Origin of the sequence: Mannheimia haemolytica (genome assembly GCF_004342115.1) — a bacterium.
Classification (GTDB): Bacteria; Pseudomonadota; Gammaproteobacteria; order Enterobacterales; family Pasteurellaceae; genus Mannheimia; species Mannheimia haemolytica.
Genome location: NZ_SMAC01000004.1, coordinates 57,672 through 106,950 on the forward strand (window position 1 = coordinate 57,672; position 49,279 = coordinate 106,950).

Below are 49,279 nucleotides of genomic sequence, written 5' to 3' on the forward strand. Positions count from 1 at the left end.
ACGGTGCATTGAATACCGGAATACCTCGTCTTTTCGCCGCATTCAAATCAACTTGGTTTGTACCGATACAGAAACAACCAATCGCAATTAATTTCGGAGCTTGAGCCAGTACTTCTTCGGTTAAAAAAGTACGCGAGCGAATACCAACAAAGTGTGCATCTTTAATTGCATCAATTAATTCTTGACCGTCTAATGCTTTTTTATGCACTTCAATATTGGTATAACCAGCCGCTAAGAGTACATCAATTGCGTTTTGATGTACGCCCTCAAGCAGAAGGAATTTGATCTTGGATTTATCCAAAGAAATTTTAGCCATTTTTTGCTCCTAAGTATTTGTATTTGCAATAATAAATTATTCTAAAATAACTGCACCTTCAGGTGTGCCGACAATGGTTACATTGGCAAAACGTTGTGCAAAAATACCGTTAGTCACCACGCCTGCAATATTATTAATGGTATGTTCCATTTTCAACGGCTCCATAATTTTAAAGTTATGTACATCTAAAATCACATTGCCGTTATCAGTGACCACGCCCTCACGGTATTCCGGCGAACCACCTAAGGCTACGAGCTGACGAGCCACATAAGAACGAGCCATTGGGATCACCTCCACCGGCAGAGGGAAAGTTGAACCCAGCACATCAACTTGTTTGGATTTATCCACAATGCAGATAAATTTTTTCGCTAATGAACTCACGATTTTCTCACGGGTAAGTGCTGCCCCGCCACCTTTAATCATCGCCCCTTGTGGCGTGATTTCATCAGCTCCGTCAATATACACATCTAATTCCGTCACTTCATTGGCACTGAATACTTCAATGCCGATATCACGCAAACGCTGTTCCGAGGCTTTAGAGGCAGCAACCGCTCCTTTAATCTCATCTTTCATTGAAGCAAGGGCATCAATAAAACAGTTTACGGTTGAACCACTTCCCACCCCAACAATAGTGTCCGATTTTACAAATTTTAATGCAGCTTGTGCCGCAATTTTTTTCATTTCTTGTTGATCCATTTTTACCTCCACTTGTAGGGCAAATCATCATTTGCCCACTTCGGCAAGGCGAAAAAAATTTTCGCCCTACTACATCTATTCTACACATATATGTAACAAGCGGTCATATTTGGCAAATTTTTTACCAAAAACGACCGCTTGTCATTAGTTACGTTTTACTGCTTCAACAATCTCTTCCGCACAGCTTTGAGCAAGTACAGCATCTTCGCACTCCACCATCACTCGAATTAATGGCTCAGTGCCTGATTTACGCAATAAAATACGCCCTTTGCCTGCCAAGCGTTTTTCCACATCTGCCGCTACCGCTTTCACTTCGTTACTTTCAAGCGGATTTGCCGCCCCTTTCTCAAAGCGAACATTTAGCAGAACTTGCGGGAACAGAGGCACTGCTTTTGCCAAATCATTCAGGCTTAATTTGTGGCTTGCCATTGCTGCTAATACTTGCAGTGAGGCAATAATACCATCACCGGTGGTGTTTTTATCTAACACGATAATATGCCCGGAGTTTTCGCCACCCAGTTTCCAGCCTTTTTCTTTAAGCTGCTCTAGTACATAGCGGTCACCCACGTTAGCACGAGAGAATGGAATGGCTAGCTCTTTTAAAGCTAATTCCAAGCTCATATTACTCATTAATGTACCGACTACACCGCCTTGTAATTTGCCTGAACGTAGAGCTTCTCGGGCTAAAATAAATAGAATTTGGTCGCCATCAACTTTATTGCCTAAGTGATCGACCATAATCAAACGGTCGCCATCACCATCGTAAGCTAGACCAACATCCGCACCTGCTTCTACCACCACTTTTTGAAGTGCTTTAATATCCGTTGCACCACATTTTTCGTTGATGTTTAAACCGTCCGGCTTAGTACCGATTTCAAGCACTTCTGCCCCTAGCTCACGCATTACATTCGGCGCGATATGGTAGGTTGCACCGTTGGCACAATCCACCACAATTTTATAGCCTTCAAGGCTTAGTTCAGACGGGAAAGTGCCTTTACAAAACTCGATATAACGTCCTGCGGCATCATTAATACGACTGGCACGACCTAAATTTGCTGAATCTACGCAATCCATAGGCTTATCAAGCATTGCTTCAATCGCTTCTTCAATTTCATCAGGTAGTTTTTCACCAACCGACGAGAAGAATTTAATGCCGTTATCGTAATAAGGATTGTGAGAGGCAGAAATCACAATGCCGGCTTCCGCACGGAAAGTACGGGTTAAATAAGCAATTGCCGGAGTCGGCATCGGACCAACGAATACTGCTGATAAACCGGCTGCGGTTAAACCGGCTTCCAGAGCCGATTCCAACATATAACCGGAAATACGGGTATCTTTACCGATTAATACTTTTTTCGTGCCTTGGGTTGCCAACACTTTACCTGCTGCCCAACCGAGTTTTAATGCAAATTCAGGTGTAATTGGAAATTTACCTACTTCACCTCGCACACCGTCTGTGCCGAAATATTTACGAGCCATTCTAATTCCTAAGATTGATAAAAATTTACTTTAAAAAATATTGATATGCCGGACTTTCGCTCACATTTTGGAAGCGGTAACCTAGCTGTTCTAAATGTCGGTTTAATTCTACTTCATCGCCTCTGTTTAATGCAAATGCGGCAAGAATATCGCCATAATCGGCTCCGTGAGCTCGGTAATGGAATAACGAGATATCCCAGTTAGTCAGCATTTGTAAGAATTTTAGCAATGCCCCTTTCTGCTCTGGAAATTCAAAGCTATAGAGTTGCTCATATTGAATGGAGCTTGCTCTACCGCCTACCATATAACGAATATGGGTTTTGGCAATATCATCGTCCGATAAATCTGCCACATCATAGCCGTTTTGTTGCAGATCTTTAATAATCTCTACTTTTTCTGCCGAGCCTGAAATTCGCACCCCCACAAAAATACAGGCTTGTTTATCATCGGAATGGCGATAGTTAAATTCCGTTACCGCACGGTTGCCTAAAATCTCGCAGAATTTTAAGAAACTACCTTTCTGTTCAGCAATGGTGACTGCCAATAAAGCTTCACGTTTCTCCCCGATTTCACAACGCTCTGACACAAAACGTAAGGTGTGGAAATTCACATTCGCCCCGGAAAGAATGCAAGCTAAGTTTTTATCTTGTAATTGATGCTCTTTCACATATTTTTTCAAACCGGCAAGGGAAGTTGCCCCGGACGGCTCGGAAATCGCACGCACATTTTCAAAAATCAACTTCATTGAGGCACAGATTTCATCATTATCCACCAACACCACATCATCAACATATTGCTGACACAGGCGGAAAGTTTCATCGCCAATGCGTTTTACCGCAATACCGTCAGCAAAAAGCCCAACCCGTTCTAAATCGGTCGGTTGCCCTTGCTTTAAGGCGTGATATAAGCAAGCAGAATCTTTAGATTCGACCCCAATCACTTTAATATTCGGCATCACCTGCTTAATTAAAACCGCAATGCCGGCAATTAAGCCGCCACCGCCCACTGGAATAAATACATAATCTAAATCCGGCTTTTGTTGCACCAGTTCTAAGCCGATTGTGCCTTGCCCTGCAATCACTGCCGGGCTGTCAAACGGGTGAATGAAGGTCATACCCAATTCGGTGGAAAGCTCAATCGCTTTCGCCTTAGCTTCATCAAAATTCGCCCCATAAAGCAACACTTCACCACCATAGCCACGTACCGCATCAACCTTAATTGCCGGTGTGTTTTGCGGCATTACAATCAAGGCTCTTAAACCTAAATGTTTGGCAGAAAGTGCCACCCCTTGTGCGTGGTTGCCTGCTGAAGCCGCAATGACTCCAGCCTCTTTTTGTGCTTTGGATAAATTTGAGATCATCGCAAAAGCACCTCGCAATTTAAAGCTGTGAACCGGCTGTCGGTCTTCACGTTTGATAAAAATAGAGTTGCCTAACCGCTCAGACAGTTTTTCCATTTTCTGTAAAGGGGTCACTTGCGCTAAGTCATAAATATTTGAGCTTAAAATCGAGCGTAAATAGTCGATAGCGGATTGGGAATGTTGTGTTTCGTTCATCATTTTGAAAGGTTATTTATTGTTAGATTGAGATAAAGACATTGGTAAATTTCCAAGGAAAATTGACCGCTTGTTTGGTTATTTAGCAATGGCTTTAACAGGGAATATTTCCTCTCGCCCGTTTGCGGGAGAGAGACAGCTTAAAATTTCGTTCAGAAATTTTAAGCAGAGAGAGGGGAAACCTTGGATATCCCCCTCTCCCTCCGCAAATCTTCGATTTGCTCCACCCTCTCCCGCAAGCGGGGAGAGGGGAAATCACAAAGTTAGTGATGACCACCGCAACCACAGCCACCGTGTCCGTGATGATGGTGATGATCGTGGTCGTGACCGCCGCAGCAACCATCGTGATCGTGATGATGATCGTGCCCACCACAACCGCAACCGTGTTCGTGTCCGCCGTGAACGTGTCCGTGTGCGATTTCTTCCGCTGTCGCTTCACGAATGCCAACCACTTCCACAGAGAAAAGTAATTCCTGACCGGCTAACATATGGTTACCGTCCACCACAACTTCATCGCCATCTACTTCGGTAATTACCACCGGTAGCGGACCTAAATCCGTGTCCGCAATAAAACGCATACCCACTTCTAATTCATCGACGCCCATAAATACATCTTTCGGTACACGTTGAACCATATTATCGTTGTACTCGCCGTAACCTTCTTCCGGTTTCACACGCACTTCAAACACATCGCCTACAGCTTTGCCTTCAAGGGCTTTTTCTAAGCCTTCTACCAAGTTGTTGTGACCGTGTAAATATTCTAACGGTTGGTTTACCGGTGCTTCATCTACTAATACGCCTTCTTGAGTACGCACTTGATATGCAATGCTTGGCACTAAATCTTTTGTAATGTTCATATTGAATCCTTTAATTCATCGGTTTTATAAAATAGCAAGCCATTGTAACGCTTTATTTTATATTTGCAATCTATCTGGAAATTTTAACCGCTTGTCAGTAAATTAGTCGATAATATCAGGGGTTACGGTGTCTACCACATCAACTGCGGTTCCCACCACTCCACCAACCACCGAAGTTACCAAACAACCACTTAGGAAAATAGTTGCTGAAATCAGCCCACATACTTTGATTAATTTTTTCATTTTAAAATCCTTTCAAAAACAAAAAACAGCCCTAATCAAGACTAGAGCTGCATCATATTTATTCGCTTAAATTATTTTTCTTCAGCGATAAAGCGATAAACTACCGCACCGATAATTGCACCGACAATCGGAGCAACCCAGAACAACCATAATTGCTCAATCGCCCAGCTGCCTTGGAATAACGCTACACCGGTTGAACGTGCCGGGTTTACTGAGGTATTGGTTACCGGAATGCTGATTAAGTGGATTAAGGTTAAAGCCAAACCAATAGCAATCGGAGCGAAACCTGCTGGAGCACGTTTATCGGTTGCACCCATAATGATGATTAAGAAGAATGCCGTTAATACCACTTCAATTAATAATGCTGCTGTTAAGCTATAGCCGTGTGGCGAATGCTCACCATAACCGTTGCCGGCAAAGCCTGCTGTAGCATCAAAAGTCGGAACACCTGAAGCAATGGTGTATAACACTGCACCGGCAGCAATCGCACCGATTACTTGGGCAATGATATAAGGCACTAAATCTTTAGCGTTAAAACGACCGCCGACTAATAAACCGATTGAAACCGCCGGTTTGAAGTGACCACCTGAAACATGACCGACTGCATACGCCATTGTTAATACGGTTAAACCGAAGGCTAACGAAACGCCTGCATAACCGATTCCTAATTCAGGAATGCCTGCTGCTAAAACTGCACTGCCGCAACCACCAAACACTAACCAAAATGTCCCGAAAAACTCAGCAAAATATTTTTTCATTTTTTATCTTTTATCCTTACCCTAAAGGGTGAATCACACATAAGTGTATTAACTTTCCGAATGCTATAAAACATAGCCAATAAAATATGAGTATACTAAAAAAAGTAAAGACGCATATTTCTTAATTGATAGTATAGACCGATTTTTTCCTCCAATTAAAGTAAAAATACAACTCTATACAAATCTATACATTTCTATTCAAATTCCACACTTCCTGAAGCGGTAGCTGAAATTGTGGTTTTACCTGCTTCTAACGGGATTTCATCCATAGATTTGCTTTGTGCCATTGATGAAACTGCATACATTGCTCTGTGTTCATAATATGGTCTACCACCATCATTTGGAGTTTGAATATTGATATTAACTAGCTTATATGTTTTCGCCCCTAAGGCTTTTTGAATCACATCGGCTTTATGCTGAAATTTGCTGATAATTTCCAGCGTCATTTCATCTTCAAGGGACGCCATTTTCTCTGGCGATACACTAAAATCAATGTAACGAATCGCCACATCTTTACCTAAATTTTCCAACACCGCTGCCATTGCATCAAAATCTTTGCTTTTCAACTGAATGCTACCAGAGGTATCCCAACCATCAATATTCCCTTTGTTGTTATAATTAACGTGATTAGTCACACCTTCAGCTTGTACTTCAATCGATGGATGTTTTTTTGCCTCAGCCAATACACGATTCAGGTTTTCAGATACAAATTTTTTCAGCTCCGGCAAGGATTTACCTGATTTTTGGCTATACACACTTGCCTGCATCACGTCCTTTTCCACCGTGCGAGAGACTTCGGTTGAGAAATTAAAAGAAGCCGGTTTATCTTTATGTTCCACGGTATGAGTTTCCGCTGAAGTTACCGCTGTTGCGACTGCAAGCGGTAGAATGGTAAGAAAATTTTTCAATTTCATAATCAGTCCTTAAAAGGGTTAAAAATCATTTCTTAGATCTCACTTGCGTAGGAAAGTTCATTCAATCGAAAGCACAATCGCCTGTGTATCATTTTCAATTTGCCAGCGAATATTGTAGCCGGCAAGGTTCATACCATAAACTCGCTCACTAGGTTTCCCTTGTTGATACGCCGGGCGAGGGTCTTGGGCGATGACATCGGCAAGAAAACTAAGCGGCTGTTCGATGCCAAATTTTGCAAAATTTCGGCAAAATTCGACAGCTTGTTTTGCCTCCTCGCTAAAACGCACCGCTAATCTTGCTTGTGGTTTTTGCTGAGCAAAACCGGAAACCGCTTGCGGCTCGCTATCTGCAAATGCAATGTAAGGCTTGATGTCAAAAATTGGTGTGCCGTTAACTAAATCCACGCTGCCTAATTTCAAATAAACTTCACTCCCCCCCGCCACTACCGCTTCTAACTTCACTTTCGATAAGCCAAGCGGATTCGGACGATGGGTGGCACGGCTGGCAAAGACCCCGACCCGTTCGTTCCCGCCCAAGCGAGGCGGTCTGACGGTGGCGTGCCACTCTCTTTCGGGAATGTGATGGAATTGGAAAATCAACCAAATATGACTAAATTTCTCCAAGCCTCTGACTGCATCGGGGGTATTGTAAGGCGGAATTAAACGTAGAATGCCTTTCCCCTCCGCTACCAAATTCGGCTGACGAGGCACGGAAAATTTTTCATCATAGGGGCTTTCCACAAAACCGATAGGGTTTAATTGAATCGGGGTTAGTTGATTTGAGGTAGAGTTCATTACGCTTTTTTCTGTTAAAATAATATAAAATATTGGACATAATGATATGAAATTGAGGATGGTGCAAGCGTCCACGCTTGTACCAATTCGTTTTACCATTTAACACAAGAGTGGACGCTTGCACTATCGCTTAAATCCTTAACATCATTGTAAATGAAATTACGCTAAGATTATTCTCTATGAACAAAAATTCTCTCTTTTCGATTTGGTTTACCACCGCTCGCCCGAAAACTTTACCGCTGGCGTTAGCTTCAATTATTGTGGGTTCAGCACTTGCTCATTGGGCAGGGAAATTTGATGTTGTTACCACCTTACTCGCATTTATCACCACCATTTTGTTGCAGATCCTGTCTAACTTCGCCAATGATTACGGCGACCACGTCAAAGGCTCTGACACCAAAGAACGAATCGGACCGCTACGGGCGATTCAACACGGCGTTATTAGCGGTGAACAACTTAAGAAAGCCGTGATTATCTTAAGCCTACTCTCGTTTGTTTCCGGTGTTGCCTTAAGTGCCTATGCTTTTGAAACAGTGCAGGATCTGTTTTTCTTTATCGGGCTTGGCATCGTCTCAATTATTGCCGCCATTACTTACACCGTCGGCAAAAAAGCCTACGGCTATTTGGGGCTGGGCGATCTATTTGTGCTGATTTTCTTTGGCTTTGTAGCGGTAATCGGCGTGTTCTACTTGCAGGCTCATAGCCTACCTATAATGATTCTGCTCCCTGCTTTCGGTTGCGGATTGCTGTCTGTAGCAGTGTTAAATATCAATAACTTGCGTGATATTAACCAAGACCGACAAGCTGGGAAAAACACTCTCATTGTACGAATCGGTAGCCAAAACGGGCGAAAATACCACGTTGCATTGTTAGTGCTAGCGGTCATTTCTTATCTGATTTTTGCAATTTCTGAATTTGAACATTGGTATAGCTTCATTTTTTTGCTGTCTGTACCGTTACTGGCAAAACACGCTCGTTTTGTCTATCAGCATAAAGACCCAAAAGAACTCTACCCAATTCTAGGGCAAATGGCAGGGCTGGCGTTGCTCACTAATCTATTATTTAGTTTGGGCATTGTGTTAGGGTAAGTTGCAAAATTTTAACAAAACTAAACCGCTTGTAATAAAGGATTACAAGCGGTTGTTTTTTATCTAAATTTACAATTAGTTATCTAGTTCTTCAAAGAATCCATCTTTTTCGCCACGTTGATACTCCGAATTGAGCAACTTATTAATAATGTACCAATCCGCTTCAACCTCTATATCGCCTTCTGCATAAGCACCTAATTCGTATGGCGGATAAACAAAAGCAATGCCGTGAGGGGTAAAGTAGAATTGGTCAGAAATACGGAACTCTTTTTTATCAGCAAATCCATTATAGTTGCCATTTTCATCCACACGCACGCTACTGTAATTTTCCCAAAGAATGTCTTTCAGTTGAACTTGATTTTTTGGGCTGATTAAATCATTTAAGCCAATGATTGCTTTTTTAGCTAAATCTACATTGATATATTGCGTATAGTGCATACCGTGAGCCCCACCCATATAGGTGTAATGCATCATAGTGAATGTAGCAATATTATTGCGTTGCCCGATAAAAGCACTGGAAATATGATCATCATAGCCAATAGCTGGCTCGGTTTTCACACTTTCTACCAACCCTTGATAAACCGCTTCACGATGCTTTTTAAACTCTTCTTCGGTTGGATTTTTCAGCTTTCTGCCTTGTTCTTCATTGTAATCATAGGCCTGATTAATCAAAAGCTGGTTAAGCCAATCAAAATTGGTTTTTGGTAGAGACACAAACGCACTTACTGTACTTTCTTCTATTGCAAATTCTTGTTTCGGATCAACTTGGTGCTTAATCACCTCTTTCTTATCAAAGATTTTCACAATTTCAACATTTAACGCTGTGTTTTGCTGAGCGTTCTCTAACTCTGATTTTAATTTTTCATTTTCTGCTTTCACCCCTGAAAGTTCTGCAACTTCAGCCTCTTTTTTTGCTAAATCAGCCTGAGCATTTTTTAATTCTGTGCCTAACTGAACAATTTGTTTTTCGGCTTCTAATACCGTTTGGGTCATTTTGCCGTCTTCACAAGCTGAAATCAGAAATACTGAGCCAATTAAAAGTGCTAATAGTGATTTTTTCATCTCTCCCTCTTTTGTAAAAAATACGGTAAATATCACCGCTTGTTATACAGATTAAAACAAAATCCCCTATACCATCAGGCATAGGGGAAATGATTAGTCGTCTAAGAAACTGCGTAAGGTTTCCGAACGGCTCGGGTGGCGAAGTTTGCGCAGTGCTTTCGCTTCAATTTGACGGATACGTTCACGAGTTACGTCAAATTGTTTACCAACTTCTTCGAGTGTGTGGTCTGTATTCATATCAATACCAAAACGCATACGCAACACTTTCGCTTCACGCGGGGTTAAGCCCTCTAACACTTCGTTCGTTGCCATACGCAGGCTCTCCGCAGTGGCGGAATCCAATGGTAATTCAAGGCTTTCGTCTTGAATGAAATCACCTAAATGTGAATCGTCATCGTCACCGATTGGTGTTTCCATTGAAATCGGCTCTTTGGCAATTTTCAATACTTTGCGGATTTTATCTTCCGGCATTCCCATACGTTCTGCCAGTTCTTCCGGCGTTGCCTCACGCCCCATTTCTTGTAAACATTGGCGTGAAATACGGTTGAGTTTGTTGATAGTTTCAATCATATGCACCGGAATACGAATTGTACGGGCTTGGTCAGCAATCGAACGGGTAATCGCTTGACGAATCCACCAAGTTGCATAAGTCGAGAATTTATAACCACGGCGGTATTCAAATTTATCCACCGCTTTCATTAAACCGATGTTTCCTTCTTGGATTAAATCTAAGAACTGCAAGCCACGGTTAGTGTATTTTTTCGCAATCGAAATCACCAAACGTAAGTTAGCTTCCACCATCTCTTTTTTCGCACGGCGGGCTTTTAACTCACCATTGGAAATACGCCCGCCAATTTCACGAATTTGAGCAATGGTTAAGCCTGATGTTTGCTCTAAATTCTGTAAGTTAGCAATATTGACACGGATATTATCCACATAATTAGCTAATTTCGGTACTGCATTTTTCTTGGCATTAATCGCTTTTTCAATCCACGCTTCGCTTAATTCGTGCCCTTGGAATGCTTTCAAGAAATCCGCTTTTTTCATGCCGGCATATTCCACTGCATAGCGTTGAATTTGACGTTCTTCAGTGCGAACCTGCTTCATCAGTTTTTGCATAGAAGCAACCAATAAGTCAAATTGCTTCGACACCAAACGGAACTCACGGAAAATATGAGATAAAATTTCAATTTGCTCTTTCGATTTTTTACTGGTTCGTCCGTGTTTTTGAATGACCAATAACACTTTTTCATGTTGGCTGCGTAGGGCTTCAAATTTTTCACGGGCAAGTTCCGGGTCAATTGAGCTGTCATCACTGCTGTCTGAGCTGCTATCACCGTCTTCATCTTCGTTTTCGTCATCTACATCAGGCACATCAGAAGATTCTTCATCTTCACCTAAAGCAGCCTCAATATCCTCTAACGGTGCTTCTTCTAAAATATTAGGATCGACAAATGCTGTCACTAAATCAGAAAGGCGCATTTCACCGGTTTCAACTTGAGCATAGCACGCTAACAGGCCACTTAAGGCTTCCGGATATTCCGCAATCGCACATTGAACTTCGTTAATCCCTTCTTCAATGCGTTTAGCGATATCAATCTCACCTTCACGGGTTAAAAGCTCAACTGTCCCCATCTCACGCATATACATACGCACAGGGTCAGTAGTTCTACCTAACTCTGATTCTACGGTTGAAAGCACTTTGGTGGCTTCTTCTACCACATCTTCATCGGCGATATTTTCAGCGAGTAGTAAATCATCCGTATCAGGGGCAGCCTCTAAAACTTGGATACCCATATCGTTGATCATCTGAATAATATCTTCGATCTGCTCCGCATCCACCAACTCTTCCGGTAAGTGGTCGTGCACTTCAGAAAGCGTTAAATATCCCTGTTCACGCCCTTGACTGATCAGAAGTTCTAATTGAGATTGCTGTTCTAATTGTTGATCTGCTTGGTTTTCCATAGTCTATCCGTTTATTATGCGAGCAAAAATAGTAGTGGATTATACCACTAAATTTGGTTCGACTTCATAAATTCACAAAAAAATTCTATTTTTCTAATTTACACATTACTTTGATGCTTATGAGAACAGAGAGGTGTAGCAAGAGAGATAAATAACTTTCTTTTTAGATAGAATTAATTATTTTCTTCGTTCATCACTTCTGCCAAATCTCCCCTAGCCCCTCTTTGCTAAAGAGGGGAATTATTCGAGCTTAAAATTCTATTGAAACATCAAAAGAGCATACTCTTTTTTCTCATCATCGGTTAAGCCCACAGTTCGGTCTTTGGCAATTAGCTCTTCTTTGCGTAATTCCACTAATTTGGCGTAGAGAAAATCGAGAGTGTCTATAAATGTTCGTTCGATATTTTCGGGTAACTCTAAATGATCCCAATTTGCGAGGGCTTCAACAATCTTATATTGGGGATCTTCCCGATAATGTTCAAGTAGCCCGCCCATACTGATACCTGCATTTTGCTGACAAGTTGCGACAATATCGGTTAATAATGTAAAGCCAGGATCTTTCAAGGAGGCTAAAGCACTTACATCGGGTACGAATTTCACCAAATACGGATTTTGAATCAATAACGCAATCAACAGCCGCATTGGCGTACGTTTCATTTTGACCGCTTGATGTAAAGGCTTCTCTGCCGCTTTTTTCGTCGGTAACAGAGCTTCTATCTGCGTTGGGTCTAAAATGCCTAATTTCTGTCCTAAAATATTGCGTAAATACACTCGCAGCATCTCGCCCGGAATACGATTAATTAACGGCACAGCTAAAGCAGCGAGCTTGGATTTTCCCTCTTTTGAAGAGAGATCCACATCCGCCAGCAAACTGTCAAATAAGAAATCGTTTAATGGCTTGGCATTCTGTGCCACATATTGCTCAAATCCTTCTTTACCTTGAGAACGAACAAAGGTGTCTGGATCTTCGCCATCGGGCAAGAAAATAAATTTCAGTTGGCGACCGTCTTGCAAATAAGGCAACGCATTTTCTAATGCACGCCATGCAGCATCTCGGCCGGCTCTATCGCCATCATAACAACAGACAATTTGCTCGGTGCAACGAAACATTTGCTGAATTTGTTCACCAGTGGTTGCCGTGCCTAAAGAAGCAACTGCGTTATCCACCCCAAATTGAGCAAGGGCAACCACGTCCATATATCCTTCCACCACGAATAGATAATCCGGCGTTTCATTGACTTTCAGTGCTTGATACAAGCCATATAACTCGCTACCTTTATGATAAATCACCGTTTCGGGCGAGTTCATATATTTCGCTCCTTGCTCATCATTCGGCAGCACTCGCCCACCAAAGGCAATCACTCGTCCACGCTTATCCCGAATCGGGAACATTACCCGATTGCGAAATTTATCGTAAATTCGACCGCTATCATTTTTGGTTAAAACGCCCGTATCGAGCAATTTCTGAATATCTTCCTGCGATTGCCCAAAAGTACGGAGGGCTGCATCAAAGGCATTCGGAGCAAAACCGATTTCAAAGCGTTCGATAATCTCAGGCGACAAACCTCTTTGCTGTAAATAGCTTTGTGGCTCAATTTGGTGCGATAAATTCTGCTGATAGAACTTCGCCACCGCCTCCATCAATTCATAAAGATTACGCTTGGTTTTAAAATTGGCTTGAGGCTTGCCGTCGCGTTGAATAACATTCTCTCTCGGCACTTCCAGCCCGTGCATAGCTGCCAGTTCTTCAATCGCTTCCGGAAATTCGAGTTTGTCATAATCCATCAAAAAGGTGATGACATTGCCGTGTACGCCACAGCCGAAACAATGGTAAAACTGTTTTGATTGGCTTACCGAAAAGGAAGGGCTTTTCTCGTGATGAAAAGGACAGCAGGCTTGATAATCTCGCCCAGCCTTTTTGAGTTTGACCCGACTGTTGATGACCTCAACAATATCGGTGCGAGCGATAAGATCATCAATAAATGAACGTGGAATTGTGCCTTTCATTGATTTCCTCCTGCTCTTTGAATGATACAAGCGGAGCAATTTTGCAAATTTTTTGCAAAAAACAACCGCTTGAAATAGAAACGTTAAAAACACCAAAACCGTGAGCCTAACGGAATCACGGTTTCGATATAGTTTGCTAACCAGCCTAACTAATTAGTATAAACGTGTGTTACGTGCGTTCTCACGGAAATTACGTTTAGCGTGACGTTTAGCAAGTGATGCTTTTTCACGTTTACGAATTGTAGTTGGTTTTTCGTAGAATTCACGAGCACGAACTTCAGCTAAGATACCCGCTTTTTCGCAAGAGCGTTTGAAACGACGTAATGCTACGTCAAATGATTCATTTTCACGAACTTTAATTACTGGCATATGCCATCACCTCAGAAAAATATGATTAAATTAAACCGCACACAATTTTGGCGGCATAGAACAAAAAAGGTAGTGCATTCTACCTTAAGCACTCACATAAGTAAAGTAGTATTGTGGCATAAAACCGCCGTATTATGTTGCATTTTTCTACAGTTCGAATAATTTCTCGGTCGAAAAACTTAATGCCGGAAAGACCACCGAAGTTGCCGGTTCATCTTCTGCCACCGGCTGAATACCGATATATTTACCGTTTTCCAACACAAAAATCTGAATAGTGCGGGTTTCGGGAGAAACAATCCAATACTCTTTCACCCCTTGTTCCTGGTAAAGCTCGTATTTATCTTTCATCTCCCTTTTGGTATTACCCGGAGAAAGGATTTCCACCACTAAATCCGGTGCCCCTACACAGCCTCTTTCATCTAACTTACTGACATCACAAATTACACAAAGATCAGGCTGCACTACAGTTTTGACTTTTCCGTTTTCATCGGGAAACCGAACGTCAAAAGGCGCAGAATAAATCTGGCATTGGTGATTGTCAAAAACCTCTAAAAATTTTGCTGTCATCTTCATAGAAATTCGCTGATGAAAACGAGTAGGAGCCGGAGACATCGCCACAATTTTCCCTTTGATAATCTCAACCCGCTCTTTAAATTTCCATAGCAAATAATCAGCGTAACTGTAACTTTTTTGTAAGTCCAGTTGATTTAAGCTGGTAATTTCGTTCATTGGTAATAAGCTCATACCGCCTCCTTTTTCAGAAACATAAGGATATTATGCAGAATAATCCCTCAAATTCAACAAAACTTTGCTAAAATGATAGATACTAGCTATAGCCTTAGTATAAAATGGCAAGAATTTTCCATTCTTTAGGACTTAGTTTAATGCTTCATCATCTGAAAAAAATAGAAAAGCCACAAATAACGCTTTTTGTAAATATCTTAGTTGCTGCATTTTTTGTAACAGTGCTGACCTTTAAAAAAGGATATAGTTATGTGCCGATGACTTTAGGCGTTATTGCAACATTTAGTTTCTTATATTACAGATCTAAATTGAAAATAAAATGGCAGTTGGATAAGGAGGATAAATATTTTATTTTTACTCTTATTGCTTATTTCCTATCATTTGTGATTTCAACTATTTTCAATGGTGATGGATTTAGAGAAATTGATAATCCAAGTAGAATTCTATTACTAATTCCATTAATTTTCTTTTTTAATATTTACTCTATTAAAAAAGAGATAATTTTTCATTTTATTCCTATTGGTTCATTCTTGGTGGGGATGCTTGCTCTTTATCAAAAATTTATTCTTAAATGGCAAAAACCATTCCCTGACATAATGCATATTCAAGCGGGGAATATCTCTATATTATTAGGATTACTCAGTATATCCATTGCATTTTATTAGTTCGCAGAAAAGAAAAATAGAATAGCACTCTTATATATTATCTTCGCTGCATTTGGTTTGTTAGCCAGCATTCTAAGCGGTGCAAGGGGTGGCTGGATTGCCTTTCCTTTTTGTTTTCTACTCATTCTAATATACAATTTACAACATATAAATAAAAAACTAATCATATTCATCTCTTTATTATTAAGTGTTGTATTAGCTATATTTATAGCTAGACCAGAATTTGGTATTCAACAAAGATATAATGAGGCTAAATCAGATATAATCGGCTATTTTGAGCAAGGAAATAAAAATTCCTCTCTCGGTGCCCGTTTTGATATGTGGGAAAACACCATAGCTGCAATTACAGAAAAACCAATATTAGGACATGGTGGTATCGGATATGATAATTTCAGAGAAAGACAAATGAAAGCAAATAAAATGGCAAAAACAACGTACTTTAACAGCTTACATAATCAATATCTAGAAGCTTCTGTAAAGCGTGGCCTTATTGGATTTTTAGCATTAATAGCAGTTTTAATCATTCCTTTCATCATTTTTACAAAACGCTTGAAAGATAATAATATAGCAATAAAATGCACTGCCATTTTAGGGATAATACATATTATTTCTCATTCATTCTTCTTAAGCCAATCATTCTTAGCTCATAATTCAGGGTCAATGTGTTATTTCTTTATATTAATTTTGCTATACTATTTAGTAAAATATAAAGAGAAGAACATATAAAAATAAAGGCAGAAATTAATTTCTGCCTTTATTTTTTAACCCACCATTCTTTATTATCTAAATACCAATTTACTGTTTTACGAAGACCACTTTCAAATGTCTCCTGAGGTTTCCAGCCTAACTCTTTTTGAATTTTAGTTGAATCTAATGCGTAGCGGACATCATGCCCGGGCCGGTCTTGAACATAGCGAATTAGATCAACATATTTTTTAACATTCTTAGGCTTATTTGGCACTAACTCCTCTAACAGCTCACAAATTGAATAAACCACCTCAATATTGCTTTTTTCTTGATGGGAGCCAATATTATAACTTGCGCCTAATTTACCTTTAATTAAAACATCGTATAAAGCACGAATGTGATCTTCGACGAAAATCCAATCCCGAATTTGCAAACCATCACCATAAATAGGCAAAGCCTTTCCTTGCAATGCATTTGAAATCATTAATGGGATCAATTTTTCAGGATATTGATAAGGACCAAAATTATTGGAGCAATTTGTAATAATCGCTGGTAAACCATAAGTTCTATACCAAGCACGTACTAAATGATCAGCCGATGCTTTGGAAGCAGAATAAGGGTTACTTGGGGCATAAGGTAAATTTTCAGCAGATGGTTCAGCTGTTAATGGCAAATCACCATACACTTCATCTGTTGAAATGTGGATAAAACGAAACGCTGATTTTCGAGGTTCGGGCAAATGCTCCCAATATTGTCGAGTGACTTCTAACAGAGAATAAGTTCCAACAATATTAGTTTGAATAAACTCACCAGCACTCTTGATTGAGCGATCAACATGGCTTTCAGCAGCCAAATGCATCACCGCATCAGGCTGATATTTGCAAAAAATCTCGGAAATTTGACCACTTGCACAAATATCAACTTGCTCAAAATAATAACGCTCAGAATTCTGTACGGTTTTGATTGAGGCTAAATTTGCAGCATAAGTGAGCTTATCTACATTGATTATATGATGGTCTGTTTGCTTAGCTAAAAAACGAATTAACGCGGAGCCGATAAATCCGGCTCCACCTGTAATTAATACATTTAAACTCATCATATAACTAATAGGCTAAGGAAATAAATATCTTAAAAAGGAATTTTGCAAAAAAATATCGCAATCACACGCTTACAATATATAAACATAGATAATAACATAAGACATAATTATAATAAAAAAGCTAAAGCCCTAATAATATTCAAATATATAAATCTTGAATTAAATGATTAGCTTTTTAGCTTTTTAACTTATTAAGCTTATTTAAAAATACTATTTATCTAATATGCACCATCTCTTTTTAAAACTGTTTTAAATGTTTTAAACAAAATGACAATATCACCTCACAATGACCAATTTTTCATATACCAAACATCCATCTGAACTCGAGTATCAAAATCAGTATCACTACGGCCGCTTACTTGCCATAAACCTGTAATTCCGGGCTTAACGCCTAAAACCAAGGAGATTTTATTACCAATATCTTTTTTCTCAATTACCATATAAGGGCGAGGTCCTATTAAGCTCATTTCCCCTTTAAAAACATTTAACAACTGTGGTAGCTCATCTAAAGATGTTTTTCTTAAAAAAGAACCTACCTTAGTAATACGTGGATCATTCATATATTTATGATAAATATTATAATAAGCCTTTTCTTCCGGATTCATTTCTAACCAATCTGCCATAAAAGATTGATCAGAGTACATAGAACGGAATTTATAGCATAAAAACTCTTTACCATTTAATCCTAATCTCCTTTGCATAAAGAATACATCACCTTTAGGATCTTCAATCTTAATCCAAATAGCGATTAAACAAAGTAAAGGAAGCCAAAAAACTGATGACAAAACCACAATTGTATAATCAATTATAGCTTTATAAAATCGGTTTAATTTGCTTAATAACTTATTTTCCAAATGGAATACATTTATTCTTGAGTCAAAAAGATTATATATACTTGATTGAGAGAAATCGTAACCTACTAAAAATGGAGAAAAAATAATTTCCCTACTATTTTTGATATTATCCTCAATAATGCTATTTAATTTATCTTTACTAATATTTGTACTATCAATAAATAGTGTCTCATGCTTTATATTATCTGCTTTAACATAACCTAAGTAAGGATCATTAAAAAGCTGAAATCTAAAAGAATCACTATCTGTAATAATCTTAGCCGGCTTCTGCCAAAATTTTAAATTAAACAACATCTTTTTAACAAAAATCTTAAAGACAGGAATTGTAATTGAAGATATACAGAATATTAGTATTAATGTACTTCTTGAATAAAAATCCGCATTCTGCCCCAAAGCTAATGCTGCAAACAAAATAATAAAAGATAAAAAGCAAGCTCTAACCACTAACTTGCTTTCGTGCCAAAACTCAAATCTTCTATTGTAGACACCAAAATAAGCAAGAAGAAGAATAAGAGTAACATATACGGCACTAAATGTAATATAAGAATATGTTATTACCGGCATATCCCAAAAAACATTTAATACCTTTCTTAATGATACTGCACATATTATTGAAACAAGTATGGCAAATATATCAAAAATAATTAATGTTATCGCAGAAATTATCTTATTCAAAATATTCCCCTTGCAAATTATCTACTTAAAATGTTTGTCTACACAAGCTAAGGCCTCAGCAATAATATTGTGCATATCAAAATATTTATACTGAGCTAAACGTCCGCCAAAAATCACATTGCTTTTTTCATCAGCTAATACTTTATATTTAGCATAAAGCTCATTATTTCTTGCATCATTAATTGGGTAATATGGTTCATCTCCTTGTTCATATTCTTTCGAATATTCACGGGTCATTACTGTTTTAGGTTGGATACCATATTCAAAATGTTTATATTCAATAATTCGGGTATAAGGAACTTCTGCTTCCGTATAGTTAACTACCGCATTACCTTGAAAGTTTGGTATATCTAATAATTCGTTATCAAAACGTAAACTTCGGTACTCTAATCTGCCAAACCGATAACCAAAGTATTCATCGATCATTCCGGTAAACACAATTTTATCAGCTAGATTCTCATAATATTCACGCTCAAGAAAGAAATCTACACCAAGTTTTACTTCTATACCATCTAGCATTCTTTCAAAAATGCCCGTATAACCACCAATCGGAATACCTTGATAAGTATCATAGAAGTAATTGTTATCGTAAGTGTAACGCACAGGTAGACGTTTAATAATAAAAGCAGGCAACTCTGTACATTTTCTACCCCATTGTTTTTCCGTATAGCCTTTGATTAATTTTTCATAAATATCACGACCAACTAATGAGATTGCTTGTTCTTCCAGATTTTTAGGTTCTGTAATATGCTCTTGAGCAATTTGCTCTTTAATTTTGGCTTCAGCTTCTTCCGGTTTAATTACTCCCCACATTTTATTGAAGGTTAACATATTAAATGGCAAGCTATAGAGTTCATCTTTATAACGTGCAACCGGTGAATTGGTAAAGCGATTAAATTCAGCAAATTGTTGAATGTAATCCCAAACCAATTTATTGCTTGTATGGAAAATATGAGCACCATATTTATGTACGTTGATACCTTCTATATTTTGAGTATAGCAGTTACCTCCAATATGGTCACGTTTTTCAATTACCAAACATTTTTTACCACGTTTTGTGGCTTCATAAGCAAAAATAGTCCCAAAAAGACCTACTCCAACAATAAGATAGTCATATTTTCTCATAAGAATGCCCTAATTTATATTAACTAATATCTAAATTTATTATCATCTATAGCTATAACTTTCTTCCCTAAAATTAGTCTACTTAGGAAATGATTTCTGAACTCACCAGAACTTACTTCTTTTAAGCCCTCTTTCATACTGTAATTTATCCAGGCATAAAACAAAAAACACTCATTCCATAGTCTTAATTACGAAAAGAATTAGTAAGAAGTATTAACTCATAAATTTAAGAAAACTGCGTTCTCGCCTTAATAAAATCTATCATTGCTGGGTAAGTTTGTATATCAAACTTTCTAGCAAAGAAATGCCCTCTATTAATAGCCTTCTCTAAAGAGGAAAAATCTTCACTCGAATCTGTCCAAGTGTAAGGAGAACCATCCCACCAATTAATATATCTTAAATTACCTTGAAATTCCTCCGGATCATTTACCATCCCTTTTGAATAATAAATCCTAGATTCCCACCCATATTTATTAATAATTGTAGGAATAAATAATTCATCACAAAATAGTGAATGAGAAAAAACATCTCTAATCCATAATTCTTCATCGAGCAGGATAGTAACTAGCTCATCTGTAATGCTAACCCACTGTGAGGCATATCCTAAAGCCGTACCGAAAGTTTTAAATTTATCTGCACTACATATTCTTTTCATATACAATTCTGAAGATCGGATAAATTTTTGAAAAAATTTACCAATCAACTTATTACTAAAAGTTCGTTCACTAATATGTGGTGCCCAATAGTGGATTCTGACTCGATCATAAATTTTATTTCTTTCAAATGATTCTTTCGAAACTATAGTCAGGAATTCTTTACCTTGATGTTTATCAAAGAATTGGTGGATAGTATCTTGGCTGACTAGAGGTAAATCAACACCAGATAGCAAATGATAGTAAGCATAGCTGCTATTTCTATGAGCTTTCTTAAAGAGAAGCATTTCAACCTGTATTTGAGAATAATCGCCCCAGTTTACAGAAATTCTATCAGTAAAATTTACCATTGATATCAAATTCAGAGCACTGATTCTTGCTTTCAAATCAGTAATACGGCGATCCTCTACTTTAGCATCAATAAATAAATATCATTTCTAGGATGATTAAGTAACTCAATTAAAAAGAGTAATTGCTCAAATTTTTCATGTGCAATTATAAGATAAGCATGCTTTTTAGACATAATAAACCTGTTTTTGATGAATACAACTAGATTTTCTCACAAAGCTCTAATTAGCCTTTTCAGAAGCTAAAGCATACAAGATAACTCTAATCCCAGCAGATATAAATGAATTGAAGTATCCTTCATATTTTATGACAACTATTTTTTAATCAAATTAAATATCTCTGTTAGAAGTAATAAAAGATAATCTTGCTTATTTAAGTAAAGTGATAAAAAATTCATTTTTAGTATCTTGAGATTGTGCTAATCGGTTAAAATTGTTGAACAAACTCGCAGACAATGCATTTGGATCAACAGGATCTACACGCAAAATCCGACTATATTCTCTGCGAACATTTAAATACTCACCTAACTCTGTTAATTTAGGGGCAATAACTGTTGCCTTAGACGTCCATTGCTCTTTTGCAGTAAATGCATAAATACCAGCAAGTAATGTGGTAATGAATGTTGTTATAACAATCCACCATTTTTTATCCCATAGAGCACGAAAAATCTCAATTAAATCAATCTCATCCGAGCTTTGCTCATGACTTTTTACTGAATCTGCCATAGTTTCCTCTAAAATTTGCATGTTTCTGTACAGCATTATACATAATTTTCTTATTTCCACTGCATTCATTTACTCTTTTTTAAGATTGCACTTCCTATGTAATTATTAGATAATATCCAATCACAGTAAAATTTTGATCTAAAACAAAATGAGCGATATTCAAATTCCTTTAATCTTTACTGATGCGGCGGCTCGTAAAGTAAAAAGCTTAATTGAGGGCGAAGAGAACCCGAATCTTCGCTTGCGTGTGTATATTACGGGTGGGGGCTGTAGTGGATTCCAGTATGGGTTCACCTTTGATGATCAAGTCAATGAGGGAGACCTTACCATTGAGAATCAAAGCGTTGGCTTGGTGGTTGACCCGATGAGCCTACAATATTTAATTGGTGGCACGGTGGATTATACCGAAGGGCTGGACGGCTCACGTTTTGTCGTGAATAATCCAAATGCAAGCTCAACCTGTGGTTGTGGTTCTTCCTTTAGCATTTAATTCACTCGAATTATTGCCTTATTCAATATCAGTCTCACAAGTAAATTTTTTACTAAAAATGACCGTTTGTATCAAACAAAATAGCCTAACTTATTGAGTTTAGGCTATTTTTTATCATTATGTTTGCAGTTGCCTTTACAACAAAGTGGGACAGGATCTTCGCCTCCCTCACTCAAAGGGTTGCAACGCAGAATACGCTTAAACGCTAAATACCCACCTTTAATTGCTCCGTGGATTTTAATCGCTTCGACCGCATAGGTGGAGCAGGTTGGGTAAAATCGGCAACGTGGGCCAATCAATGGGCTGATAGCATAGCGATAGAAATAAATCGGTAGCAATAGAATTTTGGCTAATAGGCTGAGACGAGGTGGCTGATTTATGGATTCTGTTGTGCCGGCTTTTTGCTCAGGCGAATGTGTCTTGACCATAGTTTTTCCAATGTTTCAAACAGCGTTGCGTTGTCTAATTTGCCAATGCCGCCTTTTGCCACAAATACAAAATCGAAATTCGGCAATTCGTGTTGCTTGAGGCGAAAACTTTCACGCACTATCCGCTTAATGCGATTACGGTCGTGAGCCCGTTTTAAATGTTTTTTGGCAACAGTTAAGCCTAGACGAGGATTTTCTAGATTATTCTCTCTAGCAAGAAGAGTCATTTGGGGTGTGCTGGCTCGAAGTGGCTCTTCAAACACCGCCTTAAATTGAACGGGAGCTAACAAACGTAGCTCCCGAGAGAAATTTAGCTTCTTCACACTTAATCAGAAAGGTGTTTTGGCTGGTTCTGCAATTATGCAGATAAAGATTTACGACCTTTAGCACGACGACGCGCTAACACTTGACGACCGTTTTTAGTAGCCATACGAGCACGGAAACCGTGAGTACGAGCACGTTTTAATACTGATGGTTGAAATGTACGTTTCATTGCTTATCTACCTAAAATTTAAAAAGTTGGCATAAAATGGTTTCTGCCAAACAAGGACCATAAAAAAGAGTTGCAATTCTACAGGCAATTAAAATAAAAAGCAAGAAACAATCCAAGCACAACTCGGGTTGTTTGCAAAATTTTTGAAAAATACGACCGCTTGTTATAATCGCAGAAATTTATATTGGTTTGTGGCATAATCGAAAAAATATTAACTATTGATGAGAAATAGAACAATGAATCAACCCCAACAAATAGGTATTTTGCTGGCTAATTTAGGTACGCCAGATGAACCCACGCCAAGTGCGGTGAAGCGTTATTTAAAGCAATTTTTAAGCGATCCTCGTGTGATCGATCTACCAAAATTTAAATGGCAAGCAATCCTAAACTGCATCATTTTGCCAAGACGTTCGCCAAAAGTGGCAAAATTATATCAATCAGTATGGAGCGAAGAAGGCTCACCGTTATTGGCGATTTCTCGGCAACAACAACGAGCGGTACAACGCTATTTTGATGCCAAAGGCAAAAATGTGGTGGTGGAATTGGGAATGTCTTACGGCAATCCAAGTATTGAAAGTGCGACCGATAACCTCATCAAGCAGGGGGTTGAACGAATTATTGTGCTACCGCTTTATCCGCAATACAGTAGCACTACTACCGCTTCGGTGTTTGATGCTTTCGCCAACGGCTTAAAAGCACAACGTAAAATCGTGCCGTTTGATTTTATTCACAGTTATCATAATGATCCGCTTTATATTCAGGCATTAGCTAACTCTATTGATGTTAAACCTGACGAGTTATTACTGTTTTCATTTCACGGCATTCCTAAACGTTATGAAACGGAAGGTGATTTTTACGCCAAGCATTGCCAAGAAACAGCAGAATTAGTGGCTGAAAAGCTAGGTCTGCCAAGAGAAAAATGGTATTTGTCTTTCCAGTCCCGTTTTGGTGATGAAGAGTGGCTACAGCCTTATACCGATGAAACGCTTGAAAGTTTTCCACAAAAAGGGGTAAAAAAAGTGGCTGTTGTTTGCCCGGGCTTCTCCGCCGATTGCTTAGAGACCCTGGAAGAAATTGCAGAAGAAAACCGTGAAAACTTTGAACACACCGGCGGAGAATCTTATCGCTACATTCCAGCGTTAAATGCGAGTGGCGATCATATCAAGGCATTAGTAAAATTAATCGAAGCGAAAATATAATATAATTTGGGCGGATAATAAATCCGCCCATTTTTATCTACACCCTATAGGAATGTACTTATTTTATTTAATTTTCTCTAATATTTCTCTGTTAAATCCCATCAGTTCTACTTTTGTATTCGGTAAATTAGGGAAGTCATTTAATAAATCTTCAAACTTATCTAACCAATGGTAATTAGTGCTGGTTTGACTAACTAAAAACCACAGAATAGCTACCCTTCCGAAAATTCTCTCCTTTGCTTTGTCATCCAGCGATAAGTTTGAAAAATACTGCTGCATTTTTTTAAATTTCGACCAACGAGGATCATCTAGCTTAGGAATAGCAATATCGCTAAATTTTCTGTTCCAAATACGAGAATGGTGAGCAGAAAGGTTTCTTACAATGTTTATTTCATTCAACCAATTCTTTAACGTATTCTCATCTACATTAAATTTCTTAGCAATTTTCCTTTGGTGTTGCCCATTTAACAATGAGTAAAACTTAGATAATGCACCAAAATCCCAGGTTTCAGTAATTACCCAAAAAGGGATTTCCTTCTCATTTTTTCTATGCCATTCAATAGAATCATCTTTACTACGCTTAATTTTATTAGCTGTAGTTTCTAGCCAATTTGCATAAGCATAATTAGATTTCCATTGAAATTTTAAGAACTTTTGATTAATCAGAGAATAATCTTCATAAGCCAAAGGATTTTCACGCCCCAATTCATGAGCCATAATATTACGAATATTAACTTCTAAACGTTCAATAATATCCAATAATAAAAGCCTTAGTTTTTTATCAAAAATATATAGCTTATAAACTTCTTCAAATTGTACATTTTCGAGAAAATTTTCGCTAAGCCCACCATCTTGATTAGGCTTTCTAGATATATGCCAAAATCCAGATAAACGATAATACCCTACCTGAGATAATTTTTTCTCTGCATAGCTTTTATCATTTATGAGCATTCCTCTAGATATGAGTAGTTCTACTAATTCGTGATACTCTTTATGTGGTTTTGTAGGCATAAAATTGAAGGCATTTTAAGAAAGGCAAGGACGTAGCTTGACACTCTAAGTCGATTACATTTAGTAAACCTCAGGGACAGGGGCTACGCCACGATTGCAAGGGATTATACATTTTAGCTGATTAAAGTCAAAAGGTTTCATCAATTAATAATAGCAATACTGTACTTTTAAGGACTATAATTGCAAAAAACTGATAAAATTTTACCGCTTGTTACTGCTTACGGGCCGCTTTTACAACACCTTTTACACTTAATAGCTTACGGAGAATCAGCTCAGAATGCTCTTTATTTTCCACAGAAATTTGTACTCTCACTTGATAGATATTTCCTTCTCTTGCCTCGCTATTAATGCTGCCAATGTTGCTATTTAATTTGGCAAGCGTTGATGTGATCCCCGCGAGTACCCCTGGTTCATTGATAATATCCAGTACGATTTCCGTTTCAAATTGAATCGCTTTTTCTTTGGCAATTTCCCATTCCACAGGTAAATAATTACTCGGCTCTGTTGCGTAATCTTTCACATTACCACAACAAGCATTGTGGATTACCAATCCTTTACCTGAACTGACGTGAGCAATAATTTCATCACCCGGTATAGGTAAGCAACAGTTTGCAAAACTGATAAGGCGGTTCTCAATCCCTTCAATTTTAAGCGGTTGATTATTTTCTGGATTACCATCAGTATCAATTAATAGTGGCTCCCCTAATAAGCGTTGAGCGATAACATTACTCATTTGGTTACCTAGACCAATTTCAGCCAGTAGCTCATCAAAGCTTGATAAACGTAGCTCGTCTAATACGGATTGAATAGTTTCTGAACACAATTCATCAAGTGAGCGTAAATTCATTGCCCGAACTAGCTGTCTACGCCCAAGTGCAATCGCCTCATCGTGCTGCTGATTTTTAAGCGATTGACGAATTTTAGCCCTCGCCTTACCACTTACTACAAAATTTAACCACGATGCATTTGGGCGCTTACCTTGCTCGGTAATAATTTCCACCGTCTGTCCTGTTCGTAGCGGTTCTGAAAGTGGATACGGATTGCGATCAACCATCGCACCTACACAACGATCCCCAATGCCTGAATGCACCGCATAGGCAAAGTCAATAGCGGTAGCATTCGCCGGCAATTCAACAATACGCCCTTTCGGGGTAAAGACGAAAATATCGTCAGAGAACAGATCCGATTTAACGCTATCAATAAATTCTGCTGTATTGCCGGCACTGCTTTGCAATTCAACAATACTTTGTAGCCATTGCTGGGCTTTGAGTTGAACGGTCGTGTTATGGTGCGACTCGCCCTCTTTGTAACGCCAGTGAGCTGTTACCCCCATATCCGCCATTTTGTCCATATCTTCGGTGCGAATCTGTACCTCCACCGGTACACCGTGCGGGCCAATCATCGAAGTGTGTAAAGATTGATAGCCATTCGGTTTTGGCACGGCAATATAATCTTTCACCCGTTTCGGACGAGGCTTATACAGTGCGTGCATCTGCCCTAATACACGGTAACAATTATCTACATTATCAACCACTACTCGGAAAGCATAAATATCTAAAATCGAATGAAAATGTTGATCTTTCTGGCGCATTTTTTGGTAAATGGAATAGAGATGTTTTTCACGCCCATACACACGGGCTTCAATTTGCACCTCTTCTAACCGACCACGAATATCATCGGCAATGCGTTGAATTAGCTCTTTACGATGTCCTCTGGCACTGGCAATAGCCATTTTCAGTACCCGATAACGTTGCGGGTGCATTGCCTCGAAGCCTAAATCTTCCAACTCGTTTTTAATATGCTCTATTCCCAAGCGATGTGCCAACGGGCTATAAATCTCTAAGGTTTCTTTCGCTATACGGCGGCGTTTATCCGGACGCAAAGCACCAAGCGTACGCATATTATGGGTTCGGTCGGCAAGTTTAATTAACACAACCCGAATGTCTTTGGTCATTGCCAAAATCATTTTACGGAAGTTTGCCACTTCTGCCTCTTGGCGGGTGCGGAATTTTAATTTATCCAGCTTAGAAACGCCTTGTACAATATCTGCTACGCTCTGTCCAAATTCCGCCGCCAGTTCTTCTTCGGTGTAAGGTGTATCTTCAATCACATCGTGCAACAAAGCCGCAATCACCGCTTCTTGATCGAGCTTCATTTCCGCAATAATCGACGCCACTGCTACCGGGTGAGTAATATAAGGCTCACCGCTAGAGCGTGTTTGCCCCTCGTGAGCATCACGGGCTATCACATAAGCACGTTTTACACGCTCAATCTGCTCGGGTGGCAAATAGCCTTGAATAATTCGATCTAAAGGTTCAAAAAGATACACGTTATACCTCAACAACAGAAATAAAAATGGACAACGAATTTGCAAATTTTGAGGAAAATCCTACCGCTTGCAGACTCAATTGTCCATTCTCTATTTACGAAAAATAAAATTACGCTTCGTTGCTCATTTCAGTTAAAAATGAAATCGCCTCTTGCTCCGCCGCTTCTTGCTTAATAGAGTCGTGATTTTCCAGCTGATCCATAATGTCAGTTGTAATTAAGCCTTCTTCAATTTCACGTAATGCAATCACGGTCGGCTTATCGTTTTCTTCAGGCACAAGTGGCTCACGGGTGTGAAGTTGTAATTGTCTTGCACGACGTGCAGCAATTAAGATTAAATCAAAACGGTTGCCAATTTTCTCCGCTGCTTCTTGTACGGTTACACGAGCCATAAATTTACTCCAAAGATTTATTCGGTTTTATTCATAAAAAGATTGCGAATTATACAGAAATTCCGCCAATTCCGCAATGAAAGCGGGCTAAATTCACAAAATTTATTTGGTATTCAGTAAAATCGCCAATAATTCAGCCTCAACCTCTTTGCCGAATTTTCCCATTCTAAAATCGGCTTTTAGTTGCTCGAATTGCTCAGGGTTCGCTGCCATTTTATCTTTTAAAAATTGCGGAAATTCAGATAACACTAATTCTGTTTTGCCATTACGAATATCAAAAATAGTTGGAATTTTTTGCGCAGAAATGACCGCTTGTTGCTGTTCATCGCTGTCAAAATGTTTGCGTTCCTGATTATCTTTGCGAGCCACATATTTCACCTTAATGTTAGGATTGAGCTTTGCCATTCGCTGGAAATAAGCCACAATTTCCACACAATCGGGGCAATATGGCTCTGCCATTACCAGCCAGTCCCCTTGCACGCCAACAGCTTGCAGTTTTTCTTCCGTATCTGTGGAAAGCTTGACCTCCACATACACTTCTAATTGATTTTCACGATCTTCATCGCTGTTAAATTCTAAATATTCGTAAAAATGTGCCATAATTTTGTCTTTTCCTATCTCATCTTAAATGGATTTACGCCATAAAATTTCACAATCAACTTTAACGTCATCTATTTTCTGTTGCGCTAACTTTTGCTGAATTAATTCAAAGGTACGTTCGGCAATTTGTTGGTGGTCTTGCTTAATTGAATGAATATGAAAAGGTAGTGCATTCAGTAAATGGTGATCATCAAAGGTTGCTAAATGCAGTTCTTGAGTCAATAATTTATCCATTTGTTGGTGTTCAGTCAGATAGCGCATTACTCCCTCAAGTAGGGTAAAAGAGGCTGTGAATACCGCTTCTGGGAGCCTGCCAAGTTTTTCAACTATCTGAGCGAACATTTGATAGCCCGATTCCGGCTGATAGTCTTGATGCAGAACCCAATTTTCATCAAGTGCCAAATGTGACTGCTCCAAACCTTCACGGAAGCCTTTTAAACGATTTTGACTTGGCGAGAGTGAAAGTTGTCCACCTAAGTAAAAAAACTCTTTTAAGTGATAAGCCCGTACAATATTTTCCACCAACATACTGATACTTTGTGTATCATTACTGGTGATAGAAGGGATATTCAACCCAGAAATATAGCGGTCTAGCTGTAACATTGGGGTATATTGTGCCGCATTTTGATAATAAGTCGGCTCATTATGTGTCGGAGCAGTAATCAGTAAATCTACCTGTCTGTCTAATAAACGCTCTATCGCTTTCTTCTCACCTTCAAAGGTATCATCCGAGCAAGCGATCACTAGCTGTAACCCGTTTTCACGGCATAATTTCTCTAAGGTTCTTGAGGTCAGAGCAAAGCCATAATTCGTTAAATCGGGAATGACTAAACCGATCACATTCGTGCGTTGAGCCTGTAATGATTTTGCATATACATTAGCACGATAACCGTGTTTTTTAGCGATCTCTTTCACTTTTTGGCAGGTTTCGGATTTGATTCTAAAATCATTGCCCCGCCCATTTAAAATCATACTGACTGTTGTTTTAGATACGCCGCTGAGTTCCGCAATATCACTGAGCGTTAGGCGTTTTTTAGTCACACTTATCTCCTTTTAGCATAAAAATGGGCATTACTGCCCATTGCTTTATTCTACGCTAATTGGCAATACTTTTGCTACTTTCACTTGAATCGGACGAGAGCTTTTTACGACATTTTCACGCTTAGCGATAAAAAAGCGTGAAGTCAGCACTTTTTCCCCGCCGTTTACGAAAATTTCCACCACAGAACGGTCAAAGAAAATCTCGATTGTCTCTAATTGTTCAATTTTGCAATGACGAACCGAGCCAAATTTTTCCATCAATTCTGTTTGTTCGGTTTGGCTACGATCTAAGCTCAACACCCCATTTTCAAAACGTAAGCTGAGCTTTTGCCCCTGTTCATTGCTGAAAAAATCCAACACAAGCGGTTGATTTTCCACAGAAATTTGCAAGTAGGCAGTATCCAAATTCTCGATTGCAAAATTTTCTGACATTTCGACCGCTTGTAATTCGCCTACATTCACGATTGGGTTTTGTATCACTTTGCCGTTTTGCAGGGAAAGTTTACGAGGCAATGTCAGCATTGAATGCCACTGATATTTATCAGTTGGGTAAGTGAGATCAGGCAAGCCGACCCAGCCAAACAAAATGCGATCGGAATTTTCCACCGTTTGCGGTGCGTAAAAGTCAAAGCCGTAGTCCAGCTCTTCAATATGCTCTGCCCGTAATCTGTTGCCGTTTAGCTCGCCAAGTGCGTAAGTGGCGTGGTAGTTATTTTGGAATTGATGGCTTTCACGCAGTTTGCCTTGTGGCGACCACACAAACAGATCTTTACCACCAAGTGAGAACAGATCCGGACACTCCCACATAAACACATTGCTGTTATCAAAATTGTGGACTTCCAGTTCTGCGATTAAACGGGGTGTGGCATTTAAATCGTCCATTTCATAAATTAACGCCGTGCCGGTCAAGTTTTCACGCTGAGCCCCCAACACAAAACGAATTTTGCCCTCTGCGGTAAGGTAAGGTTTCGGGTCACGCACGTGTTCGGTGTAGCCTGCCGGTGCTTGGTCGATAATGCAACGCTTTTCCAATAATTTGCCCGATTTATCAAAAATCGCGATATTTTGGTGAGGAATGCGGGCATTATCTGATGGGCGGCGTGTATTGCCGGTGTAAAAAGCGACAATCTTATCTTGCCATAAAATCGCCCCACCTGAATAACAGCCGTGGGATTCAAACAGCTCATCGGGAATCAGCAAATCCCCTTTACTGAACGTTTGAAAATCGGTAGTGATGAAATGCTGCCAATGTTTCATTCCATGTAATGCCCCATAAGGAAACCATTGGGCGAAAATATGGTATTTTTCACCATCGAAAATCAAGCCGTTTGGGTCATTAAATAAGCCTGTTTCGGGAGCGAGATGATAGGTTGGGTAAAAATCGGGATCAGATAAAACGGTTTGGCGAAGAGCGTTTAATTCGCCCTCGCTTTGTGCGTGCAGGCTTTTGTATTTGCCGTTGTTGAAAATGTGCATAGAGTGTTCCTGTCATTTCAGAAATTACGATGGTGCAAGCGTCCACGCTTGTACCCTTTTGTAAAAAATGAGGCACAAGCGTGGACACTTGCGCCATCATTACATTATTCCGCCAAAAATGCGTCTAACTCCGCTTTATTCGGTAATGCCGACATCGCCCCTTTTGCTGTGGTGGCTAACGCACCGGAAGCATTTGCTTTGCGGATCACTTCAACTAACACAGTTTCATCGTGCCAATTCGGCGTTTGAGCAAGACCGGCTAATAATCCGCTGACAAAGGCATCTCCGGCACCGGTGGTATCCACAGGTTTCAAGGCTTTGCCGGCAACGACTTGGCTTTTTCCGTTGAAATGGTAGATTGCACCGTCTTTGCCAAGGGTGATAATAATCAATTTCTCCGGATACTGAGCGGTAATAGCTTGTGTGGCTTGTTCCAAAGTTTCTGTCTCGGTTAATAAGGTCAGCTCTTCTTCGGAAAATTTGAGAATATCCGCCATCGCCACCACAGAATTTACCACTGTTTTCATTTCATCAAGGCTCTTCCAGAGCGATTCACGCAAGTTTGGATCAAACGAAACATAGCCACCCGCCTTTTTCACTCGGCGAATCCCTTCAATGGTAGTGGAACGGGATGGGTCGTTAATCAAGGCAATAGAACAGCAGTGTAAGAAATCACCTTGGTTAAATTCAGGTAAATCGCCGATTTCTAAAAATTGGTCGGCACTCGGATTTACCATAAAAGTAAAACTACGCTCACCGTTATCTAAGCCAACAATCACGGTGGAAGTGCGGTGCTGAGCGTCTAAAATCATCTGTTTGGTGCAAACATTTTCTGCCTGTAACACTTCTCGCATAAATTTACCCAGAGGGTCGTTACCCACACGCCCGATAAATCCTGCCTCAACCCCTAAACGAGAAACGCCTACTGCAACATTCGCCGGAGCACCACCGGCACATTTTAAATAGTGATGTTCGCCGTCGGGAATTAAATCCACCACCGCATCGCCTGTTACCCAAATCTTACTCATCTCATACACCTTTAATTAGTCACAAAACACCAAGCTAAAACGATTTAGCATTTATTCGATTATATACTAAAAGACCGCTTGTACATACCTACAAGCGGTCATTTTTTCTTTAATTTTTACAGATTAACCACGTATTTGCCTACACCTAAATCATCTTCTTTACGAGTGCGGGCAATCACGCTTTCTGCCGATTCCACCACACGTAATCCCATTTGGTCTTCGGTACGAATCACTTCGCCACGGAGTGAGTTGGTATAAACATCGGTGATTTTCACATCGACAAATTTGCCAATCATATCCGGTGTGCCAACAAAGTTTACTACACGGTTAGTTTCGGTTCTGCCGGTTAATTCCATCAAGTCTTTCTTAGACGGGCCTTCAACCAAAATGCGTTGTTCTGTACCGAGCATTGCACGGCTAAATTGCATTGCTTGGTGGTTGATGCGTTGTTGTAAACGGGATAATCGCTCTTTTTTCTCATCATCGGAGACATTATCAGGCAGATCTGCCGCTGGTGTACCCGGTCGAGCCGAGTAGATAAAGCTAAAGCTCATATCAAAGTTCACTTGCTCGATCACTTTCATTGTTTGCTCGAAATCCTCTGCGGTTTCGCCCGGGAAGCCTACAATAAAGTCCGAACTAATTTGAATCTCAGGTCGAACAGCACGCAATTTACGGATAATCGCTTTGTATTCCAACGCTGTGTGGTTACGCTTCATCATTGTTAATACACGGTCTGAACCACTTTGAATCGGTAAATGTAAGAAACTGACCAATTCAGGTGTATCACGATAAACTTCGATAATATCATCGGTAAATTCAATCGGGTGGCTGGTGGTGTAACGTAAGCGGTCAATACCGTCAATCGCTGCCACTAAGCGTAATAATTCGGCAAAGGTACAAATGCCGCCATCAAAAGTTTCACCACGGTAAGCATTTACGTTTTGACCGAGTAAATTAACCTCACGCACACCTTGTGCCGCAAGTTGGGCGATTTCAAATAATACGTCATCCACCGGGCGGGAAACCTCTTCGCCACGAGTGTAAGGCACAACGCAGAACGAACAATATTTATTGCAGCCTTCCATAATTGAAACGAATGCTGTAGGGCCTTCGGCTTTTGGCTCCGGCAAGCGGTCAAATTTTTCAATTTCCGGGAAAGAAATATCGACAATCGAGCTTTTACCGCCACGGATTTGGTTGATCATTTCAGGCAAACGGTGCAAAGTTTGTGGCCCGAAAACAATATCTACATAAGGGGCACGATCACGGATATGCTCCCCTTCTTGTGAAGCCACACAACCGCCAACACCGATAATCAGGTTCGGTTTATCTTTTTTCCAGTTTTTCCAACGCCCGAGTTGCGAGAATACTTTTTCTTGTGCTTTTTCACGGATAGAACAAGTGTTTAGCAACAGTACATCCGCATCTTCTGGATTTTCGGTCAATTCAAAACCGTGAGTGGAGTTTAGGAGATCCGCCATTTTTGATGAGTCGTACTCATTCATTTGACAGCCCCAAGTGGTAATATGTAATTTAGCCATAACGTTTAAAAATAATAAATAATTCAATAAATTAGAAAAGAAAAGCGTAAAGCAATTTATTATTTTTGACTTAAAATAAACCCTTTACGCAAAATTTATGGCGTTATTTTACCTTGTTGCCTATTTTTTATCTATAAATAATCGCCATTTATCTGATTTTACTTAAAAACAAAAAGCCACGATCTTCTATCGTGGCTTCAAGATAAGTATGCGGTATTACTTGGTTAAGGTTAAAACCACGCTTTCACCGGCAACAACTTGACCATTTAATTTAGATAAGTTGCTGATTTCATCCATATTTGAAATCACGATTGGCGTTAATACTGATTTGGCTTTACCTTCAAGTAGAGCTAAATCAAATTTGATGATTGGATCGCCTACTTTTACCGTTTGACCTTCCTGAGCAAGACGTGTAAAACCTTCGCCTTTTAATTCCACCGTATCAATACCAAAGTGAACAAATAATTCTACACCTTCTTCAGATTCAATTGAGAAAGCATGGTTTGTTTCAAAAATCTTACCAATAGTTCCATTTACCGGCGAAACAATCGTATCGCCAACCGGGCGAATTGCCACACCATCACCAACGATTTTCTCAGAGAAAACTACATCAGGCACATCTTCAATATTTACGATTTCACCTGTTAATGGCGCATAGATTTTGATTTCTTGACTCTCTTTTTGTTTTGAGCCGAATAATTTATCAAATAAACCCATCTTAAAATCTCCCTTAGATATTAGATACAAAATTCTCTTACATTTTATACGAGAATTTTGTATTTGTATGCTAAATAATTAAAATTAGTTTAATTTCTGATAAAACTCATCCACTAAGCGTTCAATATCTGCAGCAGTTGGTTGAGCAAGCGCTTCATCAGCTAATGCTTTAGCATCGGCAAAATTAATTGAGCGAATGAGTTTTTTAACGTGTGGCACAGAGATACCACTCATACTAAATTCATCTAATCCCATACCGAGCAACAACGCAGTTGCACGCACGTCACCGGCTAATTCACCACACATACCTGTCCATTTGCCTTCAGCGTGTGAAGCATCAATAACTTGCTTGATTAAGTTTAAGACTGATGGGCTTAATGGGTTATATAAATGAGCAATAATTTCATTACCACGGTCAACCGCTAAAGTATATTGAGTTAAGTCATTAGTGCCGATACTAAAGAAGTCCGCTTCTTTTGCAAGATGACGTGCATTTACCGCTGCTGATGGGGTTTCCACCATAATACCTAGTTTTAAGTTCTCATCAAAAGCGTGACCTTCTGCACGTAATTGATCTTTTAATTCCGCAACGATGGATTTTAATAAACGGATTTCTTCCACCGAAATAATCATCGGGAACATTACCGCTAAATTACCGAACGCAGAAGCACGCAATACAGCTCGTAACTGGGTATCTAAAATTTCACGGCGGGTAAAACCGATACGCACAGCGCGCCAACCTAAGAACGGGTTCATCTCTTTCGGTAAATCAAGGTATGGTAACTCTTTATCACCGCCGATATCCATTGTACGCAGAATGACCATTTGACCATTCATTGCTTCAACAATCTCTTTGTAGGCTTGAAATTGCTCTTCTTCTCCCGGTAATTGAGTACGATCCATAAACAAAAACTCAGTACGGTATAAACCAACCGCTTCACCACCGTTGCGTAATACACCTTCCACATCACGGATAGTACCGATATTCCCTGCCACATCAACTTTATGGCCATCTAATGTTTGAGCAGGCAACTCTTTTAATTTGGCTAATTCTTCTTTTTCCGCATTTAATTTCTCTTGTAATGCTTTGAAATTAGCGATTTTTTCTTCCGATGGATTTAAATGTACTTCATTGTTCACTGCATCTAAAATCAGAAAATCACCAGTTTTAACTAAGGAAGTAACATTGTTAGTACCAACAATGGCAGGAAGCTCTAGGGAACGAGCCATAATAGAAGTGTGAGAAGTACGACCACCGATATCGGTAATAAAGCCTAATACTTTATCTAAATTTAATTGAGCTGTTTCGGAAGGGGTTAAGTCATAAGCGACTAAAATAACTTCATCTTGAATATCACCAAGATCTACGATATTCATATTTAAAATATTGCGTACCAAGCGATTACCAATATCACGAATATCACCTGCACGTTCTTTTAAATATTCATCGTCAATTTCCGCAAGCATTGAAGCCTGCATCTCAATCACTTTACTTGCTGCAACATCCGCAGTCACAAGATTATCAGTAAGGTAACTCAAAATTTCTTCTTCAAGCTCTTCATCTTCTAAGATCATCAAGTGGCCTTCGAAAATCGCCTCTTTTTCCTCACCTAATGTACGGCGAGCTTTTTCTTTAATCGCGGTTAATTGAGCAGCTGCTTTTTCGCGGCCTGTAAAGAATTTTGCTTTTTCTGCCTCAACTTCGCTTTCAGTAATTTTGCGAGTATTCAGTACAATCGGCTCTTCTTTTAAAACCAATGCTTTTCCAAATACTGCACCAGGGGAAGCTGCGATACCTGTAATCATAATTGTGTCCTTAATTTAAGATGATGTAAAAATCATCTGGATGTTACATAGCAAAACACTTTATTGTAGCTTATTAAGCTACAATAAAGTGACATAAATCTTAAATCCGAGAATAGAAAAATTATTCTAAAGTAGGAATCAAATCAACTAAGAAATCAACTGCTTTTTGCTCATCTTCGCCGTCCGCAGAAATTGTAATTGTTGTGCCTTGAGTCAAACCTAATGTTTGTAATTTGAATAAGCTTTTTGCACTTGCACTTTTACCACCTGAAGTCACAGTGATATCAGAAGCAAAACCTTTAGCTGCTTTTACAAATTCAGCCGCTGGGCGAGTGTGTAAACCATTTGGAGCGGTAATAACAACATCTTTTGAGTACATAAAATCTTCCTCTTAAATTTGAAAGTTAAAAAAATTTGTTTTAATCCATTTATTTTGCGCACGCAACTTTACTACAAATTCAAATTAAAAACACGCTAAAAAGCGCAAAAACTCGTCGTATCACCCTGCTAAATAGGGTGTTTTTTAAGCTAACTTAAAAATCATTTGTCGAATATCAAGATTCTAGCACACACTTAAGCGGAAATGTTACAATAATTTCGCTACCACTTCTTTCACTTATATTCTAAATTTGGAGCAATATGCTTAGCACATTAACCAAAACAACCGCATGGTTTATCTACTTTAGTATTATTGCTCTCTATGTTTTTAGTCTATGGGCGTTAATGGACTATCACCAAAATGATACCTTATTTGTTTTTTCCGATATAACGGCCACGGTCGCTTATAGCCTACTTCAAGCCAGCCTCTCTGCGGTAATTTCACTATTTTTAGGCAGCCTACTGGCAAGATCTTTCTTTTATTTGGACTTTAAAGGAAAAAATTTACTCTATAAAACCATTTCGTTTATCTGGGCATTACCCTCACTAGTAATTATTTTTGCGGTAATTGGCGTATTTGGTAACTCAGGCTGGCTAGCCAAACTTTTCCAACAACTCGGTTGGAATTGGCAATTTAATTTATACGGCTTGCACGGCATCATTTTGGCTCACTGCCTGTTTAACATTCCGTTTGTGATGAAATATTATACCGGAGGGCTTCAATTGACTCCAAGCAGTCGCTTTCAGCTTGCGGCTCAATTAAACCTAACAGGTTGGAATTATATCCAAATTGTGGAACTACCGATAATCAAAACTTTGCTGCCTTATATGTTTATGACTGTTTTTCTGGTCTGCTTTACCAGTTTTCCAATCGTATTAATGTTAGGCGGTAGCCCAAAATACAGCACGCTTGAAGTTGCCATTTATCAAGCGGTCACTTTTGAATTTGATTTTGCAAAAGCCCTCATCTTAATTGGGGTACAATTTGTAGTGGGCATTGGCTTACAATTAGTAATGAATTATATCTCGACTTCTGCACTCAAAAAGCTAAAACAGCAACCTAACCGAGTAGAAATTTGGAAACCAAAGCCTACCGGACTGGCTAAACTCGGCTTACAAGCGGTTATTTTTTTGCAAAGTTTTGCAATAATTCTACCGCTTGTCAGCGTCATTTGGGCAGGACTAAGCGTGTCAAAACTCAGTGAGCGTTTGCTCAACCCTACTTTATGGCAAGCTACTCAGTATTCTTTATACTTAAGTTTAATTGCTTCTATATTCGTAATCACAATCAGCTATTTGATTGCACTTGAAGCTCGCCAATTACTCTATGCAAAAGCCAAGCTCAGATATAGCATTCTCACCGCAATCACCCTATTCCCCTTACTTCTGCCGATCTTTTTATTATCGGTTGGTTTGTTTATTTTATTAATGAATAGTGAACTCTCAAGCGAGGCATTACTGCTACTGGTCGGGATATGCAACGGCTTAACATTACTGCCATTTATTTACCCAATGCTTTTCTCCGCAATGTGGAATAGCCTCACCTCGCACGACAAATTAGCACAAGGACTTGGGCTAAAGGGGCTTCGCCGTTGGTGGATTGTGGAAAAAAATCAACTAATTCGACCGCTTGTTACCGTATTTGCGTTAGCAATGTCATCGAGCTTAGGCAGTTTCACCGTCATTGCTTTTTTCGGCAACGCTGATTTCAGCTCACTCCCTTATTTACTCTACCAACAACTTGGTAGCTATAGAACCGAAGATGCTGCCGTTACCGCACTCATTCTGATGTTATTTGCGTTACTACCATTCTTATTCAGCAAGGATAAACTATGATCGAACTGGATCTCCATTTCACTTACGAACAAATGAATATGCACTTTCAGCTTTCTGTCAAAAAAGGCGAACGTATTGCAGTGGTTGGCGAAAGTGGCGCAGGCAAAAGCACATTACTTAATCTAATTGCCGGTTTTGAAAAGGCAGAAAGTCAGCAAAGCCAGCTGTGGCTAAATCAGAAAAATCATCTTGATACCGAAGTTGCACAACGTCCTGTTTCAATGCTATTCCAAGATAACAATATTTTCCCGCACTTAACGGTAGAACAAAACATCGGCTTAGCTTTAGTACCAAGTTTGTCGCTCAATCCGAAACAAAAAGCACAGGTTAAACAAATTGCCACACAAATGGGGATTGAAACCTTCCTTCAGCGTCAAGCCGATCAGCTATCGGGCGGACAAAAACAGCGAGTGGCATTAGCTCGTACTTTGTTGCGGGATAAGCCGATTTTATTATTGGACGAACCCTTCTCCGCCCTCGACCCGCAACGCCGAGCCGAATTACAGCAAATCGTGTTTGACATTTGCCAAAGCAGAAATCTAACCCTGTTAATGGTAACTCACCAACTATCCGAAAGCCTATTTCTATTTAATCGGGTGATAACGGTAGCAGATGGGGAGATTGTTTCTGATCTCTCCCCTCTTTAGCAAAGCAGATCTGCTAGGTTCTAAATGTAGGGACGCCACGCTGGCGTACGCAACGATGTCAATTCCAACAATCTAACGGTGAATGATGTTCCGCACGGATACTAGCGTTATTCATTTTTTTCAGAACTCGCCCCCTACTTTAGCAAAGAGGGGAACTGTAACTAATATTACCTCCCTATTCCGCTATTCTCTTCCCCAAAATGTGATCTACTTCACAAATTTGGAAATATTTTAAATCTTCTCTTTTTTAGCTAAACCGTTTTAGTTAAAATGCAACCGATTATTTTTTATGAAAGGTAAATTCAAATGAACTATCCAAAAATTGCAGAACAAACGATTGCAAAATTAGGTGGCAAAGAAAACATTACCACACTTGCCCACTGTGCAACCCGTTTACGCTTAACCATTGCTGATGAATCCAAAATTGATAAAGAGGCGATTGAAAATATTGAAGGCGTGAAAGGTCAATTCTCTACTTCCGGTCAATACCAAATTATTTTTGGATCAGGCACGGTAAATGAAGTGTATGCCCAAATGCAAAAACAAATGGGTATGGCAGATATGTCCACCTCTGAAGTAGCGGCTGCCGGTGCAGCAAATCAGCCATTACTACAACGTTTGGTAAAAGGCTTAGCCGATATTTTCGTGCCGATCATTCCGGCTATTGTGGCTGGCGGTTTGTTAATGGGTATTCACTCAATGCTAACGGCAGTCGGTTTCTTCTGGGAAGGTGAATCTGTTGTTAGCCGTTATCCGAATATTTCCGATTTAGTTGATTTCATCAACACTATTGCTAACGCACCATTTGTATTCTTACCTGTATTACTCGGTTTCTCAGCTACACGCAAATTTGGCGGTAATCCATTCTTAGGTGCGGCACTTGGTATGTTATTGGTTCACCCGGCACTTGCAGACGGTTGGAACTATGCCAAAACCTTAATGGAAGGTAACATCAAATACTGGAATATTTTCGGCTTAGAAATTGAAAAAGTGGGTTATCAAGGCACGGTTATTCCAACTATCGTTTCGGCTTGGGTGTTAGCAACCCTTGAGAAAACTTTCCGTAAATTTGTGCCAAGCTATTTAGATAACTTGGTGACGCCAATGATGTCATTATTTATCGCCGGTATTTTAGCTTTCACTGTAATCGGACCATTGGGTCGTGAAGCAGGTTCAGCGATTTCAGCAGGCTTAACGTGGTTATATGACAGCTTAGGCTTTATCGGTGGAGCAATTTTCGGTACATTCTACGCTCCAATCGTGATTACCGGTATGCACCAAACCTTTATTGCGGTTGAAACCCAATTATTAGCTGAAGTAGCACAAACCGGCGGTACATTTATCTTCCCGATTGCAGCAATGTCTAACATTGCACAAGGTGCAGCCTGTTTAGGTGTAGCTTTTGCAATGAAAGATGCCAAAGTGCGTGGTTTAGCCGTGCCGTCAGGTATTTCAGCCCTGTTAGGTATCACCGAACCGGCAATGTTCGGAGTAAATTTACGCTACCGCCAAGCCTTTATTGCGGCGATGATCGGTTCAGGTTTAGCCAGTGCATTTATCGCTTTCTTTAATGTGAAAGCAATTGCCTTAGGTGCAGCCGGTTTCTTAGGTATTCCGTCGATTAAACCTGACAGCCTTGCAATGTATTCTGTCGGTATGGTAATTTCATTTGTAGTTGCATTTACCATTTCAGCCATTTGGGTGAAAAAAGCACAAGCGAAATAATCAAAAATAGATCACAAAAAAGGGATTAAGTGTTAGCTTAATCCCTTTTGTTTTTAAACGCCTTAGCTTAACAATGAGTTTCGCAAGCGGTCATTTTTCGCTAAAAATTTGCAAATTAGCTGTTGTGCATAATTCGAGAAATACGCCCTTCGGCAATCTCTTCATCACGAATTGTCAGCACTTCACAGCCGTCTTTGGTAACTACAATTTGATGCTCATATTGTGCGGAGTGGCTGCGGTCTTTGGTTTTCACTGTCCAACCGTCACCCATTAAGCGGACTTCTTTTTTGCCGGCATTCACCATTGGCTCAATCGTAAACACCATTCCTTCTTTTAACACTACACCGCCATCATCGGTAGCATAATGCACTACTTGTGGGTCGCAATGGAATTCAGTACCAATACCGTGTCCGCAATATTCTCGTACTACCGAAAAGCCTTCTTTTTCCACATATTTTTGAATCGCTGTACCAATTTCTTTTAAACGCACCCCCGCTTTCACGGTGCGAATCCCGACATAAAGGGACTCTAGCGTAACCGCCATTAAGCGTTTATCCCGCACACTTGGCTCACCGACTACATACATCATCGAGTTATCGCCATAGTAGCCATCTTTGATAACCGTCACATCGATGTTTAAAATATCGCCTTTTTTCAGCTTTTTGTCATCACTTGGAATACCGTGACAAACGACCTCATTTAACGAAATGCACACCGATTTTGGGAAGCCGTGATAGCCCAAACTGGCTGAAGTTGCCCCATTTGCCAAAATGTATTCGTGACAAATTTTATCTAATTCACCAGTTGTTACGCCCTCTTTCACATAAGGGGCGATCATTACTAAAACATCTGAAGCCAGTTTACAGGCTACTCGTAGTTTTTGAATTTCTTCTTCGTTTCTTAATGGAATATTATTCATTACATTGCTCTCTGCTATATCTGCCATAAAAAGTAAGGGGATTATACCTTTTTTCAGCACAATCCCCAAACCTCAGTTTAGATTTCTACTTTAAATCAAGTTTCTTCATAATGAAATTTAATATCACACCATAAAGCGGTAGAAATAGCAGTAGGCTCACAAAGAGTTTAAACGCATAATCGACCGAACCAATAGTAAACCAATGCTCTGCCATATATTCATCGCTACTTTTATAAAAGGCGACAGCAAAGAATACAAAAGTATCGATTAAAGTACCAAAAATGGTTGAACAGGTTGGAGCAAGCCACCAACGCTTACCTTGTCTTAAACTATTAAATACTAGAACGTCTAATAATTGCCCAACTAAATAAGCTGCAAAGCTAGCCAGTGCAATACGGAAAACAAAAAAGTTGAACTCAGTTAATGCACTAAAGCCTTGAAATTGGGTTTCAAAGAATAAAACGGAAATCACATAGCTTATGACAAGTGCCGGAAACATCACAACAAAAATAATTTTTCTAGCAAGATCTGCACCAAATACACGCACGGTTAAATCGGTCGCTAAGAAAATAAATGGGAATGTTAACGTTCCCCAAGTTGTCGGAAAGCTAAATTCTGTTAGTGGTACTTGAACTTCAAAGCTAATTTGCACTAAATAGTTGCTAATTGCGATGATAAAAATATGGAAAAGTGAAAGTAAAATTAGAGAACGACGTTTGTTCTCATCCGAAAAATAAGTAGTAAAGTTCATATTGTATCCTTTTTCGTTAAATGAAAACTTGAGGTAAGGGAACTCAAGGGGGCATTATTCTATACATTTTCCCATAAAAATCAAGCTCATATTATTTCAAAAAATGAAACAATTAATCTATTAAATTAGGGTTTATCTATTTTTGACATAAAGTAAAATGGCACAACTTAACACTTACATAAGGAATAGATAATGTTACAACTGAGAAAAGCCAATGAACGAGGCGATGGTTCTTTTAGCTGGCTTAAAAGCTACCACACTTTTTCCTTTGCCAATTATTACGACCTAAAACATATCCATTTTTCACATTTACGGGTAATTAACGAAGATTTCATTGCACCTAATCACGGTTTTGGCAAGCACCCGCACGATAATATGGAAATTTTAACTTATATGTTAAAAGGACGTGTGGCTCACGAAGACAGTATGGGTAATAAAACCGAAGTAAAAGCTGGCGAATTTCAAATTATGTCTGCCGGAACCGGGGTTTTCCATTCAGAAATTAATCCAGATCCGAATGAAACCTTACACCTTTACCAGATTTGGATTATCCCAAACCAAAAAGATGTGACCCCTCGCTACAACCAAGATAGATTTGCCCCGAAAGAGGGAGCAACCTTGATTCTTTCGCCAAACGCAGAAGAAGGTTCATTTAAAATTTACCAAGATATGAAGCTGTGGCGTTATCAATACCCAACAGCCAAATCAGAGCAACTGGCATTAGAGCCAAACCGCAGTTACTGGCTACAAGTGGTGAAAGGGAATCTAAACATCAATGGCGTTGAACTTTCCACCAGCGATGCCTTAGGCATTCGTCAAGAGAAAGCACTTGAAATAAACACTCAAGATGACGTGGAATTTTTACTGTTTGATCTAGTGTAAATACAAGAGACAAGCGGTTAAATTTGTAAAAAATATTACTAATTCAGCTGCTTGCTCTCATTAAACATTATCGCACCAAAATTCTCACTCCTAGCGTTTCATTTTGTTGAAGTAAGGTATTTATCCGTGCTGTTTCCACACATACCATATTTTGATACGCCGTTTCTGTCATCGCACTAACGGTATTATGCCAAGGATTCCAAAGTACGGTTTCGGTAGCATTGATATGCTCAACTTTAATGGTGCGCTGATTTGCAAAATCTTGAATAAAATTCACCGCTTGTGCCGGATAAATACAATCCACATTTTCACTTATCTTGCGAGGTGATGGCACTTCAATTTCTTGATTTGTCAATTTATCAAAACATTGTGTTGCTAAGCCTTGTACTTCCGTTTTCGTAATATCACCGACCTGAAAATAAGTATGCAATGCAGCCTGTGCCGGCTCCGGTGCTAAGTGAGTAAAATACAACTCACAGACTTCGCCTAGTATCATCTCGAGTTTTGCCTGATTTTCTAACCCCAAAACAACACGAATCCCATCTGCTGAGGAAGTATGTTCCAGCAAATTCCACGCTTGAATACGGGCTGTGCCGTGAGCAGGCTTTTTGTCTGTACCAAACCAAGGGTGGCAAATCGGAATGCCGCCACGAATCGCCACACCTGTTTGGAAAGGTTCAATTTCACTTAACCATAATACATCTTGCTGAGTATTTTTAGGTTGCCAACTCAGTAACTGCGCACCTTGCAATGCAATTTTAGCCTTCACTTTGGAGTGATTAATCTCTAAAACATCCAATTCATTATATTTTGCTAATGCTATTTCAGGGCTGATCATTTTGATTCGTAGATTATTCATCGTATTGCTCCTCATCTTGAAAGATAAAATGTGAAGTGGATCACAGAATTAAAGCTTAAACCGCTACCTCTTTAAAGGTAATCGTTATAATAAGGGCATTCTAACATAGCGAAGGAGAAAAAAATGAAAACACTCGGCGAATTTATTATTGAAAAACAAGCAGAATACCCAGGGGCAAAAGGGGAATTAAGTGGGATTTTATCTCCTATTCGTTTAGCCGCTAAAATTATTCATCGAGAAATCAACCGTGCCGGTTTAAGTCAAGATATTTTAGGTACTGCAGGTTCTGAAAATGTACAGGGTGAAGCCCAAATGAAACTTGATGTATTCGCCAACGAAACGATGAAAAAAGCGTTACTTGCACGTGAAGATGTTGCCGGCTTTGCATCGGAAGAAGATGATAATTTTGTTGCCTTTGATAATGAGCGTGGGAGAAATGCAAAATATATTTTAATGACCGATCCGCTTGATGGCTCCTCCAATATTGAAGTGAATGTTTCTGTGGGAACAATCTTCTCTATTTACCGCCGTGTCTCCCCTATCGGCACCCCAGTAACACAAGAAGATTTCTTGCAGGAAGGGCGTAAACAAGTTGCCGCCGGTTATGTTACTTATGGTTCTTCAACCATGCTGGTTTACACCACAGGCAATGGCGTGAACGGTTTTACCTATGATCCGTCATTAGGCTTATTTATTCTTTCACACCCTGATCTAAAAACCCCTACCGAAGGAAAATATTACTCCATCAATGAAGGGCAGTATGTTACTTTCCCACAAGGTGTGAAACGCTTTATTAAGTATTGCCAAGAAACCGATGAAGCCATCAAACGTCCATACTCTTCACGCTATATCGGCTCGCTGGTGTCCGATTTCCACCGCAATTTATTAAAAGGCGGTATTTATATTTACCCAACCTCCACCGTATATCCAAAAGGGAAATTGCGTTTACTCTATGAATGCAACCCGATTGCGTTTCTTGCCGAACAAGCCGGAGGAATGGCGACAGATGGTATTAATCCGATTTTAGATATTAAGCCAACAGAGCTACACCAGCGTGTACCGTTCTTTGTCGGTTCAACCTCAATGGTCAAACAAGCGGGCGAATTTATGCAAGAATTTGCAAAATAATGCTCCTGCTTATCACTCAATAAAACTTTCAACAAAGCAGCTGCGTATTCCGTAGCTGCTTTTGCCTATCTTAAGATTGTAAATTTGTATAAAAAACAGGTAAGACCTCTTGCCAAATAAATAATTATCTATAGAATACCCCACCTTTTTACTCCATTAATATTAGCAATTTATTAACATTTTATGATAAATAAAAACTTTCCACTTTCTTACCTTGCCAGCTTTGTGGCATTTGCTGTTAGTTTATCTGCAACAGCCTCTGTTTTCAGAGATGATATCGATCTTCAATACTACCGTGATTTTGCGGAGAATAAGGGTAAATTCACCGTAGGTGCAAGCAATATTGAAATTAAAGATAAAAGTGGCAATACATTAGATGCACTCTTCCCAAATGTACCGATGCCAGATTTTAGTGCTGCAAACCGTAACTTAGGGATAGCAACTCTAGTTGCACCGCAATATTTAGTCAGCGTTGCCCATAATACACAATACAATACTGTGGAATTTGGCGCCCCAGGCACTAATGCCGATGCACACCACTACACTTACAAAGTCGTTGATCGTAACGACTATGGAATTGTTGAAGGTGGGCAACATCAAGATTATCAAGTGCCACGTCTCAATAAATTAGTCACTGAGGTCGCACCTGCAACAGTGACTGATCTGGGTAATAATGCTTCAGCCTACCAAGATAGTAGTCGTTTTACTCACTTTGCTCGCTTAGGCTCTGGTCGTCAAATAGTCAAAAATACCGAGCATAAAGACAACCAAATTTCAACATCTTACCAATATTTAACCGGGGGAGTTCATTTACCAATCGCGGTACATAATTCCGATTACTGGCTAGATTTTAGAGGAAATGCATTAAACAATAGCCCATATGGAGCATTAACTGCATTTGGTACTCGTGGTGATAGCGGTTCAGGTGTGTATGGCTACGATCAGAAAACGAAACGCTGGCTACTACTGGCTACTTACACCTTTGGTACGCCTGCAAACAACTACTACAACCGTGCCGGTATTATCCGTCAGGATTATCACGATAAACAATTTGCCGAAGATATTGCCGGCACATTAACCAATGCGCAACAAAATGCCGTTTTTGAATGGTCTGCACAGGGTAAAGACAGTAGCATTGGTAATAAAGGGAAAAACTTAACGGTTTCGCTTGCTGATCGTTCAATTAAAGACAATAGCGCTTCTCCATTAGGCTATGGTGGCACACCTCAGCTACAACTTCCGCAAGATAACACCGGAAAAACCCTAAACATTGAAGGACAAGATAGCACTATCGTATTAAAAACCGATATTGACCAAGGTGCTGGCGCATTAAATTTCAATGCTAATGCAACAGTTCGCCCTGAAAATGATCAAAGCTGGGTAGGAGCTGGAATTGTAGTGGCAAAAGGTAAACAAGTTAATTGGCAAGTCAAAAACCCACAAGGTGACCGTTTATCTAAATTGGGCAAAGGGACACTACATATTAACGGTAAAGGCGAAAACCTTGGCGACATTAGTGTTGGACAAGGCACTGTCATTTTGAACCAACAAGCGGGTGAAAATGGCAAAAAATCTGCATTTAACCAAGTTGGTATTGTGAGCGGCCGTTCAACCGTTGTATTAAACAGTGCTGATCAAGTCGATCCAAATAAGATTTACTTTGGCTTCCGTGGTGGTCGTTTAGATCTCAACGGCAACAACATTGCGTTTAATCGTATTCAAAATAGTGATGATGGTGCGCGTATTGTTAATAATCACCTACAAAAAGCTGCAACACTCACCATTAATGGCCCGAAGCCCCCTGAAGCAACGGACTTAAAATGGGGAACGTGGAAAGAAAACAGTGCTGATATTTATGAATATATCAACCCACATGCTAATAACCGTACCGATTACTTTACGCTCAAAGGCAATCCAAACCAATATATGCCAACGAATGGCGCAAGTAATGCCCATTGGACCTTCCTGTCTTCTAACAAGGATGCAGCAGTAAAACAAGTACTCGCGCAAAAAGGTCTGGAGCATCGCTACAATAGCTTTAATGGTTTTATTGGCGAAACAGATAACACCCAGCATAACGGTCGTTTGAATGTGGTGTATGATCCAAAAGCCTCTACACCACCGGCAACTGCCTCTGAAGTAACTTGGGGTAAGGGGCTAGTAGCTGGTGCAGATATTTATCTGTTCACCAATCCGAAAACGAAAATTCGGGAATACTTTGCATTAAAAGGTGATCCAAAACAACCTGTTCCTCGCGGTGGCTTAAGCAGCGAGCATTGGGAATTTTTAGTGTGGGGTACTGATCTTTTTTGCATAGAGAGAAAGAAAAAAATTTGGGCGGAAAAATAACGGCGAGCCCCGTGAATACAAGGGTTCGCCGTTATTGTTTGGTTGGAGCTATGCAAAAAACAAAATGAGCAGGATTAGAAAAAAACGAGCAGTTTTTGCGTTATTTTTTGCATAGGTTTGATCGGTTTTAAAACTATTTTAAATCTGTTTTAAACTAAAGAATGCCCGATGTGTACCACTTGCCCGATGATTTGTAGGTTTTGGGCTTGGTCTGCTGTAATCTTTATTAACTCGTACTCTTCTCGGTTGTCTGAAATAAGCTCTACACCGTCCCATAGCAGTTTTACACGCTTAACCCAAACACTGTCGCCGTTTTGTACAATGTAAATATTATTGTCGCCTCGTATCTCATTACGACTTAAATCAACTAGTAGCTGGTCGCCATTATCAATAGTCGGATACATCGAGTCTCCACTTGCCCAAAAAACAGCACACTTCTTGGCATTAACACCAAGCGTATGCAACAAGCTATCAGCATAAGGCTCTTGTCCATCAGGTTTTGTTACACATTCATTAAAGCTCCCAAAGCCTGCAGATACTTTAATAGATGCAAAACTATCAATCATTGAGATTATGTTATTCAAAACGGTGCCTGATAATTCAGATCCTTTGTTTTGCTCTTCAGGTGTAATCTCTCTTACTATGCTATCCTTGATTGCATTTATTCCACTTTTAAATCCGAGTGCTTCTTGGGCTTTACGAGGCAATGAAGTTATGTGATATTCATTCCCCCCACCTTTTACTCCAACTGCATCACGTTTTATCCAGAGTTCTTTTAATGCCTTTCTTGTAATGTTTGTTGCCTGCTTTGGAAGGTCAGGCAAATCCAATTCTTCTAGTTCTTTGGCTGAAAACCAAACTTTATCAAATGATTTCATAATTAACCCCTTCTTAATCAAAAATGATTTTAAAATCAAAATTGATTAAGTTATTTAAAATCAATAGCTTACAAATAGATTTAAAAAAGATTTAAAAAATTTATTAAATCACTATTGATTTAGAAAAGAATAAGTATTATATTTAGTCCTGTAGTTAATCAAGTACGCTAAAGCGTAGCAAATAAACTAAATGTGGAGGATCTCACAAAATGAATAAAAAGAAAAGAGCTCAAGATATGCATAGAGCTGATATTCGAGCTGAATTGATGAAGAAAGGAATAACATTTTCTCAGTTAGGGATTGAGAATGGGCTTTCCAAAACAACAGTAAGAAATGCTCTTGATAAACCTTATAAAAACGGTGAAGAAATTATCGCAAAAGCATTAGGAAAAACGCCAGCCGAAATATGGCCTAGTCGTTACCCTGATGTTGCATAACAAGGATAGCTGTTATGAAAGATTGGTTTAGTGCAAAAGAATTAGCAGGTATTAGTGGCTTATCAAAATACCCAACAAATGTAACTAGACAAGCCAAAAAAGAACAATGGGCAACTCGTCCATTGAAAGGGGTTAAAGGAGGTGGTTTTGAATATCACATTAACTGTAGAAGATCAGACTTGATCTGACAATTCACTCTAAAAAGTGAGAGTTTCCCGTTTAGAATATGAGTGTCAAAAATCAATCTAAACAAAAAGG

The 49,279-nt window shown here is 39.4% G+C and carries 50 protein-coding genes (1 of these 50 running past the window's edge); 13 read left to right on the plus strand and 37 right to left on the minus strand.

What is annotated here, in order from left to right; translation table 11 throughout:
• The 9 genes from serA to tsaA all read right to left on the minus strand — a co-directional run.
• Nucleotides 1-316 carry the 5' end (the start) of a phosphoglycerate dehydrogenase gene (gene serA, locus EDC41_RS02155; RefSeq protein WP_006249894.1) on the minus strand. Its footprint begins 914 nt before the window's first position, so the window shows 316 of its 1,230 coding nt (coding positions 1-316); the start codon lies at nucleotides 314-316; its stop codon lies off the left edge, out of view.
• A 36-nt stretch (nucleotides 317-352) separates the two neighbouring features.
• Entirely contained in the window at nucleotides 353-1,012 is a 660-nt protein-coding gene (rpiA, locus tag EDC41_RS02160) for a ribose-5-phosphate isomerase RpiA (protein WP_006252295.1), read from the minus strand.
• A 144-nt stretch (nucleotides 1,013-1,156) separates the two neighbouring features.
• Nucleotides 1,157-2,491, minus strand: coding sequence for a phosphoglucosamine mutase (gene glmM / locus EDC41_RS02165; RefSeq protein ID WP_006249896.1), 1,335 nt, complete (start codon nucleotides 2,489-2,491; stop codon nucleotides 1,157-1,159).
• Between the two features lie 25 nt (nucleotides 2,492-2,516).
• Nucleotides 2,517-4,049 carry a threonine ammonia-lyase, biosynthetic gene (gene ilvA, locus EDC41_RS02170; RefSeq protein WP_006249897.1) on the minus strand — a complete coding sequence of 511 codons (1,533 nt, stop codon included), beginning with the start codon at nucleotides 4,047-4,049 and terminating at the stop codon, nucleotides 2,517-2,519.
• 260 nt (nucleotides 4,050-4,309) lie between these two features.
• A complete protein-coding gene (gene slyD, locus EDC41_RS02175) occupies nucleotides 4,310-4,903 on the minus strand; it encodes a peptidylprolyl isomerase (RefSeq protein ID WP_006249898.1) in 594 nt (197 codons plus the stop codon).
• Between the two features lie 102 nt (nucleotides 4,904-5,005).
• Nucleotides 5,006-5,146, minus strand: a complete 141-nt coding sequence (locus EDC41_RS13490; RefSeq protein ID WP_006252292.1) for a hypothetical protein — start codon at nucleotides 5,144-5,146, stop codon at nucleotides 5,006-5,008.
• A 71-nt stretch (nucleotides 5,147-5,217) separates the two neighbouring features.
• Nucleotides 5,218-5,904: an aquaporin Z gene (gene aqpZ, locus EDC41_RS02180; RefSeq protein ID WP_020831094.1), complete on the minus strand. Its 687-nt coding sequence runs from the start codon at nucleotides 5,902-5,904 to the stop codon at nucleotides 5,218-5,220.
• A 194-nt stretch (nucleotides 5,905-6,098) separates the two neighbouring features.
• Nucleotides 6,099-6,818 (minus strand): SIMPL domain-containing protein, encoded by a 720-nt coding sequence (locus EDC41_RS02185; protein WP_006252290.1) that lies wholly within the window; start codon nucleotides 6,816-6,818, stop codon nucleotides 6,099-6,101.
• A gap of 57 nt (nucleotides 6,819-6,875) precedes the next feature.
• Nucleotides 6,876-7,613, minus strand: a complete 738-nt coding sequence (tsaA, locus tag EDC41_RS02190; protein WP_006249948.1) for a tRNA (N6-threonylcarbamoyladenosine(37)-N6)-methyltransferase TrmO — start codon at nucleotides 7,611-7,613, stop codon at nucleotides 6,876-6,878.
• 179 nt (nucleotides 7,614-7,792) lie between these two features.
• On the opposite strand from tsaA, the gene EDC41_RS02195 reads away from it, so the two are divergent.
• Complete coding sequence (locus EDC41_RS02195) at nucleotides 7,793-8,701, plus strand: 1,4-dihydroxy-2-naphthoate polyprenyltransferase (protein ID WP_006252288.1); 909 nt, start codon at nucleotides 7,793-7,795, stop codon at nucleotides 8,699-8,701.
• A gap of 75 nt (nucleotides 8,702-8,776) precedes the next feature.
• Here the strand turns inward: EDC41_RS02195 and EDC41_RS02200 are convergent, their stop codons facing one another.
• The 5 genes from EDC41_RS02200 to EDC41_RS02220 all read right to left on the minus strand — a co-directional run bounded on the left by EDC41_RS02200 (nucleotide 8,777) and on the right by EDC41_RS02220 (nucleotide 14,848).
• Nucleotides 8,777-9,763, minus strand: coding sequence for a DUF3298 domain-containing protein (locus tag EDC41_RS02200; RefSeq protein WP_006249946.1), 987 nt, complete (start codon nucleotides 9,761-9,763; stop codon nucleotides 8,777-8,779).
• A 93-nt stretch (nucleotides 9,764-9,856) separates the two neighbouring features.
• A complete protein-coding gene (rpoD, locus tag EDC41_RS02205) occupies nucleotides 9,857-11,728 on the minus strand; it encodes an RNA polymerase sigma factor RpoD (protein WP_006252286.1) in 1,872 nt (623 codons plus the stop codon).
• A gap of 258 nt (nucleotides 11,729-11,986) precedes the next feature.
• The gene (gene dnaG, locus EDC41_RS02210) at nucleotides 11,987-13,735 is read right to left on the minus strand and encodes a DNA primase (protein WP_006252284.1); all 1,749 of its coding nucleotides are present in this window, start codon (nucleotides 13,733-13,735) and stop codon (nucleotides 11,987-11,989) included.
• 153 nt (nucleotides 13,736-13,888) lie between these two features.
• On the minus strand, nucleotides 13,889-14,104 hold the full coding sequence (gene rpsU, locus EDC41_RS02215; RefSeq protein WP_006252283.1) for a 30S ribosomal protein S21: 216 nt from the start codon (nucleotides 14,102-14,104) through the stop codon (nucleotides 13,889-13,891).
• A 147-nt stretch (nucleotides 14,105-14,251) separates the two neighbouring features.
• Entirely contained in the window at nucleotides 14,252-14,848 is a 597-nt protein-coding gene (locus EDC41_RS02220; protein WP_006249513.1) for a Uma2 family endonuclease, read from the minus strand.
• A gap of 104 nt (nucleotides 14,849-14,952) precedes the next feature.
• Between EDC41_RS02220 and EDC41_RS13785 the strand changes: the two genes are divergently transcribed.
• Together EDC41_RS13785 and EDC41_RS13790 are read left to right on the plus strand one after the other, a co-directional pair.
• Complete coding sequence (locus EDC41_RS13785; protein ID WP_006252282.1) at nucleotides 14,953-15,513, plus strand: hypothetical protein; 561 nt, start codon at nucleotides 14,953-14,955, stop codon at nucleotides 15,511-15,513.
• Between the two features lie 39 nt (nucleotides 15,514-15,552).
• Nucleotides 15,553-16,239, plus strand: a complete 687-nt coding sequence (locus tag EDC41_RS13790) for an O-antigen ligase family protein (protein ID WP_256710715.1) — start codon at nucleotides 15,553-15,555, stop codon at nucleotides 16,237-16,239.
• Between the two features lie 28 nt (nucleotides 16,240-16,267).
• Here EDC41_RS13790 and rfbB read toward each other — a convergent pair whose 3' ends face one another.
• The 5 genes from rfbB to EDC41_RS02250 form a co-directional block, all read right to left on the minus strand.
• Nucleotides 16,268-17,296 (minus strand): dTDP-glucose 4,6-dehydratase, encoded by a 1,029-nt coding sequence (gene rfbB / locus EDC41_RS02230; RefSeq protein ID WP_006252280.1) that lies wholly within the window; start codon nucleotides 17,294-17,296, stop codon nucleotides 16,268-16,270.
• 284 nt (nucleotides 17,297-17,580) lie between these two features.
• Nucleotides 17,581-18,828, minus strand: coding sequence for a sugar transferase (locus tag EDC41_RS02235; protein WP_020831085.1), 1,248 nt, complete (start codon nucleotides 18,826-18,828; stop codon nucleotides 17,581-17,583).
• A gap of 21 nt (nucleotides 18,829-18,849) precedes the next feature.
• Complete coding sequence (gene glf / locus EDC41_RS02240; protein WP_006252278.1) at nucleotides 18,850-19,953, minus strand: UDP-galactopyranose mutase; 1,104 nt, start codon at nucleotides 19,951-19,953, stop codon at nucleotides 18,850-18,852.
• A 226-nt stretch (nucleotides 19,954-20,179) separates the two neighbouring features.
• The gene (locus EDC41_RS02245) at nucleotides 20,180-21,028 is read right to left on the minus strand and encodes a beta-1,6-N-acetylglucosaminyltransferase (protein WP_075271739.1); all 849 of its coding nucleotides are present in this window, start codon (nucleotides 21,026-21,028) and stop codon (nucleotides 20,180-20,182) included.
• A gap of 294 nt (nucleotides 21,029-21,322) precedes the next feature.
• Complete coding sequence (locus EDC41_RS02250) at nucleotides 21,323-21,679, minus strand: Wzz/FepE/Etk N-terminal domain-containing protein (protein ID WP_230269056.1); 357 nt, start codon at nucleotides 21,677-21,679, stop codon at nucleotides 21,323-21,325.
• A gap of 148 nt (nucleotides 21,680-21,827) precedes the next feature.
• On the opposite strand from EDC41_RS02250, the gene erpA reads away from it, so the two are divergent.
• Nucleotides 21,828-22,169, plus strand: a complete 342-nt coding sequence (erpA, locus tag EDC41_RS02255) for an iron-sulfur cluster insertion protein ErpA (RefSeq protein ID WP_006249522.1) — start codon at nucleotides 21,828-21,830, stop codon at nucleotides 22,167-22,169.
• A 104-nt stretch (nucleotides 22,170-22,273) separates the two neighbouring features.
• On the opposite strand, the gene yidD is transcribed toward erpA, so the two are convergent.
• The 3 genes from yidD to rpmH are packed head-to-tail and all read right to left on the minus strand — an operon-like array spanning nucleotide 22,274 to nucleotide 23,090.
• A complete protein-coding gene (gene yidD, locus EDC41_RS02260; protein ID WP_006249524.1) occupies nucleotides 22,274-22,597 on the minus strand; it encodes a membrane protein insertion efficiency factor YidD in 324 nt (107 codons plus the stop codon).
• The gene (gene rnpA / locus EDC41_RS02265; RefSeq protein WP_006249525.1) at nucleotides 22,546-22,920 is read right to left on the minus strand and encodes a ribonuclease P protein component; all 375 of its coding nucleotides are present in this window, start codon (nucleotides 22,918-22,920) and stop codon (nucleotides 22,546-22,548) included. Before rnpA ends, yidD begins: the two co-directional genes overlap by 52 nt.
• A 35-nt stretch (nucleotides 22,921-22,955) precedes the next feature.
• On the minus strand, nucleotides 22,956-23,090 hold the full coding sequence (gene rpmH / locus EDC41_RS02270; RefSeq protein ID WP_005599701.1) for a 50S ribosomal protein L34: 135 nt from the start codon (nucleotides 23,088-23,090) through the stop codon (nucleotides 22,956-22,958).
• Between the two features lie 236 nt (nucleotides 23,091-23,326).
• Between rpmH and hemH the strand changes: the two genes are divergently transcribed.
• Nucleotides 23,327-24,289, plus strand: a complete 963-nt coding sequence (gene hemH / locus EDC41_RS02275) for a ferrochelatase (RefSeq protein ID WP_006252273.1) — start codon at nucleotides 23,327-23,329, stop codon at nucleotides 24,287-24,289.
• Between the two features lie 63 nt (nucleotides 24,290-24,352).
• Here the strand turns inward: hemH and EDC41_RS02280 are convergent, their stop codons facing one another.
• The 11 genes from EDC41_RS02280 to ptsH all read right to left on the minus strand — a co-directional run bounded on the left by EDC41_RS02280 (nucleotide 24,353) and on the right by ptsH (nucleotide 36,611).
• Nucleotides 24,353-25,300, minus strand: coding sequence for an Abi family protein (locus tag EDC41_RS02280; protein ID WP_006249529.1), 948 nt, complete (start codon nucleotides 25,298-25,300; stop codon nucleotides 24,353-24,355).
• Between the two features lie 211 nt (nucleotides 25,301-25,511).
• The gene (gene spoT / locus EDC41_RS02285; RefSeq protein WP_006252271.1) at nucleotides 25,512-27,629 is read right to left on the minus strand and encodes a bifunctional GTP diphosphokinase/guanosine-3',5'-bis pyrophosphate 3'-pyrophosphohydrolase; all 2,118 of its coding nucleotides are present in this window, start codon (nucleotides 27,627-27,629) and stop codon (nucleotides 25,512-25,514) included.
• Between the two features lie 109 nt (nucleotides 27,630-27,738).
• Nucleotides 27,739-28,020: a DNA-directed RNA polymerase subunit omega gene (gene rpoZ, locus EDC41_RS02290; protein WP_006249531.1), complete on the minus strand. Its 282-nt coding sequence runs from the start codon at nucleotides 28,018-28,020 to the stop codon at nucleotides 27,739-27,741.
• Between the two features lie 102 nt (nucleotides 28,021-28,122).
• A complete protein-coding gene (locus EDC41_RS02295) occupies nucleotides 28,123-28,620 on the minus strand; it encodes a thioredoxin family protein (RefSeq protein WP_006249532.1) in 498 nt (165 codons plus the stop codon).
• Nucleotides 28,621-28,644: 24 nt separating this feature from the next.
• Nucleotides 28,645-29,667 (minus strand): LacI family DNA-binding transcriptional regulator, encoded by a 1,023-nt coding sequence (locus tag EDC41_RS02300; RefSeq protein ID WP_031192846.1) that lies wholly within the window; start codon nucleotides 29,665-29,667, stop codon nucleotides 28,645-28,647.
• A gap of 39 nt (nucleotides 29,668-29,706) precedes the next feature.
• Nucleotides 29,707-31,137 carry a glycoside hydrolase family 32 protein gene (locus EDC41_RS02305; protein ID WP_006249534.1) on the minus strand — a complete coding sequence of 477 codons (1,431 nt, stop codon included), beginning with the start codon at nucleotides 31,135-31,137 and terminating at the stop codon, nucleotides 29,707-29,709.
• Nucleotides 31,138-31,241: 104 nt separating this feature from the next.
• The gene (locus EDC41_RS02310) at nucleotides 31,242-32,165 is read right to left on the minus strand and encodes an aminoimidazole riboside kinase (RefSeq protein ID WP_006249535.1); all 924 of its coding nucleotides are present in this window, start codon (nucleotides 32,163-32,165) and stop codon (nucleotides 31,242-31,244) included.
• A 116-nt stretch (nucleotides 32,166-32,281) separates the two neighbouring features.
• A complete protein-coding gene (gene miaB / locus EDC41_RS02315) occupies nucleotides 32,282-33,709 on the minus strand; it encodes a tRNA (N6-isopentenyl adenosine(37)-C2)-methylthiotransferase MiaB (RefSeq protein WP_006249536.1) in 1,428 nt (475 codons plus the stop codon).
• A gap of 216 nt (nucleotides 33,710-33,925) precedes the next feature.
• Complete coding sequence (gene crr, locus EDC41_RS02320) at nucleotides 33,926-34,426, minus strand: PTS glucose transporter subunit IIA (protein WP_006252270.1); 501 nt, start codon at nucleotides 34,424-34,426, stop codon at nucleotides 33,926-33,928.
• An 84-nt stretch (nucleotides 34,427-34,510) separates the two neighbouring features.
• A complete protein-coding gene (gene ptsI, locus EDC41_RS02325) occupies nucleotides 34,511-36,232 on the minus strand; it encodes a phosphoenolpyruvate-protein phosphotransferase PtsI (RefSeq protein WP_006252269.1) in 1,722 nt (573 codons plus the stop codon).
• Between the two features lie 121 nt (nucleotides 36,233-36,353).
• Nucleotides 36,354-36,611 (minus strand): phosphocarrier protein Hpr, encoded by a 258-nt coding sequence (ptsH, locus tag EDC41_RS02330; RefSeq protein WP_006249539.1) that lies wholly within the window; start codon nucleotides 36,609-36,611, stop codon nucleotides 36,354-36,356.
• Between the two features lie 260 nt (nucleotides 36,612-36,871).
• Here ptsH and EDC41_RS02335 point away from each other — a divergent pair, with 260 nt between their 5' ends.
• The 3 genes from EDC41_RS02335 (at nucleotide 36,872) to EDC41_RS02345 (ending at nucleotide 40,818) form a co-directional block, all read left to right on the plus strand.
• Nucleotides 36,872-38,446, plus strand: coding sequence for a thiamine/thiamine pyrophosphate ABC transporter permease ThiP (locus tag EDC41_RS02335; protein WP_006252268.1), 1,575 nt, complete (start codon nucleotides 36,872-36,874; stop codon nucleotides 38,444-38,446).
• Nucleotides 38,443-39,093, plus strand: a complete 651-nt coding sequence (gene thiQ / locus EDC41_RS02340) for a thiamine ABC transporter ATP-binding protein (RefSeq protein ID WP_006249541.1) — start codon at nucleotides 38,443-38,445, stop codon at nucleotides 39,091-39,093. Before EDC41_RS02335 ends, thiQ begins: the two co-directional genes overlap by 4 nt.
• A 306-nt stretch (nucleotides 39,094-39,399) precedes the next feature.
• Entirely contained in the window at nucleotides 39,400-40,818 is a 1,419-nt protein-coding gene (locus tag EDC41_RS02345; RefSeq protein ID WP_006252267.1) for a sucrose-specific PTS transporter subunit IIBC, read from the plus strand.
• A 115-nt stretch (nucleotides 40,819-40,933) separates the two neighbouring features.
• On the opposite strand, the gene map is transcribed toward EDC41_RS02345, so the two are convergent.
• Nucleotides 40,934-41,737, minus strand: coding sequence for a type I methionyl aminopeptidase (gene map / locus EDC41_RS02350; RefSeq protein ID WP_006250417.1), 804 nt, complete (start codon nucleotides 41,735-41,737; stop codon nucleotides 40,934-40,936).
• Nucleotides 41,738-41,822: 85 nt separating this feature from the next.
• Nucleotides 41,823-42,488: a 7-cyano-7-deazaguanine/7-aminomethyl-7-deazaguanine transporter gene (locus tag EDC41_RS02355; RefSeq protein ID WP_006252265.1), complete on the minus strand. Its 666-nt coding sequence runs from the start codon at nucleotides 42,486-42,488 to the stop codon at nucleotides 41,823-41,825.
• Nucleotides 42,489-42,680: 192 nt separating this feature from the next.
• Between EDC41_RS02355 and EDC41_RS02360 the strand changes: the two genes are divergently transcribed.
• Nucleotides 42,681-43,370 (plus strand): pirin family protein, encoded by a 690-nt coding sequence (locus tag EDC41_RS02360; protein WP_006250419.1) that lies wholly within the window; start codon nucleotides 42,681-42,683, stop codon nucleotides 43,368-43,370.
• Nucleotides 43,371-43,437: 67 nt separating this feature from the next.
• On the opposite strand, the gene EDC41_RS02365 is transcribed toward EDC41_RS02360, so the two are convergent.
• Complete coding sequence (locus EDC41_RS02365; protein WP_006252264.1) at nucleotides 43,438-44,229, minus strand: D-hexose-6-phosphate mutarotase; 792 nt, start codon at nucleotides 44,227-44,229, stop codon at nucleotides 43,438-43,440.
• A gap of 123 nt (nucleotides 44,230-44,352) precedes the next feature.
• On the opposite strand from EDC41_RS02365, the gene fbp reads away from it, so the two are divergent.
• Both fbp and EDC41_RS02375 read left to right on the plus strand, forming a co-directional pair.
• A complete protein-coding gene (gene fbp, locus EDC41_RS02370) occupies nucleotides 44,353-45,357 on the plus strand; it encodes a class 1 fructose-bisphosphatase (protein ID WP_115262452.1) in 1,005 nt (334 codons plus the stop codon).
• A 183-nt stretch (nucleotides 45,358-45,540) separates the two neighbouring features.
• Entirely contained in the window at nucleotides 45,541-47,706 is a 2,166-nt protein-coding gene (locus EDC41_RS02375; protein ID WP_006252263.1) for a S6 family peptidase, read from the plus strand.
• A gap of 149 nt (nucleotides 47,707-47,855) precedes the next feature.
• Here the strand turns inward: EDC41_RS02375 and EDC41_RS02380 are convergent, their stop codons facing one another.
• Nucleotides 47,856-48,584, minus strand: a complete 729-nt coding sequence (locus tag EDC41_RS02380) for a helix-turn-helix domain-containing protein (protein ID WP_006252262.1) — start codon at nucleotides 48,582-48,584, stop codon at nucleotides 47,856-47,858.
• Nucleotides 48,585-48,793: 209 nt separating this feature from the next.
• Here EDC41_RS02380 and EDC41_RS02385 point away from each other — a divergent pair, with 209 nt between their 5' ends.
• Nucleotides 48,794-49,021, plus strand: coding sequence for a helix-turn-helix domain-containing protein (locus EDC41_RS02385; protein WP_006248629.1), 228 nt, complete (start codon nucleotides 48,794-48,796; stop codon nucleotides 49,019-49,021).
• A 14-nt stretch (nucleotides 49,022-49,035) separates the two neighbouring features.
• Complete coding sequence (locus EDC41_RS02390; protein ID WP_020831082.1) at nucleotides 49,036-49,209, plus strand: DNA-binding protein; 174 nt, start codon at nucleotides 49,036-49,038, stop codon at nucleotides 49,207-49,209.
• Nucleotides 49,210-49,279: the final 70 nt, after the last annotated feature.

Bases quoted from the DNA above. Each gene is read 5' to 3' on its own strand.
- rpiA (WP_006252295.1), bottom strand. From the start codon at position 1,012: ATGGATCAACAAGAAATGAAAAAAATTGCGGCACAAGCTGCATTAAAA.
- glmM (WP_006249896.1), bottom strand. From the start codon at position 2,491: ATGGCTCGTAAATATTTCGGCACAGACGGTGTGCGAGGTGAAGTAGGT.
- ilvA (WP_006249897.1), bottom strand. From the start codon at position 4,049: ATGATGAACGAAACACAACATTCCCAATCCGCTATCGACTATTTACGC.
- slyD (WP_006249898.1), bottom strand. From the start codon at position 4,903: ATGAACATTACAAAAGATTTAGTGCCAAGCATTGCATATCAAGTGCGT.
- EDC41_RS13490 (WP_006252292.1), bottom strand. From the start codon at position 5,146: ATGAAAAAATTAATCAAAGTATGTGGGCTGATTTCAGCAACTATTTTC.
- aqpZ (WP_020831094.1), bottom strand. From the start codon at position 5,904: ATGAAAAAATATTTTGCTGAGTTTTTCGGGACATTTTGGTTAGTGTTT.
- EDC41_RS02185 (WP_006252290.1), bottom strand. From the start codon at position 6,818: ATGAAATTGAAAAATTTTCTTACCATTCTACCGCTTGCAGTCGCAACA.
- tsaA (WP_006249948.1), bottom strand. From the start codon at position 7,613: ATGAACTCTACCTCAAATCAACTAACCCCGATTCAATTAAACCCTATC.
- EDC41_RS02195 (WP_006252288.1), top strand. From the start codon at position 7,793: ATGAACAAAAATTCTCTCTTTTCGATTTGGTTTACCACCGCTCGCCCG.
- EDC41_RS02200 (WP_006249946.1), bottom strand. From the start codon at position 9,763: ATGAAAAAATCACTATTAGCACTTTTAATTGGCTCAGTATTTCTGATT.
- rpoD (WP_006252286.1), bottom strand. From the start codon at position 11,728: ATGGAAAACCAAGCAGATCAACAATTAGAACAGCAATCTCAATTAGAA.
- dnaG (WP_006252284.1), bottom strand. From the start codon at position 13,735: ATGAAAGGCACAATTCCACGTTCATTTATTGATGATCTTATCGCTCGC.
- rpsU (WP_006252283.1), bottom strand. From the start codon at position 14,104: ATGCCAGTAATTAAAGTTCGTGAAAATGAATCATTTGACGTAGCATTA.
- EDC41_RS02220 (WP_006249513.1), bottom strand. From the start codon at position 14,848: ATGAGCTTATTACCAATGAACGAAATTACCAGCTTAAATCAACTGGAC.
- EDC41_RS13785 (WP_006252282.1), top strand. From the start codon at position 14,953: ATGGCAAGAATTTTCCATTCTTTAGGACTTAGTTTAATGCTTCATCAT.
- rfbB (WP_006252280.1), bottom strand. From the start codon at position 17,296: ATGAGTTTAAATGTATTAATTACAGGTGGAGCCGGATTTATCGGCTCC.
- glf (WP_006252278.1), bottom strand. From the start codon at position 19,953: ATGAGAAAATATGACTATCTTATTGTTGGAGTAGGTCTTTTTGGGACT.
- EDC41_RS02250 (WP_230269056.1), bottom strand. From the start codon at position 21,679: ATGGCAGATTCAGTAAAAAGTCATGAGCAAAGCTCGGATGAGATTGAT.
- erpA (WP_006249522.1), top strand. From the start codon at position 21,828: ATGAGCGATATTCAAATTCCTTTAATCTTTACTGATGCGGCGGCTCGT.
- yidD (WP_006249524.1), bottom strand. From the start codon at position 22,597: ATGGTCAAGACACATTCGCCTGAGCAAAAAGCCGGCACAACAGAATCC.
- rpmH (WP_005599701.1), bottom strand. From the start codon at position 23,090: ATGAAACGTACATTTCAACCATCAGTATTAAAACGTGCTCGTACTCAC.
- hemH (WP_006252273.1), top strand. From the start codon at position 23,327: ATGAATCAACCCCAACAAATAGGTATTTTGCTGGCTAATTTAGGTACG.
- EDC41_RS02280 (WP_006249529.1), bottom strand. From the start codon at position 25,300: ATGCCTACAAAACCACATAAAGAGTATCACGAATTAGTAGAACTACTC.
- rpoZ (WP_006249531.1), bottom strand. From the start codon at position 28,020: ATGGCTCGTGTAACCGTACAAGAAGCAGCGGAGAAAATTGGCAACCGT.
- EDC41_RS02295 (WP_006249532.1), bottom strand. From the start codon at position 28,620: ATGGCACATTTTTACGAATATTTAGAATTTAACAGCGATGAAGATCGT.
- EDC41_RS02305 (WP_006249534.1), bottom strand. From the start codon at position 31,137: ATGCACATTTTCAACAACGGCAAATACAAAAGCCTGCACGCACAAAGC.
- EDC41_RS02310 (WP_006249535.1), bottom strand. From the start codon at position 32,165: ATGAGTAAGATTTGGGTAACAGGCGATGCGGTGGTGGATTTAATTCCC.
- miaB (WP_006249536.1), bottom strand. From the start codon at position 33,709: ATGGCTAAATTACATATTACCACTTGGGGCTGTCAAATGAATGAGTAC.
- crr (WP_006252270.1), bottom strand. From the start codon at position 34,426: ATGGGTTTATTTGATAAATTATTCGGCTCAAAACAAAAAGAGAGTCAA.
- ptsI (WP_006252269.1), bottom strand. From the start codon at position 36,232: ATGATTACAGGTATCGCAGCTTCCCCTGGTGCAGTATTTGGAAAAGCA.
- ptsH (WP_006249539.1), bottom strand. From the start codon at position 36,611: ATGTACTCAAAAGATGTTGTTATTACCGCTCCAAATGGTTTACACACT.
- EDC41_RS02335 (WP_006252268.1), top strand. From the start codon at position 36,872: ATGCTTAGCACATTAACCAAAACAACCGCATGGTTTATCTACTTTAGT.
- thiQ (WP_006249541.1), top strand. From the start codon at position 38,443: ATGATCGAACTGGATCTCCATTTCACTTACGAACAAATGAATATGCAC.
- EDC41_RS02345 (WP_006252267.1), top strand. From the start codon at position 39,400: ATGAACTATCCAAAAATTGCAGAACAAACGATTGCAAAATTAGGTGGC.
- map (WP_006250417.1), bottom strand. From the start codon at position 41,737: ATGAATAATATTCCATTAAGAAACGAAGAAGAAATTCAAAAACTACGA.
- EDC41_RS02355 (WP_006252265.1), bottom strand. From the start codon at position 42,488: ATGAACTTTACTACTTATTTTTCGGATGAGAACAAACGTCGTTCTCTA.
- EDC41_RS02360 (WP_006250419.1), top strand. From the start codon at position 42,681: ATGTTACAACTGAGAAAAGCCAATGAACGAGGCGATGGTTCTTTTAGC.
- EDC41_RS02365 (WP_006252264.1), bottom strand. From the start codon at position 44,229: ATGAATAATCTACGAATCAAAATGATCAGCCCTGAAATAGCATTAGCA.
- fbp (WP_115262452.1), top strand. From the start codon at position 44,353: ATGAAAACACTCGGCGAATTTATTATTGAAAAACAAGCAGAATACCCA.
- EDC41_RS02375 (WP_006252263.1), top strand. From the start codon at position 45,541: ATGATAAATAAAAACTTTCCACTTTCTTACCTTGCCAGCTTTGTGGCA.
- EDC41_RS02380 (WP_006252262.1), bottom strand. From the start codon at position 48,584: ATGAAATCATTTGATAAAGTTTGGTTTTCAGCCAAAGAACTAGAAGAA.
- EDC41_RS02385 (WP_006248629.1), top strand. From the start codon at position 48,794: ATGAATAAAAAGAAAAGAGCTCAAGATATGCATAGAGCTGATATTCGA.
- EDC41_RS02390 (WP_020831082.1), top strand. From the start codon at position 49,036: ATGAAAGATTGGTTTAGTGCAAAAGAATTAGCAGGTATTAGTGGCTTA.